At 67.4% G+C, this 55,589-nt stretch carries 54 protein-coding genes and 2 tRNA genes (1 of these 56 running past the window's edge); 32 read left to right on the top strand and 24 right to left on the bottom strand.

What is annotated here, in order from left to right; genetic code table 11:
• The 3 genes in view from RCO27_RS13770 to RCO27_RS13760 are tightly spaced (at most 52 nt apart) and all read left to right on the top strand, a layout consistent with a single transcriptional unit that may run on beyond the window.
• Positions 1 to 860 carry the 3' portion of a DUF2268 domain-containing putative Zn-dependent protease gene (locus RCO27_RS13770; protein WP_309003269.1) on the top strand. The gene continues 76 nt to the left of window position 1, outside the view, so 860 of the gene's 936 nt are visible here — the last part of the coding sequence; its start codon lies off the left edge, out of view; the stop codon is at positions 858 to 860.
• Positions 861 to 912: 52 nt separating this feature from the next.
• Positions 913 to 2,487: an alpha/beta hydrolase-fold protein gene (locus RCO27_RS13765; protein WP_309003268.1), complete on the top strand. Its 1,575-nt coding sequence runs from the start codon at positions 913 to 915 to the stop codon at positions 2,485 to 2,487.
• Positions 2,488 to 2,530: 43 nt separating this feature from the next.
• On the top strand, positions 2,531 to 4,045 hold the full coding sequence (locus RCO27_RS13760) for a serine protease (protein ID WP_309003267.1): 1,515 nt from the start codon (positions 2,531 to 2,533) through the stop codon (positions 4,043 to 4,045).
• Between the two features lie 88 nt (positions 4,046 to 4,133).
• Here RCO27_RS13760 and ada read toward each other — a convergent pair whose 3' ends face one another.
• The 3 genes from ada to RCO27_RS13745 form a co-directional block, all read right to left on the bottom strand.
• Positions 4,134 to 5,219 carry a bifunctional DNA-binding transcriptional regulator/O6-methylguanine-DNA methyltransferase Ada gene (gene ada / locus RCO27_RS13755; protein ID WP_309003266.1) on the bottom strand — a complete coding sequence of 362 codons (1,086 nt, stop codon included), beginning with the start codon at positions 5,217 to 5,219 and terminating at the stop codon, positions 4,134 to 4,136.
• A 3-nt stretch (positions 5,220 to 5,222) separates the two neighbouring features.
• Positions 5,223 to 5,690, bottom strand: a complete 468-nt coding sequence (locus RCO27_RS13750) for a DUF1203 domain-containing protein (RefSeq protein WP_309003265.1) — start codon at positions 5,688 to 5,690, stop codon at positions 5,223 to 5,225.
• Positions 5,691 to 5,776: 86 nt separating this feature from the next.
• A complete protein-coding gene (locus tag RCO27_RS13745; RefSeq protein ID WP_309003264.1) occupies positions 5,777 to 6,433 on the bottom strand; it encodes a hypothetical protein in 657 nt (218 codons plus the stop codon).
• A 191-nt stretch (positions 6,434 to 6,624) separates the two neighbouring features.
• Here RCO27_RS13745 and RCO27_RS13740 point away from each other — a divergent pair, with 191 nt between their 5' ends.
• From RCO27_RS13740 to RCO27_RS13705, 8 genes are all read left to right on the top strand, one after another.
• Positions 6,625 to 7,179, top strand: a complete 555-nt coding sequence (locus RCO27_RS13740; protein ID WP_309003263.1) for a F0F1 ATP synthase subunit delta — start codon at positions 6,625 to 6,627, stop codon at positions 7,177 to 7,179.
• A 32-nt stretch (positions 7,180 to 7,211) separates the two neighbouring features.
• Positions 7,212 to 8,741, top strand: a complete 1,530-nt coding sequence (gene atpA, locus RCO27_RS13735; RefSeq protein WP_309003262.1) for a F0F1 ATP synthase subunit alpha — start codon at positions 7,212 to 7,214, stop codon at positions 8,739 to 8,741.
• Between the two features lie 10 nt (positions 8,742 to 8,751).
• Entirely contained in the window at positions 8,752 to 9,369 is a 618-nt protein-coding gene (locus RCO27_RS13730; protein ID WP_309003261.1) for a LysE family translocator, read from the top strand.
• A 5-nt stretch (positions 9,370 to 9,374) separates the two neighbouring features.
• The gene (locus tag RCO27_RS13725; RefSeq protein WP_309003260.1) at positions 9,375 to 10,262 is read left to right on the top strand and encodes a F0F1 ATP synthase subunit gamma; all 888 of its coding nucleotides are present in this window, start codon (positions 9,375 to 9,377) and stop codon (positions 10,260 to 10,262) included.
• Complete coding sequence (locus RCO27_RS13720) at positions 10,259 to 10,567, top strand: hypothetical protein (RefSeq protein WP_309003259.1); 309 nt, start codon at positions 10,259 to 10,261, stop codon at positions 10,565 to 10,567. Before RCO27_RS13725 ends, RCO27_RS13720 begins: the two co-directional genes overlap by 4 nt.
• A gap of 103 nt (positions 10,568 to 10,670) precedes the next feature.
• Complete coding sequence (gene atpD / locus RCO27_RS13715; RefSeq protein ID WP_309003258.1) at positions 10,671 to 12,197, top strand: F0F1 ATP synthase subunit beta; 1,527 nt, start codon at positions 10,671 to 10,673, stop codon at positions 12,195 to 12,197.
• 39 nt (positions 12,198 to 12,236) lie between these two features.
• The gene (locus RCO27_RS13710; protein ID WP_309003257.1) at positions 12,237 to 12,749 is read left to right on the top strand and encodes a hypothetical protein; all 513 of its coding nucleotides are present in this window, start codon (positions 12,237 to 12,239) and stop codon (positions 12,747 to 12,749) included.
• A 5-nt stretch (positions 12,750 to 12,754) separates the two neighbouring features.
• Positions 12,755 to 13,018: an ATP synthase F1 subunit epsilon gene (locus RCO27_RS13705; protein ID WP_309003256.1), complete on the top strand. Its 264-nt coding sequence runs from the start codon at positions 12,755 to 12,757 to the stop codon at positions 13,016 to 13,018.
• Here RCO27_RS13705 and RCO27_RS13700 read toward each other — a convergent pair.
• The gene (locus RCO27_RS13700; protein WP_309003967.1) at positions 13,015 to 13,584 is read right to left on the bottom strand and encodes a LysE family transporter; all 570 of its coding nucleotides are present in this window, start codon (positions 13,582 to 13,584) and stop codon (positions 13,015 to 13,017) included. The genes RCO27_RS13705 and RCO27_RS13700 overlap by 4 nt on opposite strands.
• 122 nt (positions 13,585 to 13,706) lie before the next feature.
• Positions 13,707 to 14,612: a DMT family transporter gene (locus RCO27_RS13695; RefSeq protein WP_309003255.1), complete on the bottom strand. Its 906-nt coding sequence runs from the start codon at positions 14,610 to 14,612 to the stop codon at positions 13,707 to 13,709.
• A gap of 101 nt (positions 14,613 to 14,713) precedes the next feature.
• Between RCO27_RS13695 and RCO27_RS13690 the strand changes: the two genes are divergently transcribed.
• The gene (locus tag RCO27_RS13690) at positions 14,714 to 16,228 is read left to right on the top strand and encodes a CpaF family protein (RefSeq protein ID WP_309003254.1); all 1,515 of its coding nucleotides are present in this window, start codon (positions 14,714 to 14,716) and stop codon (positions 16,226 to 16,228) included.
• Between the two features lie 7 nt (positions 16,229 to 16,235).
• Here RCO27_RS13690 and RCO27_RS13685 read toward each other — a convergent pair whose 3' ends face one another.
• Positions 16,236 to 16,424 carry a hypothetical protein gene (locus RCO27_RS13685; RefSeq protein WP_309003253.1) on the bottom strand — a complete coding sequence of 63 codons (189 nt, stop codon included), beginning with the start codon at positions 16,422 to 16,424 and terminating at the stop codon, positions 16,236 to 16,238.
• Between the two features lie 68 nt (positions 16,425 to 16,492).
• Here RCO27_RS13685 and RCO27_RS13680 point away from each other — a divergent pair, with 68 nt between their 5' ends.
• Positions 16,493 to 17,335: a methyltransferase domain-containing protein gene (locus RCO27_RS13680; protein WP_309003252.1), complete on the top strand. Its 843-nt coding sequence runs from the start codon at positions 16,493 to 16,495 to the stop codon at positions 17,333 to 17,335.
• A gap of 126 nt (positions 17,336 to 17,461) precedes the next feature.
• Here the strand turns inward: RCO27_RS13680 and phaR are convergent, their stop codons facing one another.
• Positions 17,462 to 18,013, bottom strand: a complete 552-nt coding sequence (gene phaR / locus RCO27_RS13675; RefSeq protein WP_309003251.1) for a polyhydroxyalkanoate synthesis repressor PhaR — start codon at positions 18,011 to 18,013, stop codon at positions 17,462 to 17,464.
• A 127-nt stretch (positions 18,014 to 18,140) separates the two neighbouring features.
• Between phaR and RCO27_RS13670 the strand changes: the two genes are divergently transcribed.
• Positions 18,141 to 19,085, top strand: a complete 945-nt coding sequence (locus RCO27_RS13670) for an alpha/beta fold hydrolase (protein ID WP_309003250.1) — start codon at positions 18,141 to 18,143, stop codon at positions 19,083 to 19,085.
• A gap of 43 nt (positions 19,086 to 19,128) precedes the next feature.
• On the top strand, positions 19,129 to 20,304 hold the full coding sequence (locus tag RCO27_RS13665; protein WP_309003249.1) for an acetyl-CoA C-acetyltransferase: 1,176 nt from the start codon (positions 19,129 to 19,131) through the stop codon (positions 20,302 to 20,304).
• Position 20,305: 1 nt separating this feature from the next.
• Here RCO27_RS13665 and alr read toward each other — a convergent pair whose 3' ends face one another.
• From alr to RCO27_RS13650, 3 genes are all read right to left on the bottom strand, one after another.
• Positions 20,306 to 21,340 (bottom strand): alanine racemase, encoded by a 1,035-nt coding sequence (alr, locus tag RCO27_RS13660; protein WP_309003248.1) that lies wholly within the window; start codon positions 21,338 to 21,340, stop codon positions 20,306 to 20,308.
• Between the two features lie 27 nt (positions 21,341 to 21,367).
• Complete coding sequence (locus RCO27_RS13655; RefSeq protein ID WP_309003247.1) at positions 21,368 to 22,993, bottom strand: MFS transporter; 1,626 nt, start codon at positions 22,991 to 22,993, stop codon at positions 21,368 to 21,370.
• Positions 22,994 to 23,073: 80 nt separating this feature from the next.
• The gene (locus RCO27_RS13650) at positions 23,074 to 23,694 is read right to left on the bottom strand and encodes a TetR/AcrR family transcriptional regulator (protein WP_309003246.1); all 621 of its coding nucleotides are present in this window, start codon (positions 23,692 to 23,694) and stop codon (positions 23,074 to 23,076) included.
• 37 nt (positions 23,695 to 23,731) lie between these two features.
• On the opposite strand from RCO27_RS13650, the gene RCO27_RS13645 reads away from it, so the two are divergent.
• Together RCO27_RS13645 and RCO27_RS13640 are read left to right on the top strand one after the other, a co-directional pair.
• Positions 23,732 to 24,178 (top strand): abscisic acid-deficient protein Aba4 family protein, encoded by a 447-nt coding sequence (locus tag RCO27_RS13645; RefSeq protein WP_309003245.1) that lies wholly within the window; start codon positions 23,732 to 23,734, stop codon positions 24,176 to 24,178.
• Positions 24,175 to 25,002, top strand: coding sequence for a hypothetical protein (locus RCO27_RS13640; protein WP_309003244.1), 828 nt, complete (start codon positions 24,175 to 24,177; stop codon positions 25,000 to 25,002). Before RCO27_RS13645 ends, RCO27_RS13640 begins: the two co-directional genes overlap by 4 nt.
• On the opposite strand, the gene RCO27_RS13635 is transcribed toward RCO27_RS13640, so the two are convergent.
• Positions 24,999 to 25,352 carry a tRNA-binding protein gene (locus RCO27_RS13635; RefSeq protein WP_309003243.1) on the bottom strand — a complete coding sequence of 118 codons (354 nt, stop codon included), beginning with the start codon at positions 25,350 to 25,352 and terminating at the stop codon, positions 24,999 to 25,001. The two genes, RCO27_RS13640 and RCO27_RS13635, sit on opposite strands and share 4 nt — an antisense overlap.
• Positions 25,353 to 25,399: 47 nt before the next feature.
• Here RCO27_RS13635 and RCO27_RS13630 point away from each other — a divergent pair, with 47 nt between their 5' ends.
• A complete protein-coding gene (locus RCO27_RS13630; RefSeq protein ID WP_309003242.1) occupies positions 25,400 to 27,196 on the top strand; it encodes a DUF885 domain-containing protein in 1,797 nt (598 codons plus the stop codon).
• The gene (locus RCO27_RS13625) at positions 27,193 to 27,696 is read left to right on the top strand and encodes a DNA-deoxyinosine glycosylase (RefSeq protein WP_309003241.1); all 504 of its coding nucleotides are present in this window, start codon (positions 27,193 to 27,195) and stop codon (positions 27,694 to 27,696) included. The genes RCO27_RS13630 and RCO27_RS13625 overlap by 4 nt, the downstream gene beginning before the upstream one ends.
• On the opposite strand, the gene RCO27_RS13620 is transcribed toward RCO27_RS13625, so the two are convergent.
• Both RCO27_RS13620 and RCO27_RS13615 read right to left on the bottom strand, forming a co-directional pair.
• A complete protein-coding gene (locus RCO27_RS13620; RefSeq protein WP_309003240.1) occupies positions 27,693 to 27,965 on the bottom strand; it encodes a hypothetical protein in 273 nt (90 codons plus the stop codon). The two genes, RCO27_RS13625 and RCO27_RS13620, sit on opposite strands and share 4 nt — an antisense overlap.
• Before the next feature lie 28 nt (positions 27,966 to 27,993).
• Entirely contained in the window at positions 27,994 to 28,755 is a 762-nt protein-coding gene (locus RCO27_RS13615) for a 3'(2'),5'-bisphosphate nucleotidase CysQ (RefSeq protein ID WP_309003239.1), read from the bottom strand.
• 96 nt (positions 28,756 to 28,851) lie between these two features.
• Here RCO27_RS13615 and wecB point away from each other — a divergent pair, with 96 nt between their 5' ends.
• From wecB to RCO27_RS13595, 4 genes are all read left to right on the top strand, one after another.
• Positions 28,852 to 29,997, top strand: coding sequence for a non-hydrolyzing UDP-N-acetylglucosamine 2-epimerase (gene wecB, locus RCO27_RS13610; RefSeq protein WP_309003966.1), 1,146 nt, complete (start codon positions 28,852 to 28,854; stop codon positions 29,995 to 29,997).
• Positions 29,976 to 31,088 (top strand): FAD-binding oxidoreductase, encoded by a 1,113-nt coding sequence (locus RCO27_RS13605; RefSeq protein WP_309003238.1) that lies wholly within the window; start codon positions 29,976 to 29,978, stop codon positions 31,086 to 31,088. Before wecB ends, RCO27_RS13605 begins: the two co-directional genes overlap by 22 nt.
• A gap of 97 nt (positions 31,089 to 31,185) precedes the next feature.
• Entirely contained in the window at positions 31,186 to 33,201 is a 2,016-nt protein-coding gene (locus tag RCO27_RS13600) for a transglycosylase domain-containing protein (protein WP_309003237.1), read from the top strand.
• Positions 33,201 to 35,168: a transglycosylase domain-containing protein gene (locus RCO27_RS13595; protein WP_309003236.1), complete on the top strand. Its 1,968-nt coding sequence runs from the start codon at positions 33,201 to 33,203 to the stop codon at positions 35,166 to 35,168. The genes RCO27_RS13600 and RCO27_RS13595 overlap by 1 nt, the downstream gene beginning before the upstream one ends.
• Positions 35,169 to 35,197: 29 nt before the next feature.
• Here RCO27_RS13595 and RCO27_RS13590 read toward each other — a convergent pair.
• The 8 genes from RCO27_RS13590 to RCO27_RS13555 form a co-directional block, all read right to left on the bottom strand.
• Positions 35,198 to 35,272, bottom strand: a tRNA-Asn gene (locus RCO27_RS13590).
• Between the two features lie 94 nt (positions 35,273 to 35,366).
• On the bottom strand, positions 35,367 to 36,149 hold the full coding sequence (locus RCO27_RS13585; protein ID WP_309003235.1) for an NAD kinase: 783 nt from the start codon (positions 36,147 to 36,149) through the stop codon (positions 35,367 to 35,369).
• Between the two features lie 225 nt (positions 36,150 to 36,374).
• Positions 36,375 to 37,061 carry a hypothetical protein gene (locus RCO27_RS13580; protein ID WP_309003234.1) on the bottom strand — a complete coding sequence of 229 codons (687 nt, stop codon included), beginning with the start codon at positions 37,059 to 37,061 and terminating at the stop codon, positions 36,375 to 36,377.
• 270 nt (positions 37,062 to 37,331) lie between these two features.
• The gene (locus RCO27_RS13575; RefSeq protein WP_309003233.1) at positions 37,332 to 38,258 is read right to left on the bottom strand and encodes a hypothetical protein; all 927 of its coding nucleotides are present in this window, start codon (positions 38,256 to 38,258) and stop codon (positions 37,332 to 37,334) included.
• Between the two features lie 177 nt (positions 38,259 to 38,435).
• Positions 38,436 to 38,696, bottom strand: coding sequence for a hypothetical protein (locus RCO27_RS13570; protein ID WP_309003232.1), 261 nt, complete (start codon positions 38,694 to 38,696; stop codon positions 38,436 to 38,438).
• Positions 38,697 to 38,701: 5 nt separating this feature from the next.
• Complete coding sequence (locus RCO27_RS13565) at positions 38,702 to 40,222, bottom strand: RHS repeat-associated core domain-containing protein (protein ID WP_309003231.1); 1,521 nt, start codon at positions 40,220 to 40,222, stop codon at positions 38,702 to 38,704.
• A gap of 197 nt (positions 40,223 to 40,419) precedes the next feature.
• Positions 40,420 to 44,559 carry an RHS repeat-associated core domain-containing protein gene (locus RCO27_RS13560; RefSeq protein WP_309003230.1) on the bottom strand — a complete coding sequence of 1,380 codons (4,140 nt, stop codon included), beginning with the start codon at positions 44,557 to 44,559 and terminating at the stop codon, positions 40,420 to 40,422.
• A gap of 64 nt (positions 44,560 to 44,623) precedes the next feature.
• Complete coding sequence (locus RCO27_RS13555; protein ID WP_309003229.1) at positions 44,624 to 44,839, bottom strand: hypothetical protein; 216 nt, start codon at positions 44,837 to 44,839, stop codon at positions 44,624 to 44,626.
• A gap of 185 nt (positions 44,840 to 45,024) precedes the next feature.
• Here RCO27_RS13555 and RCO27_RS13550 point away from each other — a divergent pair, with 185 nt between their 5' ends.
• Entirely contained in the window at positions 45,025 to 47,043 is a 2,019-nt protein-coding gene (locus RCO27_RS13550; RefSeq protein WP_309003228.1) for a bifunctional diguanylate cyclase/phosphodiesterase, read from the top strand.
• A gap of 25 nt (positions 47,044 to 47,068) precedes the next feature.
• Here the strand turns inward: RCO27_RS13550 and RCO27_RS13545 are convergent.
• Positions 47,069 to 47,158 (bottom strand) — tRNA-Ser (locus RCO27_RS13545).
• A gap of 224 nt (positions 47,159 to 47,382) precedes the next feature.
• Here RCO27_RS13545 and hspQ point away from each other — a divergent pair.
• The 4 genes from hspQ to RCO27_RS13525 all read left to right on the top strand — a co-directional run bounded on the left by hspQ (position 47,383) and on the right by RCO27_RS13525 (position 49,440).
• Positions 47,383 to 47,760 carry a heat shock protein HspQ gene (gene hspQ / locus RCO27_RS13540; RefSeq protein ID WP_309003227.1) on the top strand — a complete coding sequence of 126 codons (378 nt, stop codon included), beginning with the start codon at positions 47,383 to 47,385 and terminating at the stop codon, positions 47,758 to 47,760.
• Positions 47,761 to 47,876: 116 nt separating this feature from the next.
• Positions 47,877 to 48,389 carry a 50S ribosomal protein L21 gene (gene rplU / locus RCO27_RS13535; protein WP_309003226.1) on the top strand — a complete coding sequence of 171 codons (513 nt, stop codon included), beginning with the start codon at positions 47,877 to 47,879 and terminating at the stop codon, positions 48,387 to 48,389.
• Positions 48,390 to 48,426: 37 nt separating this feature from the next.
• Positions 48,427 to 48,696, top strand: coding sequence for a 50S ribosomal protein L27 (gene rpmA / locus RCO27_RS13530; protein ID WP_309003225.1), 270 nt, complete (start codon positions 48,427 to 48,429; stop codon positions 48,694 to 48,696).
• A gap of 186 nt (positions 48,697 to 48,882) precedes the next feature.
• Positions 48,883 to 49,440, top strand: a complete 558-nt coding sequence (locus RCO27_RS13525; protein ID WP_309003224.1) for a GNAT family N-acetyltransferase — start codon at positions 48,883 to 48,885, stop codon at positions 49,438 to 49,440.
• A 40-nt stretch (positions 49,441 to 49,480) separates the two neighbouring features.
• On the opposite strand, the gene RCO27_RS13520 is transcribed toward RCO27_RS13525, so the two are convergent.
• Positions 49,481 to 50,332, bottom strand: coding sequence for a metal-dependent hydrolase (locus RCO27_RS13520; protein ID WP_309003223.1), 852 nt, complete (start codon positions 50,330 to 50,332; stop codon positions 49,481 to 49,483).
• A gap of 43 nt (positions 50,333 to 50,375) precedes the next feature.
• Between RCO27_RS13520 and RCO27_RS13515 the strand changes: the two genes are divergently transcribed.
• Genes RCO27_RS13515 through RCO27_RS13505 form a run of 3 tightly spaced genes read left to right on the top strand, consistent with a single transcriptional unit; the run spans position 50,376 to position 52,970 of the window.
• Complete coding sequence (locus tag RCO27_RS13515; protein ID WP_309003222.1) at positions 50,376 to 50,972, top strand: TetR/AcrR family transcriptional regulator; 597 nt, start codon at positions 50,376 to 50,378, stop codon at positions 50,970 to 50,972.
• A gap of 40 nt (positions 50,973 to 51,012) precedes the next feature.
• Positions 51,013 to 52,053: a GTPase ObgE gene (gene obgE, locus RCO27_RS13510; RefSeq protein ID WP_309003221.1), complete on the top strand. Its 1,041-nt coding sequence runs from the start codon at positions 51,013 to 51,015 to the stop codon at positions 52,051 to 52,053.
• Positions 52,050 to 52,970 (top strand): NAD-dependent epimerase/dehydratase family protein, encoded by a 921-nt coding sequence (locus tag RCO27_RS13505; protein WP_309003220.1) that lies wholly within the window; start codon positions 52,050 to 52,052, stop codon positions 52,968 to 52,970. The genes obgE and RCO27_RS13505 overlap by 4 nt, the downstream gene beginning before the upstream one ends.
• On the opposite strand, the gene RCO27_RS13500 is transcribed toward RCO27_RS13505, so the two are convergent.
• A complete protein-coding gene (locus RCO27_RS13500) occupies positions 52,971 to 53,492 on the bottom strand; it encodes a Pycsar system effector family protein (RefSeq protein ID WP_309003219.1) in 522 nt (173 codons plus the stop codon).
• 211 nt (positions 53,493 to 53,703) lie between these two features.
• Between RCO27_RS13500 and RCO27_RS13495 the strand changes: the two genes are divergently transcribed.
• A partial coding sequence (locus RCO27_RS13495) for a calcium-binding protein (RefSeq protein ID WP_309003218.1) occupies positions 53,704 to 55,589 on the top strand: 1,886 nt, incomplete at its 3' end.

Here is a 55,589-nt window from a genome sequence, read left to right as displayed (position 1 = left end):
CCGCGGGACAAGGCGGAGAGGTTGCAGCGGGCCCGACGATCGTCGTGGACGACGTCTATCGCTTCTACGAGCTCTACGACGGCGCCGGCGGACGGCCGACGGCCGAGCAGCTCCAGGCCTATATCGACACCGGCTCGCCGGGCCTGCGCCATTTCGCCGCGGCGCGGCGCACCACCGGCGTCCGCATCGCCGAAGCGATCGCCGCGCGTCCCCAGGTCTATGAGGATGCGCGGCGCTGCGTCGCCGTGCTGCCGCGCATGCGGCCCCGGCTCGACGCCGCCTTGCGCGAGCTCGGCCGGCTCTATCCCGAGGCGCGCTTCCCGCCGATCACGGTGGCGATCGGGCGCAGCCGGCCGATGGGCATCGCCGATGCCTCCGGCGTGCAGGTCGGGCTCGAGGTGCTGTGCTCGATCCCCTATTTCGACCCGAATCTCGAAGACCGCTTCGTTCGCGTCCTCGCGCACGAGTTCGTCCATTCCCAGCAATCGCCGACGCTCGCCAACGCGACCAACCAGACCGTGCTCCAGCGCTCGCTCGAAGAGGGCATTGCCGAATTCGTCACCGAGCTGATCACCGGCGACATGAGCTCCGCGCATTTGCGCAGGTCCGTGGCGGGTCGCGAGACGGAGGTCGAGCGGGCCTTCCTCGCCGACAAGGACAACACGGATATGAGCGCGTGGATCGACAACGGCACGTTCGAGCGGCCCGGCGACCTCGGCTACTGGGTCGGCTACCGGATCGCCAAGGCCTATTACCGCAACGCCCCGGACAAACGACGCGCGGTGCGCGAAATGCTCCAGATGACCGACCATCAGGCCTTTTTCGCCGCCAGCGGCTGGTATCCCGGTATTGCGCTGTGACAGCGCCGCTGCTCTTCCGCTAGGCATCCGTCGCCATTCCAAGGGGGTTCCCGTGAGACCATTCGCCGCTTTTGCCGCTGCCCTGCTGTCCCTCGCCGCGCCGGCCTGGGCGCTCGCCGATCCGGTCGCAATTCCGGTCACAATCGCGCCCGCCGCCGCACCTGCGCCGCTCTCCGGACGGCTGATCGTCTTCGCGCAACGGGTCGAGCCAGGGGCTGCTCCGCAGACCGAGATCGACAGCTCGCCCTTCGCGCCGACCAACACGGCGGTCGCCGCGCGCGAAGTCCATGCCCTCGCGAGCGGCCAGACGGCTTTGGTCGACGGCGAGGTCGACGCCTTCCCGTCGCGCTTCTCGGAGCTGCCGGCGGGCACCTACCGCTTCCAGGCCGTGCTCGATCGCAACCACGACTACAATTATGGCGGGCGCGGCGCCGGCGACATCGTCTCGCCGGTGGTCGAGGCCCGGCTGCCGGGCGCCGTCCCGCAGCTGACGCTGGGCGAGACACTTCCCGAGCGGGCGCCGGACGCCTTCCTCGCCAATGTGCCCGAGGCGGAGCGCGAAGCCACACGGACGGCCTGGGGCCAGACCGTCGAAGTCGATTTCGCCAGCCCGAAGCTGTCGGCCTTCTGGGGCCGCCCCGTCCACATGCGCGGCTGGATCGCGCTGCCGCCCGGCTATCGCGCCGACGGCCCGACCTTCCCGGTCGCCTACTCGACCCACGGCTTCGGCGGCAGCCTGAGGTCGCAGCGCGTCAACGCCGCACAGGCGATCCGGCGGATGGCGGCCGGCGAATGGCCGCCGATGATCTGGGTGTTCCTCGACCAGAGTTCGGCGACCGGCACGCATGAATTCGCCGATTCCGTGAACAACGGCCCCTGGGGCGAGGCGCTGACCACCGAGCTCATCCCCTGGCTCGAAAGCCGCTACCGGATGGACGCGCGGCCGAATGGCCGCTTCCTCACCGGCCACAGCTCGGGCGGCTGGGCGACGCTCTGGCTTCAGGTTCGCTATCCCGAGCTGTTCGGCGGCACCTGGCCGACCGCGCCGGACGCCAGCGACTTCCACGATTTCACCAATATCGACATCTACGCGCCCAATGCGAACGCCTATCGCGGCGCGGACGGCACCGCGCTTCCGCTGGTCCGCAACGAAGGCCGGGTGGCGGCGACGCTGGAGCAGTTCGCCAGGCTCGAATCGGTGCTCGGCGCCTATGGTGGCCAGTTCGCCTCGTTCGACTGGGTGTTCTCGCCCAAAGGACCCGATGGCCGGCCGCTGCAATTGTTCGATCGTGCGACCGGCGTCATCGATCCGGCAGTCGCGGCTTACTGGCGGGACAATTACGACATCGCCCACATGCTCGCGCGGGACTGGGCACGGCTACGCCCGCACCTCGACGGCAAGATCCATGTGATCGTCGGCACCGCCGACACCTTCTATCTCGACGGGTCGGCGCGGCGGCTGCAGGCAGTGCTCGACCGGCTCGGCGCACGCGCCAGCTTCACCTATGTCGACGGCGGCACCCATTTCAGTCTCTACCGCCCTCGCCCCGACGGCACCGATCTGATGCGCGACATCGCCCAGGCGATGTACGCGGTGGCGCGCCCGGGCGGGCGTCGGGTGCAATAGCGCGCTTGCCACGGTCTCGCCTGCCTCCCTAGAAGGCCCGGCGATGATGAGGTTTGCGACCGGGCTGATCGTATGGGCGGCGATGCTGCTGGCCTTCGCCGTGCCGGCCCATGCCGACGACATCTCGGCGGCCGGTCGCTCCGTCGTCCGCGTCGTCGTCGTCGCGTTCGAGGATGGCGAGGTGGTCGGCTTCGGCCATGGCAGTGGCTTTGCGGTCGGCCCGAACCGGATCGTCACCAACGCCCACGTCGTCGCGCAGGCGGCGCAGGGGGTCGAGAATGTCGCGGTCGGCGTCGTCCCGTCGGAGGGCAGCCAGGCCTTCCGCGCCCGCGTCGTGGCGGTCGATCAGGCGCGCGACCTCGCCCTCGTCGAGGTCGGCGAGGGGGCGCGCTTCACGCCGATCCCGCTCTATACCGGCACGCTCGACGACGGATCGCAGGTCGCCGCCCTCGGCTATCCCGGGAATGTCGACCTCGCCACCGCCCAGTCGTCGCAGGACTATATCACGCCGCTGCCGCCGACCCGCTCGGTCGGCATCTTCTCGAACGTCCGGCCGATCAACGGCATCACCACCCTGCTCCACACCGCCAATATCGCGCGCGGCAACAGTGGCGGGCCGCTCCTCGATCCGTGCGGCCGGGTGCTCGGCGTCAACACGCTCATCACCCGTAACCAGGAGGGCGATGCTTCCTTCGCCTTCGCGGTCGCCAACCGCGAGGTCGAAACCTTCCTGCGCGCCGCCCGGCAGCCCTATCCGACGATCACAACGCCCTGCATCAGCATGGCCGAGCGGATCAGCCAGGACCGCGACCGGGCCGAGGCGGAGGAGCGGCGCCGCGACGAGGCCGCCGAGCGCGCCCGTGACGCGCGCGAGCGGGCGTTCGTCCAGACCACCGAATCGCGCGAGAACGGCCTTGCCGTCGCCGCCCTGCTGCTCGCGCTCGCGCTGATCGCGTTCGGCGGCGCGGGTCTGCTCGTCATCAAGAACCGCAACCGCCCGGCCGCGATCCTCGCCGGGGTGGGCACGCTGCTGATCATTGCCGCCATCATCACGTTCCTGACCCGGCCGAGCCTCGCCGATGTCGATGGGCAGCAAGGCGAAGCCAGCAACGGCACCGCCGCCGGGCCTGGCCGTTTCGCCGGGCGCAACATCTGCCGGCTGGTGCCGGAGCGCAGCCGGGTCACGGTCTCCTCGACGCAGGACGTGCCGCTCGACTGGAACGAGGCGGGCTGCGTCAACGGCCGCACCCAATATGCGCAGAACGGCCTCGTCTGGTCGCGCATCCTGGTGCCGGAAGACCAGTCGGCCGTCTCGGTGCTGGAGTTCGATCCCAGCGACGGCGAGTATGTCGTCACCCGCTACCAGCTCGGCGACCAGTCGATGGCCCAGATCCGCGGCCTGCGCCGGGGTGTCGACGTGAAGACGTGCGGCGCCTCGCAGGAGGCCCGCACGATCCTCGCCGATCAGCAGCGCGAGATTCAGGAGGCGCTGCCCCGCCAGCCCAACGAGCGGCTGGTCTTCGCCTGCCAGAATCAGGGGCGGCCGGCGGCCAGCTGAAACACGTCATTCCAGCGCAAGCTGGAATCCCACCGCCTTCAAAAGGAAGGGAGATTCCAGCCTGCGCTGGAATGACGACTGCTTGGGATCAGCCCTTGCGGGCTTCCTTCTCGAGCAGCTTCGTCTTGCGATCCAGCCCGTAGGCGTAGCCGCCGAGCGTGCCATCGGTACGGATGACGCGGTGGCAGGGGATCAGCACGGCGACATTGTTGTCGCCGTTCGCCGTGCCCGCCGCGCGCACCGCCCTGGGCCGCCCGACCGCCGCGGCGATCTGGGAGTAGGTGCGCGTCTCGCCGGCCGGAATCCGGGTCAGCTCGCGCCACACCGCTTCCTGGAAAGCGGTGCCGCGCACGTCGAGCGGCAGATCGTTGGGCTTCTCCGGCGCGTTCACCGCCGCGACGGTGCGGCGCACCAGATCGGCCATCTTCTCGCCGCCCGGCTTGATCACCGCATTGGGGAAGCGCCGGTGCAGCGCCGCCTCGTCCTCGTCGAACGACAGGCGGCAGATGCCCTTGTCGGTCGCCGCGACCAGCATCGTGCCGAGATCGGTCTCGGCCGTCGCCCAGCGGATCGTCTCGCCGCGCCCGCCGTTGCGCCAGGCCGAGGGCGTCATGCCCAGCCGGCCCTTCGCATCGGCATAGAAGCGCGCCGGCCCCGAATAGCCCGCATCGTAGATCGCGTCGGTGATCCGGTCGTTCTCGTCGAGCGCCGCCTCGGCCCGCCTGGCCCGGAGGGTCCGGTAGTAGGCAGCCGGCGTCACCCCGGTCGCGCGCTTGAACAGGCGGTGGAAATGATGCGGCGAATAACCCGCCGCCTGTGCCAGTTCCTCCAGCGAAGGTGCCTCTTCCGCCGCATTGAGGAGCTTGTACGCCTTCTCGAGCGCCACCTCCTCCCGGTTCACGTCGTCGGGCTCGCAGCGCAGGCACGCCCGATAGCCCGCCGCCCGTGCCGCCGCGCCGTCCGGGAAGAATTCGACATTCTCCCGCTTCGGGCGCCGCGCCGGGCAGCTCGGCCGACAATAGATGCCGGTCGTCTTGACGCCGCCGACGAGGCGGCCGTCCCAGGTCCGGTCGCGGCGCTCGAACGCCGCCCAGGCCTCGTCGTCGGTTACAGTCACAGGATCGTTCACGGCCTTCGATCTAAACTCGATCACATTGGTTGCAAGGGTCGCCATGATTCAGTTCCTTTCGATCCGCGCGGCGAAACAGCCATGCGCGGCATTGTGGGCGTGGATGGTGGCGATCTCCGGCCGCTCGAACAGCGCCCGGATCTTCGCGTCGGCCTCGCCGGGAAGGGCGAGCAGCGCGTCGCGCAGCATCCCCTCCGCGTCGAAGGCACGCGGCCCGAGCGGGCGGCCTTCGAACACCGGCGGCAGTTCGTCCGTATAGGACGCCGCCTCGGTCGCACTCTCGCGCACATAGATGGCATAGGCCGAGCGGTACGGGGTCGCCACGTCGTGCGAGACATGATGGAGCAGGATCAGGCTTTCGCCCTCGCCTGCATCCTCCAGCGTCACCCGGCAGGGATAACCGCGGGCGCTCTTGGCCGTCACCCGCACCGCGTTGCGCGCGGCGAGTTCGCCCTCGGTCATGCTGAACAGGCTCTCGAACGCCGCCGGCGCCAGCCCTTCGATTCGGTAGGTCATTGATCTCTCCTCGTCCGTGCAGCCCTTGTGCCGCAGGCGAGGAACGGGTGCGTCCCGGCCCTTGCGATCAAACCTGGACGATGCGTCTATCGACTAGACGTCTCGGAAATTGACTCGGCCAATCGTCTCGCACGCACCATTAGCCGCGCTACACCTGCAGACCCCGATGCAGGACCATATGCATAGATAAAAAGCAGCCTTGAAGACACTATTGTCATGCATGCACCCATCGAAATATCATATGAAACTTCGTTAGACTGCATTTGCACTGTCCCACCAACATAGGCGCAAACTTGGTCTCTACCCAACGGTCGGATCGAGCCGGAAATATCAATTTGGCGGCCGATGACTTGAGAAATCCCTTCTTCAGATTGACTATTTAGGCTACCCGATTCCATGAGTTGGGTCAGCTCAGTTGTCGCGAAAGCCTCTCCGACTGAATCCAAAAAAGCTCGCCGCTCAATAGTTGTAAGCAAGGCCTGCCTGGGGGTCTTTATAAGATTGTAGTCGGTTGCGGCTTCCGGCGATTCCTCACAGCGCACCAAAGTCAAATGCGTAACATTTAAAGAGTCTGCCGCGGCCAGAAGCTGAGCCGCATCGGCTTGCGCACCTTGCGGCAGGCAGTAGCCTGCGGGAATCGGCAATTCGAACTCAATCCCGGGCATGCGGAATGACGCCCGCTGCGCCCCCACCGCGTCAATCGGTGTGATCAAAAATGCCACCGCGACGGCAAGCAATCTCATCTATTCCTCCCACCCCCAACTCACCACTTGTTAAAAGGCTTAGAGGCACACAGCAACTTGATCCGAGGCCCTGACAGGCCACCTTGCATCGCAGCAAAGCCCCTGCTACGGCGCCCGCGACCCATGGGAGGCGCGGCTTCGCGCCCGCAGTCGCGCATGGGGCCAAATCCGATTCAGGAGTTCTAACGCGCGTGGATATTTCCGGCGGCATTCAGGCAAGCCTCGCGGGCCGTTACGCCCTCGCACTGTTCGAGCTTGCCCGTGACGAGAAGAAGCTCGACGAGGTTTCGGCCAGTCTCGCCGCACTGAAGCGCGCGATCGACGAATCGGACGATTTCCGGACCCTCGTCACCAGTCCGCTGATCGGCCGCAACGAGAGCGCGCAGAGCGTCGCGGCGATCGTCGAGACGATGAAGCTCGATCCGCTGACCCGCAACTTCACCGGCGTGCTCGCCCGCAACCGGCGGCTCTCGCAGATCGGCAACATCGTCCGCGCCTTCAACAGTCTCGCCGCCCGTCACCGCGGCGAGATCACCGCCGAGGTCACCTCGGCCCATCCGCTCGATGGCAAGCAGGTTGACGCGATCAAGCAGAATCTCCGCACCCGCATGGGCCGCGACATCGCCGTCGAAACGACCGTCGATCCCGCCATCCTCGGCGGTCTCGTCGTGAAGATCGGCAGCCAGATGATCGACGGCTCGATCCGCACCAAGCTCAACTCCCTCGCCCAAGCCATGAAGGGCTGAAGGCCCTCTAAGGCTTCGATGAAAGGCTAAACATGGACATCCGCGCCGCTGAAATCTCCAAGGTCATCCGCGACCAGATCGCCAATTTCGGCACCGAGGCCCAGGTCTCGGAAGTCGGCACCGTGCTGTCGGTGGGCGACGGCATCGCCCGCGTCCACGGGCTGGACAGCGTCCAGGCCGGCGAGATGGTCGAGTTCGAGAACGGCACCAAGGGCATGGCGCTCAACCTCGAGGCCGACAATGTCGGCATCGTGATCTTCGGCTCGGATGCCGAGATCAGCGAGGGCTCGACCGTCAAGCGCACCCAGACGATCGTCGACGTGCCGGTCGGCAAGGGCCTGCTCGGCCGCGTCGTCGACGGCCTTGGCAACCCGATCGACGGCAAGGGCCCGATCGTCGCGGAGAAGCGCATGCGCGTCGAGGTCAAGGCGCCCGGCATCATCCCGCGCAAGTCGGTGCACGAGCCGGTGCAGACCGGCCTCAAGGCGCTCGACGCCCTCGTCCCCGTCGGCCGCGGCCAGCGCGAGCTGATCATCGGCGACCGCCAGACCGGCAAGACCGCCGTCGCGCTCGACACCTTCATCAACCAGAAGCAGGCGAACGCCGGCAACGACGAGAGCCAGAAGCTCTACTGTATCTATGTCGCCGTCGGCCAGAAGCGCTCGACGGTCGCGCAGATCGTCCGCGCGCTCGAGGAGAATGGCGCGATGGAGTATTCCATCGTCGTCGCCGCCACCGCGTCGGAGCCCGCCCCGCTCCAGTTCCTCGCGCCCTACACCGGCTGCACGATGGGCGAATATTTCCGCGACAACGGCATGCACGCCGTCATCGTCTATGACGACCTTTCCAAGCAGGCCGTCGCCTATCGCCAGATGTCGCTGCTGCTGCGCCGTCCGCCGGGTCGCGAAGCCTATCCGGGCGACGTCTTCTATCTCCACAGCCGCCTGCTGGAGCGCGCCGCGAAGCTCAACGACGCCAACGGCAACGGCTCGCTGACCGCGCTGCCGATCATCGAGACCCAGGCCGGCGACGTGTCGGCCTACATTCCGACCAACGTGATCTCGATCACCGACGGCCAGATCTTCCTCGAGACGGAACTGTTCTTCCAAGGCATCCGCCCGGCGATCAACGTCGGCCTCTCGGTCAGCCGCGTCGGCTCCTCGGCGCAGACCAAGGCGATGAAGAAGGTCGCCGGCTCGATCAAGCTGGAGCTGGCGCAGTATCGCGAGATGGCCGCCTTCGCCCAGTTCGGCTCCGACCTCGACGCCTCGACCCAGCGCCTGCTGAACCGCGGCGCGCGCCTCACCGAGCTGCTCAAGCAGCCGCAGTACAGCCCGATGCCGGTCGAAGAGCAGGTCGTCTCGATCTTCTCGGGCGTGCAGGGCTTTCTCGACAGCGTGCCGACCGATCAGGTCACCCGCTTCGAGAGCGCGCTCCTGAGCCACGTCCGCGCCGATCATGCCGACGTGCTCGCCACGATCCGCGACACCAAGACGCTCGATGACGACACGGCCGGCAAGCTCAAGTCGATCATCGGCGATTTCGCGAAGACGTTTGCCTGAGCTGACGCCGATGGCCGACCACTCTCTCCTCGCATGGACGCTGCTCAGCATCGGCCTCGTGCTGACGCCGGGCCCGGACATGATGCTCGTCGCGGGTCACGCTGCGCGCGGAGGCGCGCGGGCCGGCCTTGCGGCGACGGCAGGCGTGGTGATCGGCGGCCTCTGGTACATGGCGTTGTGCGGCTTCGGCTTCCTCAGCGTCCTGACCGCCTTCCCGGCCCTGTTCACGGTCGTGAAGATCGCCGGCGCGATCTATCTCGCCTGGCTCGGCTTCCGGCTGCTCAGCGGCGCGATCCGCCCGGCGCCGGCGGCGGCAGAGGCACCCGCGCTCGGCAAGCCCTTCTGGCAGGGGCTGCTCACCACCGCGCTCAATCCCAAGGTCGCGTTGTTCTTCCTCGCGATCCTGCCGCAGTTCGTCGGCGTCGGCCCTGACGCCCCGCTCAAGGGCGCGCTGCTGATCGCGGTGCCCTATGTGATGGGCGCCTTCTGGCTCTCCGGCCTCGCGATCGTTGCCGCCCGCGCGGGCCGCGCGGTGAAGACAAGCAACGCGATGCGCTGGGTCGAAGGCCTGCTCGGCGTGGCATTCTTTGGTTTGGCGGGCCGCCTGGCCCTTGCTCGGAACGTATAGGTACAATGGCAAGTCTCAAGGCGCTCAAGAACCGGATCGCGTCGGTCAAGTCAACGCAGAAGATCACCAAGGCGATGAAGATGGTCGCCGCCGCCAAGCTGCGCCGCGCGCAGCAGGCGGCCGAGGCCGCGCGCCCCTATTCCGAGCGCATGGCGAACGTGATGGCGAGCCTCGCCTCGACCATCCAGCCGGGCCCGCAAAGCCCGAAGCTCCTCGCCGGCACGGGCAAGGACGACACCCACCTTCTCATCGTCGCGACCTCGGACCGCGGCCTCGCCGGCGCGTTCAACTCGAACATCGTGCGCGCCGCCCGTCGCAAGGCCGACGAGCTCAAGGCCCAGGGCAAGACCGTCTATTTCTATCTGGTCGGCCGCAAGGGCCGCGCGGTGATCCAGCGCTTCTTCCCGAAGCAGATCATCCACCAGCACGACACCAGCGCGATCAAGCAGGTGAGCTTCGCCGACGCGCAGGAGATCGCGAACGACATCGTCGATCGCTACACGACCGACGGCATCGACGTCGTCCACCTGTTCTACGCCAGGTTCCAGTCGGCGCTGGTGCAGGAGCCGGTCGCGCAGCAGATCATTCCGGTCCCGCCGGTCGAGACCGCGGCGAAGGCCGAGTCGGGCGTTGCGGCCGCGGCGGTCGAGTATGAACCGGACGAGGAGGAAATCCTCGCCGAGCTTTTGCCACGCAACATCGCGGTCCAGATCTTCCGCGCCTTGCTCGAGAACGCCGCTTCTGAGCAGGGTAGCCGGATGACCGCCATGGACAATGCGACGCGCAATGCCGGCGACATGATCAACCGGCTGAGCATCGAATATAACCGCACCCGTCAGGCGGCCATCACCAAGGAGCTGATCGAGATCATCTCCGGCGCGGAGGCCCTATGACCCGTTATTCCATCCTCACCCTCGCCCTCGTTTCCACCGCTGCGTTCGCGCAGGCTGCTTCGCCGACCGCGGCGCAGTTCCAGCAGGCGCTCGCCGAGGCCTGTCCGGCCCCGCGCCAGCAGACCCGCAACATCCGCTGCGCGGTCGAGGAGCAGGGCTCCATCCAGTATCGCTGCACCTACGAGGCGCAGGGCGCCGACCAGCGCTGGGCCTCGCAGACCGCCATCCTCCAGCGCGCCGAGGGCCAGTGGGTCTGGATCGACGGCCCGACGCGCTGCGACGACGAAAACCCCGAATTGAACTGAAGCAGAACTCTCACCGTCACCCCGGCGAAGGCCGGGGTCCAGACCAGGACTGGATGCCGGCCTTCGCCGGCATGACGACCAAGGAAGGCAAGAAGGAACGAACATGGCCACCGCCGCTAAGACTCCCGCCAAGCCCCGGGCCAGCCGGGCGAAGACCGCCAAGGCCGACGCGCCCGTCGCGACCGCGCGCACCGGCACCAACGTCACCGGCCGCATCAGCCAGGTGATCGGCGCCGTCGTCGACGTCACTTTCGACGGCGAGCTGCCGGCGATCCTTTCGGCGCTCGAGACCACGAACGGCGGTCAGCGCCTCGTCCTCGAGGTCGCCCAGCACCTCGGCGAGAACACCGTCCGTACGATCGCGATGGACTCGACCGAGGGCCTGACCCGCGGTCAGGAAGTCCAGGACACCGGCTCGCAGATCCGCGTGCCGGTCGGCCCGAAGACGCTCGGCCGCATCATGAACGTGGTCGGCGAGCCGATCGACGAGCGCGGCCCGATCGGCAGCGACCTCACCGCCCCGATCCACGCCCCGGCCCCGGAATTCGTCGACCAGTCGACGGAGACCGCGATCCTCGTCACCGGCATCAAGGTGATCGATCTGCTCGCCCCGTACGCGAAGGGCGGCAAGATCGGCCTGTTCGGCGGCGCCGGCGTCGGCAAGACCGTGCTCATCCAGGAGCTCATCAACAACATCGCCAAGGGCCATGGCGGCACCTCGGTGTTCGCCGGCGTCGGCGAGCGCACCCGCGAAGGCAACGATCTCTATCACGAGTTCCTCGACGCGGGCGTCATCGCCAAGGACAAGGACGGCAATCCGACCCCTGAGGGTTCCAAGGTCGCCCTCGTCTTCGGCCAGATGAACGAGCCGCCGGGCGCCCGCGCCCGCGTCGCGCTGTCGGGCCTCACCCAGGCCGAATATTTCCGCGACGTCGAGGGCCAGGACGTGCTCTTCTTCGTCGACAACATCTTCCGCTTCACCCAGGCGGGCTCGGAAGTGTCGGCGCTCCTGGGCCGCATCCCCTCGGCGGTGGGCTACCAGCCGACCCTCGCGACCGACATGGGCGCGCTGCAGGAGCGGATCACCTCGACCAACAAGGGCTCGATCACCTCGGTGCAGGCGATCTACGTCCCCGCGGACGACCTCACCGACCCGGCCCCGGCCACCTCCTTCGCCCACCTCGACGCGACGACCGTGCTGTCGCGCGCGATCTCGGAGCTCGGCATCTACCCGGCCGTCGACCCGCTCGACTCGACCAGTCGCGTGCTGGAGCCGCGCACCGTCGGCCAGGAGCATTACGAGACCGCCCGCAAGGTCCAGGAGACGCTGCAGAAGTACAAGTCGCTGCAGGACATCATCGCGATCCTCGGCATGGACGAGCTGTCGGAAGAAGATAAGCTGACGGTCCAGCGCGCCCGCAAGATCCAGCGCTTCCTGTCGCAGCCGTTCCACGTCGCCGAGGTCTTCACCGGCATCAGCGGCAAGTTCGTGTCGATCGAGGACACGGTCGCGAGCTTCAAGGCGGTGGTGAACGGCGAATACGACCACCTCCCCGAGGCGGCCTTCTACATGGTCGGCGGCATCGAGGAAGCGGTCGCCAAGGCCGAGAAGCTGGCGCAGGAAGCCTGAGCCCCAGTGCGCAAGGGACGCGCACTGATAGCCTGGACGATGCTGGCTGTCATGTGCGCGCCCGCGGGAGCCACGGAGAACAGGCAGGCCGGGATCGTCGTGCGGGTGCTGTTCGGCGTTTGCGAAGAGATCATCGTCCGCAACGCCGAACTATGGAATCACCCCGAGCTTGGCGGGCTCGGTTTCCGCCGCACACCGCGGGCACTCGAGGAGCGACTCAGGGGAACTGCCGATCAGGCCCCGGTCATTGTCCGCCGAGGCGAAGGGGCCGAGATGATCACGGTTCTCCACTATCCGAGCCTGAGCGCGTGCGCGGTCATGTTCGGGGGCAGTCGTCGGCACGACACGCTTCAGGCGATTCGAACGCACCTTGCGGGCCTCCCCGGACTGGCGCCGGATACGTCCGCCCCGATGCCGGCGGGACCGTTGGCCATCGACAGTTATCGGTTTCGACTCGGAAGTGAACTGAGCCACCGCTTGACCATTGCGCACGGCCCCGACACGGATCGGGATCCGGTCACCATCGCCACCATCTATTTTTCACGGGATTGATTCACATGGCAGACCTCCACTTCGAACTCGTCACGCCGGAAAAGCTGGTCCGCTCCGAGGACGTCCACATGGTGGTCGTTCCCGGCACGGAGGGCGATTTCGGCGTACTCGCCGGCCACGCACCGGTCATGTCGACGATCCGCGCCGACGCCGAGCTGGCGGTCTACCGCACCCAGGGCGGCGAGCCCGAGCGCATCCGCGTCGAGGGCGGCTTCGCCGAGGTCAACGACAAGGGCCTGACCGTCCTCGTCGAAAAGGCCGACGCTTAGGCGGGTGCGCTGGCCGAGAAACCGGCCAGCGCCGCCAGCACGACCGTGACCCCCATCGTGACATTCATCGCCCGCTCCTGAAGCGGCGTCAGCCGCAGCGTGCCGAGGCCGGCGCCGGCCGCCAGCCAGGCGATGTCGACGGCCAGAATGACAGCCATGCACAGCGCCATCTTGAGCAGCATGTCGAGCTCGCGGCTGTCGGGGATCAGCACGGAAGCAGACAGGAGCGCCATCAGCGCAAGATAGGCCTTGGGGTTCAGCACCCCCAGCAGGAAACCGCCCAAGGCGGTCGCCCGGGCCGGTGGCGGCGCATCGCCCGCGCCGGCGATCGGCGCGCTCGCGATCTGCCAGGCCAGATAGGCGAGATAGGCGGCTCCGCCCACGCTCATCATCAGGAGCAGGCCCGGAACCGCCGCCAGAGCGGAAAACAATCCCAGGCCGCAAACCAGCACGACCAGCGCCAGTCCAAGCTGAAGCCCTGCATAGAACGGAAGGCCGCTTCGAACGCCGCCGCTGCGTCCAATGGCGACCAGCGCCGCGATCCCTGGCCCCGGTGAACCGAGCAGAGCGACGGCAGCCAGGAGGAAGGCGATGAACGGGGCCAGGGCTTATCTCTCGAATCAAATATAAAGATATAAAGAAGTCTTTATATGTGATTCCAAGAGAGCGCTAGCCCCGCTTTGTCATATCAATCCGGTGTCTCGGCCACGGCCGGTGCCTTCTGCGCCCGCCAGAGCCACAATCCGCCGAGGATGATCAGCGCCGCGCCGCCAAATGTCGCCGCGTCCGGCGCGTTGCCGAACCAGGCCCAACCGAGCCCGGCCGCGACGAGCAGTTGCACATAGGTCATCGGCGCCACAACCTGCGCCGTCGCCCTACCCACCGCGGTGAAGATCAGCGCATGGCCCAAGGTCGCGAACACCGCGACCGCCGCGCATTTCGCCACGATGACCGCGTCCGGCGCTGAAATCCGGAACGGCGGCCCGCCGAAGCTGTGCAGCGCCCAGGCCGCCGCGATCAGGATCGGCGCCGCGATCGCCGCGAGCAGGAACTGCATCACGGCCACCGGCGCATCGCCCGCGGTCTTGCGGTTCAGCATCATCAGCCAGGACATGCCGAACGCCGCGCCCACCGGATAGAGCGCCACGATGCCGAGCTCGACCACGTTCGGCCGCAGCACGACGAGCACGCCCGAAAAGGCCAGCACCAGCGCCAGCCATACGGCCCGCGGCGTCTTCTCCCCCAGCACGAACGGCGCCAGCAAGGCGGTCAGGATCGGGCTAGTGAACTGGATCGCGGTCGCGTCCGCCAGCGGCATCGCCATCACGCCCATGAAAAAGCACAGGGTTGCAACGCTCACCGCCAGTCCGCGCCCGAACTGCAGCCCGGCGCGCGGCAGGACGAACCCCCCGCCCCCATGCCGCACGGCGACATAAGCCAGCAGGCCCAGAGCGCCGAACGCGTAGCGCAGCGCCGAGACCGCGCTCCCGGGCCATGCCCCGGCCATCGATTTGACGATCGCGTCGCCGCAGGAGAGCGAGATGAAACCCGCGAGTGCGATCAGGATGGCGGTGCGGGTCTGGGCGGCGCTCATCGCCTCGCCATCGGGCGCGGTTAGGTGTTTGTCAAAGTTTCCGCCTTATTCACCACTTCGACCTTGAAGAACCACACAGCAGGGCGGGGTTTGCTGTCGATATGAGCGCTTTTGGACGACGTGGCGGCGTGGGTGGCACGGGCGGGCGCCCGAGCTTCGGAACGGCCGCGCCGATGAAGGGCCCGGCCCCGCGCCCGGCCGGCGGCAGCCAGTTCCCGCCGGTCGAATCGCTTCCCGAGGCGGTCGAGGAGGTCGAGGCGACCCCGATCGACCGCAGCGCGAGCGGCGCGATGGCGCGCCTCGACGATCGCCAGGCGCAGGTGGTCGACCACAACACCCAGCGCAACGAAGGCTTCGAGGCCTCGATCCACCGGATCAAGGAGCAGGTGCTGCCGCGCCTCCTCGAGCGCGTCGACCCCGAGGCGGCCGCGACGCTCAGCAAGGACGAGCTCGCCGAGGAGTTCCGCCCGATCATCGGCGAGGTGCTCGCCGAACTGAAGATCAACCTCAACCGGCGCGAGCAGTTCGCGCTGGAGAAGGTGCTGGTCGACGAGCTGCTCGGGCTCGGGCCCTTGGAGGAGCTGCTCAACGACCCCGAGGTCAGCGACATCATGGTCAACGGGCCGCTGCAGACCTTCATCGAAAAGAAGGGCAAGCTCGCCCTCGCCACCATCCAGTTCCGCGACGAGGAGCATTTGCTCCAGATCGCCCAGCGCATCGTCAACAAGGTCGGCCGCCGCGTCGACCAGACGACGCCGCTCGCCGACGCCCGCCTGCAGGACGGCAGCCGCGTCAACGTCATCATCCCGCCGCTCTCCCTGCGCGGCACCGCCATCTCGATCCGCAAATTCTCGGAAAAGCCGATCACCGTCGACATGATGCGCGGCTTCGGCTCGATGTCGGAGAAGATGGCGACGGTGCTGAAGATCGCCGGCGCGAGCCGCATGAACGTCATCATTTCGGGCGGCACCGGCTCGGGCAAGACGACGATGCTGAACGCCCTCTCCAAGCTGATCGACCCGGGCGAGCGCGTCATCACGATCGAGGACGCGGCCGAGCTGAGGCTGCAGCAGCCGCATTGGCTGCCGCTTGAAACCCGCCCGCCGAACCTCGAGGGTCAGGGCGCGATCACCATCCGCGACCTCGTCATCAACGCGCTGCGTATGCGCCCCGACCGCATCATCCTCGGCGAGATCCGCGGCAGCGAGTGCTTCGACCTGCTCGCCGCCATGAACACCGGCCATGACGGCTCGATGGCGACGCTCCACTCCAACTCCCCGCGCGAATGCCTCGCGCGTATGGAGAACATGGTGATGATGAGCGACATCAAGGTGCCGAAGGAGGCGATCAGCCGTCAGATCGCCGACTCGGTCGATCTCATCGTCCAGGTGAAGCGCCTGCGCGACGGCTCGCGCCGCACCACCAACATCACCGAGGTGATCGGCATGGAGGGCGACGTCATCGTCACCCAGGAATTGTTCAAGTTCGAATATCTGGACGAGACGCCGGACGGCAAGATCATCGGCGAATATCGCTGCATGGGACTCAGGCCGTACACGCTGGAGAAGGCCAAGATGTTCGGCTTCGACCAGCCCTATCTGGAGGCGTGCCTCTAGCCCTCGCTCACCCATGCATCGCCAGGATCGCGAAGGCGATCGCGGCGAAGATGGCGACGATCTGGATGCCGCGCCACGGCATCCAGCCGCTGTCGTCCAGATCGGTGCGGCGGCTCCGCTTCCAGTCGGCGAGGCCGGCGACCAATACGATCCCGATCGCGACGCCGTCGGCCGCCCACATCAGGTGCTGATCCATCGTTCCCCTTGAATCCTCGCCGCCGCTCCGTCATGGGCTCGTCTCACAACATATCTAGGGAGAGCTTCATGATCCGCCAGATTGCCGCGCTCGCTTTTGCCGCCTCCACCCTGGCAGCCGGTGCCGCCGCCATGGCGGGCCAGCAGGCCGCGGCGCTCTCGCCCGCGCACGACCGGGCGCTTGCCGCCGCGATCGCCGCCCAGACCCGCACCCCCGCCAACGTCGCGCGCGACCGCTACCGCCATCCGCGCGAGACGCTCGCCTTCTTCGGCGTCGAGCCCGGCGATACGGTGGTCGAGATCTGGCCGTCGGGCGGCTGGTATACGGAGATCCTCGCCCCCTATCTCGCCCAGGGCGGCGGCAGCTATTATGCGGTCGCGATGAGCGACAACGGCCACACTGGCGTGCGCCGGTTGATGACCGCCAATCCGTCGCTCTACGGCCAGATCCGGCTGGCGACCTTCCCCGCCTTCAACAGCGCCGACACCCGCGTGCCCGACGGCACCGCCGATGTCGTGCTGACCTTCCGCAACGTCCACAACTGGGCGAGCGGCTACCAGCGCAACGACGAACCCTATGCCGAGGACGCCTTCCGCCAGATGTTCGCGATGCTGAAGCCCGGCGGCACGCTCGGCGTCGTCGACCACCGCCTGCCGGAAAGCGTCGATTCGGCGCGCGAGGAGGACAGCGGCTACATCAAGGTCTCGACCGTCCGCCGTCTCGCCGAGGCCGCCGGCTTCCGCTTCGTCGGCGCCTCCGAGGTCAACGCCAATCCGCGCGACACGGCCGACTGGCCGCGCGGCGTCTGGACGCTGCCGCCCACCTACCGGCTCGGCGACCAGGACCGCGAACGCTATGCCGCGATCGGCGAGAGCGACCGGATGACGCTCCGGTTCGTGAAGCCGGAATAACCGCGTCATCCCGGCCCTTCGACCCCGCCCGCGGCGTCGCTCAGGACAAACTCCGGCCGGGATCTGAGGACCGGACGTCGCGGCGAGATGCTCCCTGAGACCCCAGCCTTCGCTGGGGTGACGGAATCAGTCGCTCAGCTTGTCGAGCTTGGTCTGGAGCGCGGCGAGCTGGGCCTTGAGCTCGGCCAGCTCGGCCTTGGTGTCGCCCTCCGCCGGCGCCGGCGCCGCCGCATTGGCCTTGCCGCGCCCGGCCGCCGCCGCGGTGAACATCTCCATGTTGCGACGGGCAAGCTCGGCGAAGGGATTGGAGGCGAACGCACCGGCCATCGCCTCATGCAGCTGACTCTGGTTGCGCTGCAGCGCCTCCAGGCTCGCCTCCAGATATTGCGGGACGACCGCCTGCATCTGGCCGCCATACATGCCGATCAGCTGGCGCAGGAAATTGACCGGCAGCATGGTCGAGCCATGCGCTTCCTCCTCCATGATGATCTGGGTGAGGACCGAGCGGGTGATGTCCTCGCCGCTCTTGGCATCGAGCACCTTGAAGTCGCGCTTCTGCCGGACCATCTGCGCGAGCCGCTCGAGCGTGATATAGGTCGAGCTTTCGGTATCGTAGAGCCGCCGGTTCGCATATTTCTTGATGATGACTGGATCGTCTTCGGACCGGGGCGCCGCCATGCCGGACTCCTCTAAAGCTGGGGCTACTGCTGTAGCACCATCTTTTGCGGCGCTGCAACACAGACCCCGCCCGCTGCCGCTGTTCCTCTCTTTGTTGCACAGCGAAACCGCAGCAAATCCGGCACGGATGGAGCGCGCGCTCGCGGGCCTGCGCAAATATCAGGAGGCACCGCGCCCGCCTGCGCCGTCACCGATGCCGGCGATCGCCGCCGTGGAGGGTGCCAGCCTGCGCGACTATGGCGGGGACGGGCCGCCGCTGCTGATCGTGCCATCCCTCATCAATCCGCCGACCGTGCTCGACCTCGGGAAACGCTCGCTGCTGCGCTGGCTGGCGACGCAGGACCGGCGCGTTCTGCTCGTCGACTGGGGCTGGCCCGACGAGACGCGAAAGGCGCTGTCGGTCGCCGGCCACGTCGAGCAGGTTCTGCTACCGCTGATGGAGGTGGTCGGCGCGCCGGTGGATCTCGCCGGCTATTGTCTCGGCGGAACCATGGCCGCGGCGGCCGCGCAACTCGGCCCCGTGCGCAGCCTCGCCCTCATCGCCACGCCCTGGCACTTTGCGGGCTTCGGCGAGTCGCGGGCGCAGCTCGCCCGGCTCTGGGCCCAGTCCCGCGCCACCGTCGATGCGCTCGGCCTGATGCCGATGGAGGTGCTGCAGAGCGCCTTCTGGGGCCTCGATCCGGCCCGCACCGTCGCCAAGTTCGAAGCCTTCGCCGAGATGGACGGCCCCGCTGCCGACGCCTTCGTCGCGCTGGAGGACTGGGCCAATGACGGCCCGCCGCTCACCGCCGCGGCGGCGCGCGAGCTGATGGAGGACTTCTTCGCCGCGGACCTGCCCGGCATCGGCGGCTGGCGCGTCAGCGGCGAAATCATCGATCCGGCAAGACTCGAGGTGCCCATCCTCAACATCGTCTCGACCACCGACCGCATCGTGCCCTATGCCAGCGCCGTGCAGGCCGGCGAGCGGATCGACCTCGCGCTCGGCCATGTCGGCATGGTCGTGGGATCGCGCGCCCGCGACGCTCTGTGGGAGCCGCTGGCCTCCTGGCTTTCCCGCACCGCAGCAAAGTGATAGGCCGGCGTCAATTCTTCACCTCCGAAAGGGCCGAGTCCCCATGACCGACGTCGTCATCACCGCCGCCAAGCGCACCCCCGTAGGTTCCTTCCTCGGCAGTTTCGGCGGTACCCCCGCCCATGAGCTCGGCCGCGTCGCGATCGAGGCCGCGCTGGCGCAGGCCGGCGTCGCGCCGGAAGACGTCTCCGAAGTGATCCTCGGCCAGGTGCTGACCGCCGCCCAGGGCCAGAACCCGGCCCGCCAGGCCTCGATGGGCGCGGGCATCCCGAAGGAGGTTCCGGCCTGGGGCGTCAACCAGGTGTGCGGCTCGGGCCTGCGCGCCGTTGCGCTCGCCAGCCAGGCCATCCAGACCGGCGACGCGACCATCGTCGTCGCCGGCGGCCAGGAGAGCATGAGCCTTTCCACCCACGCCCAGAATTTGCGCGGCGGCACCAAGATGGGGTCGGTCGAGCTCGTCGACACGATGATCAAGGACGGTCTCACCGACGTCTTCAACAACTATCACATGGGCATCACCGCCGAGAATCTGGCCGAACAGTACCAGATCACCCGCGACGCGCAGGACAGCTTCGCGGCGGCCTCCCAGAACAAGGCCTCGGCCGCCCGCGCGGCCGGCCGGTTCAAGGACGAGATCGCGCCGGTGACGGTCAAGAGCCGCAAGGGCGAGACCGTGGTCGACGCCGACGAATATATCCGCGACGGCGTCGAGCAGTCCGGCCTCGCCGGCCTCAAGCCCGCCTTCAAGAAGGATGGCACCGTCACCGCCGCCAACGCCTCGGGCCTCAACGACGGCGCCGCCGCGCTCGTGCTGATGAGCCGCGAGGAAGCGACACGCCGGGGCGCGCCGATCCTCGCCCGCGTCGCCTCCTGGGCCTCGGCTGGTGTCGATCCCTCGATCATGGGCATCGGTCCGGTGCCGGCCTCGAAGAAGGCGCTGGAGAAAGCCGGCTGGACGCTCGCCGACCTCGACCTCATCGAGGCGAACGAGGCCTTCGCCGCCCAGGCGCTGGCGGTCGGCAAGGAGCTCGGCTGGGACGCCGACAAGGTGAACGTCAACGGCGGCGCGATCGCCATCGGCCACCCGATCGGCGCATCCGGCGCGCGCGTGCTGACCACCCTCATCTACGAGATGCAGAAGCGCGACGCCAAGAAGGGCCTCGCCACGCTCTGCATCGGCGGCGGCATGGGCATCGCGCTCTGCGTCGAGCGCGACTGACCTAGGTCCAGCGCCGCGCGAAGCGGCTGCCCAATGTGGTGAGCAGTTCGTACTGGCTGAGCCCCGACTGGGCGGCGGCCTCCGGCAGGTCGTAGTCGAGCTCGATCCAGTCGCCCTCCTTCAGGTCGGGTGCCGCGTCGACCGAAATCGCGGTGAGATCCATCGAGACGCGGCCGACGACCGGCAGCGGGGTGTCGCCGGCCTTTGCCCGGCCCGCGTTGGAGAAGCCGCGCAGGTAGCCGTCGGCATAGCCGATGTTGAGAATGGCCAGTTCGTGGTCCCGCTCGGCGAGGAAGGTGCCGCCATAGCCGACCCGATCGCCCCGCCCGATCCGGCGGCGCTGGATGATCTGCGCCTCGACACGGGCGACCTGGCGGATGTGCGGCGCGGCCTCGCGGCGCGGGATGCCGCCGTAGAGCGCGACGCCGGGCCGGGTGAGATCGAAGGCGAAGCGCGGGCCGAGGCAGACGCCGGCGCTGTTCGACAGGCTCAGCCGCTTCGCCTTCACCTTGGCGGCGACCTCGCGGAAGCCCTTGCGCTGCGCCTCGTTCGTGTCTGTGTCCTCCTCGGCGCAGGCGAGGTGGCTCATCAGCGTCTCGATCCTGAGGCCGTCGAGCAGGCCGGCCGCCACGTCCGCCGGCGCGAGGCCGAGCCGGTTCATGCCGGTGTCGACCATCACGTCGCAGGGCCGCCCCGTTTCACGCCAGCGCCGCACCTGCTCCGGGCTGTTCAGCACCGGCCGGGCGATCCGGGTCGCCGCGACCGCCATGTCGTCCGGACCGGCACCGTGCAGGACCGACAAGGCGAGGTCGCCCGGCCAGGGCTCCAGCGCCTCGACCTCCGCCCAGGTGGAGACGAAGAAGTCGCGGCAGCCGGCATCCTGCAGCCGCTTCACCACCGCGCGCGCGCCGAGCCCGTAGGCGTTCGCCTTGACCGCCGCGCCGCAGGCCGCGCCGCCACCCTTGTGGGCGAGCCAGTGCCAGTTGGAGACGAGCGCGTCGGAATCGAGGGTGAGACGAAGCGGGCGGTGGACCATGGCGGCGCCGTAACGCGGGTGCGGCGCTTAGTCCAACCGCTTGCCGGAGGTCTCGGGCAGCCAGATGATCGTGATCACCAGACCCACCGCGACCACGGCGACCGTGTACCAGAGGCCCGCGAACGGATCGCCGGTCTTGGCGACGATATACTGGCTGATGAACGGCAGAAATCCGCCGAAATAGCCGGTGCCGAAATGGTAGGGGATGGACAGCGAGGTGTAGCGCACGCGCGCCGGGAACAGCTCGACGAGCAGCGCCGCCACCGGTCCGTAGGTCATGCCGGAGAGGAGGCCGAGGAGGAGGATGGCGAGCACGACCTGGACCCCGCTCCAGAAGGGCGGCGCTGTCCGCTCGAGCCGGTAGCCAGCCTCGGCCAGCGCCCGGTCGAGCGCAGCCGAGTCCTCGATGTCGACCGGATCGGGGCCGACGCGGACCTGATAGGCCTCGCCGCCCCAGCCCGGCGCCGGGATGATCGTGTAGTGGATGCCACGCCGCGTCAGCGCGTCGAGCGCGGCGCCGCACGGATTGGCCTGCCGGGACGCGAAGGGCGCATATTCGCAATGATTGCCCTGGACGGTCACCGGATTGCGATCGCGCGCGACCGCCTGCTCGGGATTGGCCGCGGCCGCCATCCAGTGGAACAGCGGGAAGATCAGCAGCAGGGTGAGCACATAGCCGGTGACGAGCGGCGTCTTGCGGCCGATCCTGTCGGAGAGCCAGCCGAACAGCACGAACCAGACGACGCTGAGCAGGGCCGAGAAGCCGACCATCAGCCGCGCCGAATCCTCGTCGATCCTGAGCGCATTCTGCAGGAAGTAGAGGGCGTGGAACTGCGCCGTGTACCAGATCACGGTGAGGCCCGCGGAAACCCCGAACAAGGCGACCAGGATCATCTTTACCTGGTTCCAGGTGCGGAAGCTCTCGCGCAACGGATTGCCCGAGATGCGCCCCGCCTCCTTCATCGCCTGGAAGACCGGGCTCTCCTTGAGCTTCAGGCGCACCCACAGCGAAATCGCGAGCAGCACGAGGGAGACCAGGAACGGGATGCGCCAGGCCCAGTCGGCCTGGGCCGCGTCGCCGAACGTCGCGTTGCTCGCGATCACCACGATCACGCTCAGCAGGAAGCCGCCGGCCACGCTTGCCTGGACGAAGCTGGTGTAGAAGCCGCGCCGGTTGCGCGGCGCATGCTCGGCGACATAGATCGCCGCGCCGCCATATTCGCCGCCGAGCGCCAGCCCCTGCAGCAGCCGGCAGATGACGAGCAGGATCGGTGCGGCGATGCCGATCGAGGCGTAGGTCGGGAGCAGCCCGACCGCTGCGGTCGCCACGCCCATCAGGGTGATGGTGATGAGGAAGGTGTATTTCCGCCCCCACCGGTCGCCGAGATAGCCGAACAGGATCGCACCGACCGGCCGCACGCCGAAGCCCGCGCCGAAGGTCGCCAGGGTCAGCAGGAAGGCGGCGGTGGGATTGGTCGTCGGGAAGAAGAGCCCCGCGATGACCGGGGCCAGCGTCCCGTAGATGAAGAAATCATACCATTCGAACACGGTGCCGAGCGACGAGGCGACGATGACCAGCCGGTCGCGCTTCGGATCGACGACGTGCGCACCCTCCGGCACGGCTTCCAGCCTGTCCGCGACCGCGTCGGTCATGCGTCCATCTCCCCCCGTCAGGCGGCCGAGATTATGCCGGTATCGAAACGGCGGCAACCCGTACCACCCGCGGGGCTCGTCTAGATCCGCAGGTGATCGAGCACCCGCGGCAACAGCGCCTCCGTCGCCCGCTCGGCCGCGTCGTCCTCGCCCCCGAAAACGCCATCCATCGCCAGCCGGGCGAAACCGTGGACCATCGACCAGGCCGCCATCGAGGGCGCGAGATCCCCTTCCCAGTTCTGGCCGATGGGCGCCAGGGCGCCGCGCACCGCGTCGTCCAGGATGGCGAAGGCACGGTCCCCAGCCGCCTGATAGTCCGGATCCGTCCCGTCGATCAGCACCTTGCGCCAGAGCAGATCGAACTTCGCCCGGTTGGCCAGCGCGAACCGGACATAGGCCATCCCCTGGGCGCGAACCCGCGCCACCCGATCGCGCCCCGCCTCCCGGTCCGCTGCTTCCAGCGCATCGCCGAAGGCGCGGAACGCACCGGTCGCTACCGCGGTCAGCAGCCCGCGGGCGTCCCTGAAATGATGACCGGGCGCCGCCGGCGACACGCCCACGCGGCGCGCCGTTTCCCGGAGCGAGAAGCCGTCGACGCCGCGTTCGGCGATGACCTCTTCCGCCGCCGCGATCAGCGCCTCGCGCAATGCTCCATGATGATAGCCGGATTTGATATTGACACTGTTAAGATCATTGCTCATAGCGCGATCTATACAGCGTCAAGATTGGAGTCGCAACATGCTTGATCCGTCCCTGGCCTTCTCGATCGCCAGCCAGCTCGTGCTGGTCGGCTGGCTCGGTCTCATTGTCGCGCTGTTCGTGAAGGCAGCGCGGCCGTTCGTCTGGCCGGTCGCCCAGTTCGCCATCCCGTCGATCCTCGCCGTCGGCTACATCCTGCTCATCCTCGGCGGCCGCGCCGGATTCGAGGAGGGTGGATTCGGCTCCATCGCGCAGGTCCGCGCCCTCTTCGCCAACGACAGCGCGCTCGCAGCGGGCTGGCTCCACTATCTCGCCTTCGACCTGTTCGTCGGCGCGTGGATCGCCCGCGACGGCGCCGGACGCGTGCCGGCCTTGCTCCTCCTGCCCTGCCTGCCGCTCACCTTCCTGTTCGGCCCGACCGGGCTCCTCCTCTACCTCGTCCTGCGGCTCGCCTTCCGCCGGGACCAGCCGGAGACCGCGCAATGAACGGCCTCGCCCTGCAATCGAACCCCGTTCGCCTGCCGATCCCGAGCATCGCCTTGGAACGCCATCGGACGCTCACCGTCTACGGGCTCGCCATGCTGGCCCTCGGCGCCGTGGCAATCGCCCTGCAGGTGCTCGATCCACGCACGCTCGCCAGCGGCATCGGCATCTGGGTGAAGCCGGCCAAGTTCTTCATCTCCATCGGCGTGTTCGCGCTCACCGCCGCCTGGTTCTTCGGCTATGTCCGGCCGGAGCGGCGGGGATCGATCGCGATGCGCGCCACCGCGGCCACGCTGATTGCCGCCGGCACGTTCGAGCTCGCCTATATCTGCTTTCAGGCCGCGCAAGGGCTCGAGTCCCACTTCAACGTCGATTCCCTGTTCCATGTCCGCATGTACCAGCTGATGGGGGTCGGCGCCGTGTTGCTGGTCGGAACGACCCTGCCGATGGCCTGGGAGATCGCCCGGCGACCGGCCGCCGGCCTTCAGCGCAGCTTCGTCGCGGCGGTGGTGATCGGCCTTGTCCTCACCTTCCTGCTCGGCGGCGGCCTCGGCGGCTATATGAGCAGTCAGGCCGGACACGCCGTTGGCGCACAGGGCGGCCATGTCGCGCTGTTCGGCTGGAACCGGCTCGGCGGCGACCTCAGGGTCGCGCATTTCCTCGGTATCCATGCCGAGCAGGCGATGCCGCTGCTGGCGGCGCTCGTTGCGGGCGCTCCGGCGCGGACCCGCTGGCTGGTGCTGGTCGCAGGAACGATCGCCTACACCGCCGTCACGCTCGCCGTCTTCGCCCAGGCCGTGGCCGGGCAGCCGCTGATTCCCGCCTAGAACAGGCGGCTGCCGTTCGGAACGGCGCGTTCCGGCTGAACCAGCACGATCGCGCCGTCCGCATCGGCGAAGCCGAGCGTCAGCACCTCGGACATGAACGGCCCGATCTGGCGGGGCGGGAAGTTCACCACCGCGGCGACCTGCTGGCCGACCAGCGTCCCGGGCGCATAATGAGTCGTGATCTGGGCGCTCGATCTTCGAATGCCGATCTCGTCGCCGAAATCGATGCGCAGCTTGAACGCCGGCTTGCGCGCTTCGGGAAAGGGCTCGGCGGCGATCACGGTGCCGACGCGAATGTCGACGGCGAGGAACTGGTCGAAGCTGACCTGGCTGCTGGACGTATCGATCATGCCGCCGCATGTAGCGGCTCTCGCCCGCAGCGAAAGGGACTTGTGGCATGACGGGATGGACGCGCCGCGACCTGCTTCGCTCGGCCGGCGCCGCCGGGATCGCCGCAGCCCTGCCGGGGCCCGCATGGGCCGGGCAGGTCGCCGACCCGTCCGCCCGACTTCGCGCGGCGATCGCGGCGAGCGACCGGGCACGACGCGCGCTGGATCCGCTGGGCACGTTGCGCCAGGGCCTGCCCCTGGCCGGACCGGCCTTCGTCGACCCGCTCGGTGACGATTATGCCGACGCGGTTGCGCGCAGCGCAGCAAGCGATCAGGAAGCACTCGACGACATCGACCGCGCGGCGCTGAGCAATGTCGATGCCATCGCCTATGACGTGCTGCGCTATCGGGCCGTGCAGACACTGGACGCCGCCCGCTCCGGGCTGGCCGATGTCCAGCGCAGGGCGCCGCTCAACGCGTCCTTCGGGCTGCACCTCGATTTTCCGGACTATGTCGTCACCCGCGCGCCGCAGCTCGCCACGCCCGCCGATCACGCGCTGATGCTCGCGCAGATGGCCGGATTCGCGGGTCATCTCCGCTCGATCACGATGCGCCTGCGCGAGGGCGTGGCGGACGGCTATGTTGAATCGCAGGTCGTCGCCGCCAACGTGCTCCGCCAGCTCGATGCAATGCTCGAAACTCCGCTCGAGCAAAGCCCGTTCATGGCGCCGGTCCGGCAGCTGCCCGAAGGCCTGGCCGAGGAACGGCCGCAGCTCGATGCCCGATATCGTGCGACAATCGAGCGGGAGATTCGCCCGGGCCTCGCCGCATGGCGCGCCTATCTCGCCGAAGACTATCTGCCGCGCACGACCCGCGCGCCCGGCCGCTGGGCGATGAAGGACGGGCGCGCGCTCTATGCGTCGGAACTCGTGCGGCACACGACCACGAGCGATTCCGCCGACGAGATTCATCGGCTTGGCCGCGCCGAGGTGGAACGCATTCGCGGCGAGATGGAGCGCACGCGGACCGAGATCGGCTTTTCCGGCGATCTTCCCGCCTTCTTCGCCCATATCCGCACCGATCCCCGCTTCTATCATAGGCGCCAGGAGGATCTGATCGCGCATTTCGAGCGGATCGAAGAGCGCATCTGGGACGGCATGCCGCGCCTGTTCGGCCGGCGCCCCCGCGCTCCGTTCGAGGTCCGACCGCTACCGGCGCTCGGCGGCCAGCGCGGTACCGGCTACTATCGCGCCGGCCCGGCCGACGGTTCCGGACCGGGGATTCTCTATTTCAACATGGCGATGCTGGACACCCGTCCGATCCCGACGATGGAGACGCTCACGCTCCACGAAGGCATTCCGGGCCACCACTATCAAATCAGCCTCGTCCAGGAAGACACGGCCCTTCCGGATCTGCTCCGCTTCGGCTCGGTCACGGCGTTCAGCGAGGGCTGGGGCCTCTATGCCGAGTCCCTCGGACGGGAGCTCGGCCTGTTCGAAGATCCTTATCAATGGTTCGGCCATCTCGACATGGAGATGCTCCGCGCCGTGCGCCTGGTCGTGGACACGGGTCTTCACGACAAGGAATGGAGCCGCCAGCAGGCGATCGATTATATGCTCGCGAACACCTCGATGGCGCCGCGCGACGTGGAGGTGGAGATCGACCGCTACATCTCGATTCCGGGCCAAGCGTGCGCCTACAAGATGGGCGAGCTCAAGATCCTCGATCTGCGACGCCGTGCCAACGCCCGGCTCGGGGGACGCTTCGACATTCGCGCCTTCCACGACCAGGTGATCGGCACGGGGGCGCTGCCGCTGGCCATCCTGGATGACAAGATCATGCGCTGGGCAGGCGCTGCTGCTTGAGCGATCCGGATCCGCCTCTCCAGCATTGCTTCCCGCCCGTCGTTCGCGCCGACACCCGCCTGCTCGTCCTGGGCAGCCTTCCGGGCGCGATCTCCCTCGCGCGGGGGCAATATTACGCCCACCCGCAGAATCAGTTCTGGCGCCTGACCGGTCCGGTCCTCGGACGCGATCTCGTCCCGCTTCCCTATGAGGCACGCCTCCAGGCGCTGCTCGACGCCGGCGTCGGCCTCTGGGACACCGTTGCCGCCGCTGTCCGCAAGGGCAGCCTCGATGCGGATATTCGCCGCCATGAAGCGAGCGATCTCGGATCGCTCGTCGCGCACCTGCCCAAGCTCCGCGCCCTGGCCTTCAATGGCGGCACCTCGGCGCGAATCGGTCGGCGGCAGCTTGGCGATCCGGCGGGACTGAGGCTGATCGACCTGCCGTCCAGCAGCCCTGCTTATACCATCCCGTTCGACCATAAGCGCGAAGCGTGGCTGGTCCTGCGCACCTTCCTCTAGCGCAGGGTGACGGGTCCCTTGCCGCGCCGCGCGAGGAGGAAAAGCAACAGGGGCCAGAACACCGTGTTGACAAAATCGAACGCCGACGTGACCGGCGCCCAGCCCGTGCCCGCCCTGTAATCGACGAGCTCGTTGATGAGCGCCAATGCGACGACCGCGGCGAGCGGAATCGGCGAGCGCATGCGTCGCCGCAGGACCAGCGCGACCAGCACGAAGATCGCCAGGCCGATATGAACATGAATCAGATCCTCGGACATGCCGGTGAGCACGCCGAGGCGGTCCTTGAAGCTGGAATATTCAGCAAGCATCGAAATGTCCGTCAGTGCCCGTCCGCGAGGAGATGAAATCGACAACCCGCGATCCGAGTTCCGGCCGGGCGATCACGAGATCAGGGATGAGTGTCTCCGGCCGGTTGTAGACCAAGGGGGTCCCATCCAGGCGGGTCGCATGCAGACCCGCAGCCAGCGCGACAGCAGCCGGCGCGCAATTGTCCCACTGATGCTGGCCACCCGAATGGATGTAGAGGTCGGCCTCTCCTGCGACCACCGCCATCGCTTTCGCGCCAGCCGAGCCCATGTCCGCGATATCGGCGCCAAGATGCTCGGCGCAGGCGGCCGCCTCCCCGCACGGACGGGTACGGCTCATCAGGATCAGCGGCCGCGCCCGCGGTGGCGACGCGGGCGGCTGCACCTTGTCCGATCGGAACAGCCGCCCCTGCGCGGGCAGCGCCACCACACCCAGCGCCGGACGTCCATCCACTGCCAGCGCGACATGGACGCCCCAGTCGCTTCGCCCTTCGACATATTCGCGGGTCCCGTCGAGCGGATCGATGATCCACACCCGCTGGCGGGTCAGCCGCGCCGGCGCGTCTGCACTCTCTTCCGACAGGACCGGATCGTCCGGGCGCCAGCGCGCGAGCCCGGCGAGCAGGATGTCGTTCGCCGCCCGATCGGCGAGCGCGCCCAAGGCCTTGCCTTCCGCGCCTCCGGTACTCCTGAGCGCCAGCAAATGCCGGCCCGCCTCTTCCGCCAGTTCCGCCGCAAGCTGTTCGTCGGTCATGGCCTGCTGATGGGCGCGCGCGCGCGCCGACACAAGCGTGACGCTTCCGTTCCGATCTCATCTGTGCTTATCCTGGTCAAAGGGGGATATTTGGCGGTGCGAGTCTTGCCGGTATTCGGGACGAGGCCGGAAGCCGTTAAAATGGCACCACTGGTCCATGAATTTTGCAACAATCCTGATATTGAAACCTATATCTGTATTACTGCACAACATCGAAACATGCTTGATATCGTGCTGGATTTCTTCGGTATCAAGCCAGACTTCGATCTCGATCTCATGACACCCGGACAGTCATTGAATCAGCTCCTGCCCCGGATCGTCGAGCGATTCGATGAGGTTCTCGCCATCGTCGCACCAGATTGGGTCATCGTGCACGGCGACACCACCACGGCGTTCGCCGCGACCCTCGCGGCACACCATCGGCAGATCCGTGTCGCCCATGTGGAAGCCGGGCTGAGGACCTATGCCCCGCACCCGTGGCCGGAGGAATCGAACCGGCGCGGGATCGCGACCGTGGCCGACCTCCATTTCGCGCCCACGCCGGGTGCCGCTGCGAATCTCGTGGCCGAACGCGTGCCCGGCGAAGTGCTGGTGACCGGCAATACCGGCGTCGACGCGCTCTATATCGTCCTCGACAGGATCGGACCTTCAAGATGCGTCGGTTGCGGCCGCAAGCTCGTCCTCGTCACGGGTCATCGCCGGGAAAGTTTCGGCGCGCCGTTCGAAGCGATCTGCGCGGCGCTGCTGGACCTCGCGACACGGCCGGACGTCGAGATCGTCTATCCTGTGCATCCCAACCCGGCCGTGCGCGGGCCGGTCGCCGCAGCGCTGGGCGACCGGCCCGCCATCCACCTGATCGACCCGCTCGACCTGCCGAGCTTCGTCGATCTGATGCGGGCCGCCGATCTGATCCTCACCGATTCGGGCGGCGTGCAGGAAGAGGCGGCGACGCTCGGTATCCCGGTGCTGGTCATGCGCGAGGTCACCGAGCGGCCGGAGGGGATCGCCGCCGGCGTTGCCCGGCTTGTCGGAACCGACCGAAACCGGATCGTGGAAGCTGCAAATATATGGCTCGACGACCCGCCGGCGTTACGGCCTTCGACGCTGTACGGTGATGGCCTCGCCGCCGGTCGGATCGCCGACGCTCTGTGCGGCCTGCCGGTCTCTCCTTTCAGTCCCGGACAGGTGACGCCAGTGCCGCGATCGGCTAGCGCGCCGCTATGGACAGTGCCGATTTCCTGATCATTGGCGGCGGCGTCGCGGGCCTTTCCGCCGGCGCCCGACTGGCGCGCCATGGCCGCGTCGTCGTGCTCGAGGCTGAGGAGGCGCTCGGCTTTCATTCGTCCGGGCGCAGTGCGACCTTCTCGCATTACGGCATCGGCAATCATGTCGTGCGGGTGCTGACCGAGCACAGCCGCCGCTTCTTCCTCGAGACCGACGGCGGCGCCCTCGCCCGCAGCAGCACCGCGCTCTATGTCGCCACTGCCGAGATGCGGTCGACGCTCGACGCGCTGGCCGAAACCATGGCCGCCTTCACCGATACCGGCCACATGGCGCGCGAAGCCGAGATGCTGGACCTGTTCCCGCCGCTGCGCACCGGCGGCGACGCGATCGTCGCCGGCCTTGTCTATCCGGACGGGCTCAGGCTCGATTCCGATGCGATGCTCCAGCATTTCGCCCGGACCATCCGGACCGCAGGAGGGGCCGTGCTGACCCGCCAGCGGATCGCCAGGATAGGCGAGGGCTGGACGGCCGAGACCGAAGCGGGCGAGCGCTGGACCGCGCCAGTCCTGATCAACGCCGCCGGCGCCTGGGCGGATCGCATCGCGGAACTCGCCGGTGTGGCCCCGCTTGGCCTCACCCCCAAGCGTCGCACGATCATCGTCGTCGATCCGCCTGCCGGCGCCAACGTGCGCGGCTGGCCGTTCGTGAAGACGGTGATGGATGATTTCTACATCCTTCCCGAATCGGGCCGGCTGATGGCTTCGCCGGTCGACGAGATCGCCAGCGATCCGTGCGATGCCCAGCCCGAGGAATATGACATCGCCCTGACCGCCGCGAAGGTCGAGGAATATACGACCCTCTCGGTCGCCCGCATCGCCCATCGCTGGGCCGGCCTGCGTACCTTCACGGCGGACCGCACTCCGGCAGCGGGCTTTGACACCGAGGCGCCGGGCTTCCTCTGGCTCGCCGGCCAGGGCGGCTTCGGCCTCCAGACCGCGCCGGCGATGGCCGAGGCGGTCGAGGCGCTGGTGACCGGCTCGCCCTGGCCCGGCGCGCTCGCGGCCGACGGCGTCACCGCCGCGGAGCTCGATCCGGCGCGGCTGAGATAGCTACACAAGACACTCCGCAGCCTGTATCACCCGGCCAAGCTCGATGTCGTACGGCCCGCCTCTCAATTCCGGCATCTCATCCGACACCTGGGACACGATGTCCGACGCCGATCGCGCGCGGATCGACCAGACGATGCGCGAGCATGCCCAGATCCGCGCCCATGCGACCGCCCGCTATTACGAGGAAATGGACCGGTCCGGTGCCGGCTGTCCGCCCTGGCAGAACGCGCCGCCCCATGTCCGCGACTATTATCTCAAGGACGCGCTCTACGAGCTGAAGCCCCGCTACGTCGCCATGCCCGACGTCGAGCGCGAGCGGCCGCGGATCGTCGAGGCGACGCTGGAGGGTCACAGCCGCCGCTACGCCCGCGTCGTCCAGCGCATCCGCACGGCGACCAAATATGTCCTCTACTTCGCCTTCGCCGGCCTCACCGTCCTGCTGCTCTGGCTCGCCGTCACCGCGCCCTTGAGCCAGTCGCTCCAGCCGATCGCCGCCCCGAGCCGCGTCGTCCTCGCCGCCGACGGCCAGCCGATCGCCCGCCGCGGCGCCGTCCGCGCCGAGCCGGTCGACGTGCTGGAGCTGCCGCCGCATGTCAGCCAGGCCTTCGTCGCGATCGAGGACCGGCGCTTCTACCGCCACCCCGGCATCGATCTCTACGGCGTCAGCCGCGCCATGTTCCGCAACTGGAGCGCCGGGGGTCTGCGCGAGGGCGGCTCGACGATCAGCCAGCAGCTCGCCAAGACCAGCTTCACCGGTGGTGACCGCACCATAACCCGCAAGGCGCAGGAAGCGCTGATCACGCTCTGGCTGGAGGCGTGGCTTTCCAAGGAGGAGATCCTCAGCCGCTATCTCTCCAACGTCTATTTCGGCAACAACGTCTACGGCCTGCGCGCCGCCGCCCGCTTCTATTTCAGCATCGAGCCGGAGGAGCTGACCCTCTCGCAGGCCGCCTTGCTCGCCGGCCTCGTCAATGCCCCCAACCGCCTCGCGCCCAACCGCAATCTCGACGGCGCCCGCGGCCGCGCCGCGCTGGTGCTCCAGACGATGGACGAATCGGGCTTCATCACCGCGGAGGAACGTGATGAAATCCGACCGGCGCGCCTCCGTCTCGCAAGCCGCTCGACCGTGCCGACCGGCACTTATTTCGCCGACTGGGTGCTCGCCGGCGCGCAGGAGCGCGACCAGGACGATTATGGCGAGCAGCAGATCAAGAGCACGCTCGAGCCCGATCTCCAGCGCGCCGCCATTGCCGCCTTCCGCGACGCCCGGCTCGCCGGCCACCAGGCGGCACTGGTCGCGATGCGCCCGGACGGCCGGGTCGTCGCGATGCTCGGCGGACGGGACTACGCGAGAAGCCCCTTCAACCGCGCCACGCAGGCGCGCCGCCAGCCGGGATCGACCTTCAAGCTCTTCGTCTATCTCGCCGCCCTGCGCGCCGGCATGACTCCCGACACGCTGATCGACGATTCGCCGATCACCACCGGCGCCTACCGTCCGCGCAACTCCGACGGCGTCTATCGCGGCGAGATCCCGCTGCATGACGCCTTCGCCTATTCCAGCAACGTGGCCGCGGTCCGCCTCGCGGAACGGGTCGGCCTGGCCAACGTGATCCGCGCCGCCCGCGATCTCGGCGTCACCGCGCGCATTCCGAGCGACGATCCCAGCATCGCGCTCGGCACCGTCGACGTCAGCCTCACCGAGATGACCGCAGCCTATGCCGCAATCGCCTCCGGCCGCTACCCGGTCGTCGCGCATGGCGACACGGGCGGGGACGAGGGCCGCGGCATCGTCGGCCGCATCGTCGGCAGCATGACCGGAGAGGGCAATGGCCGAAGCGACCCGGCGTTCGATGCGATGCGCGAGATGCTCGCCTATGCCGCCACCAAGGGCACGGGCCGGGCTGCGGCCCTCCCGGTGGTGACGTACGGCAAAACCGGCACTACGCAGGACTATCGCGATGCTTTGTTCATCGGCTTTGCGGGAGACCTGGTGGTGGGTGTCTGGGTCGGCAATGACGACAACACGCCGATGCCGCGCGTGGCCGGCGGCGGCCTGCCGGCGCGCCTGTGGCGCAGCTTCATGATCCGCGCCCTGGAGCTCCAGGAGCGCTGATGGCGGACGCCCCGGCACCCGCCGAAACGGCCGATCTGCCGCCGGTCTCGCGGGCCCGACTGGTGAAGCTGGCGCTCAAGATCGCCGCCGGTCTTTTCCTCGCCATTCTCGCCTGGCTGATCCTGACCGCCCCGCTGTCGCGCTCGCTCCAGCCCGCCAACGCGCCCGGCCTCACCATCCTCGCCGCCGACGGCGAGCCGATCGCCCGCTGGGGCGCGATCATGGGGGAGCCGGTCGACGTCACGACCCTCCCGCCCCATGTCGGCCAGGCCTTCGTCGCGATCGAGGATCAGCGCTTCTTCCGCCATATCGGCATCGATCCCTGGGGCGTCGCCCGCGCGATGGTCCGCAATCTCGCCGCCGGACGCCTGCGCCAGGGCGGCTCGACGATCAGCCAGCAGCTCGCCAAGACCAGCTTCCTGACCCAGGACCGCACGCCTTCACGCAAGGCGCAGGAGGCGCTGATCACGCTCTGGCTGGAAGCGCGGCTTTCGAAGGAGGAGATCCTCAGCCGCTACCTCTCCAACGTCTATTTCGGCGACAATATCTACGGCCTGCGCGCCGCCGCCCGGCACTATTTCAATGTCGATCCGGAAGACCTCACCCTTGCCCAGTCGGCGATGCTCGCCGGCGTCGTGAACAATCCCTCCCGCCTCGCGCCCACCACCAATATCGAGGGCGCCCGCCGCCGCGCCCGGCTGGTGCTGGGCGAGATGGTCGAGGCCGGCTACATCACCCAGGCCCAGATGGACGCCGCCCGTCCGGCGCGCGTCCGCCGCGGCCGCGAGGACAGCGTCCCCCCCGGCACCTATTTCGCCGACTGGGTCGCGCCGCAGGCCGGCGAGCTTTCCGAAGGCAGCTATGGCGAGCGCCAGGTCATCACCACCCTCGACGGCGACCTCCAGCGCCTCGCCGCCCGCACCGTGCGCCGCGCCGGCCTCGGCCGCGCCCAGGCGGCGCTCGTCGCGATGCGCCTCGACGGCCGCGTCGTCGCGATGGTCGGCGGCCGCGATTATTCCCGGAGCGTGTTCAACCGCGCCACCCAGGCCCGCCGCCAGCCCGGCTCGGCGTTCAAGCCCTTCGTCTATCTCGCCGCCTTCCGTGCCGGCCTGACGCCCAACACGCCGGTCAATGACGCGCCGATCCGCCTCGGCGACTGGCAGCCACGCAATTACGGCAACAGCTATCGCGGCGAGATCACGCTGCGCGACGCCGTCGCCTGGTCGAGCAATTCGGTCGCGGTGCAGGTCCAGGAGCGGGTCGGCCGCAATGCGGTGATCCGCGCCGCCCGCGATCTCGGCATCGCCACGCCGCTGCGCCCCGATCCCAGCCTCGCGCTCGGCACCAACGGCGTCACCCTGATCGAGCTCACCGCCGCCTATGCCGCGATCGCGTCGGGCCGCTACCCGATCACCCCGCGCGGCCTGCCCGAGCCCGCGCCGGGCTGGCTCGATCGTCCGCTCGCCGATCGCCTCAGCCGCGACCGCGCCTTCCCGATGCTGCGCGACGTGCTGTACGCCGTCGTCGATCACGGCACCGGCCGCGCCGCCAATCTCGGCGTCCCGACCTTCGGCAAGACCGGCACCACCTCGGACTATCGCGACGCCGTCTTCGTCGGGTTCGCCGGCGATCTCGTCGTCGGCGTCTGGATCGGCAATGACGACAACAGTCCGCTGCCCGGCACCAGCGGCGGCGGCACGCCGGCCAGGATCTGGCGGACCTTCATGTCGGAGGCGCTCGGCATCCGCCCGGTCCGCCGCCCGCCGCCGACCCCGCTCTCGCAGACCGACAGCGTCGACGCCGCGACCAACCAGGCCGACAGCGTCCCGATCATCGTCAATCCGCCGCCCTTCCCGGTCCAGCCGGCGCCCGCGCAACCCGCGCCCGTTCAGCCCGCGCCGACCGGCCAGCCGGCCGCGCCACCGCCCGCGCCGCCGGAGGGCGCGCAGGATCGGTCGCTTCGCTGATGTCGGGATTTCGGCGGCCTGGCGCCGAATGGCTCCCCGGGACGGATTCGAACCATCGACCAACCGGTTAACAGCCGGTTGCTCTACCGCTGAGCTACCGGGGAGCAGCCTTTCGGCGAGCGGCGCCTATAGCAGCGCCTTTTTGGCTTGCGCAAGGGGCGTTGAGCGCCGGCTCCCCGGCGAACGGGACACGCCGCCTCAGACCGCGAACTGCTCCATCGCGATCCGCTCGTCGAGGGCGTGCTCGGGATCGAACAGCAGGGTGAGCGCCTCGTCGCGATCGACGCAGACCTCGACCGTCGCGACGTCGCGCACCTCGAACTGGTCGGCCACGGCCGAGACCGGCCGCTTGACCGGATCGAGCACCCGGAATGCGATTCTGAGATCCTCGGGCACCAGCGCGCCACGCCAGCGCCGCGGCCGGAACGGGCTGATCGGCGTCAGCGCCACCAGCTTGGAGTTCAGCGGCAGGATCGGCCCCTGGGCGGACAGGTTGTAGGCGGTCGATCCGGCCGGCGTCGCGACCAGCACGCCGTCGCAGATCAGCTCGGGCAGCACCACCCGGCCGCCCACCGACACCTCGACCCAGGCGGTCTGGCGGGTCTCGCGCAGCAGCGACACCTCGTTGATCGCATTGTGGCGGAAGACCTCGCCGCTCACCGTCGTCGCGGTCATCTCCAGCGGCGCGATCGAGAAGGCGCGGGCCCGGGCCAGCCGGTCGGCCAGCGCCTCGATCCGCCACTCGTTCATCAGGAAGCCGACGGTGCCGCGGTTCATCCCGAACACCGGACAGACCCGCCCGCGCTCCACCATGTCGTGCAGCGTCTGCAGCATGAAGCCGTCGCCGCCCAGCGCGACGATCAGCTCCGCTTCTCCGGGCGGCACGAAATCGTAGCGCGCGCGCAGCATCCCCTCCGCCGCCAGCGCCGCCTCGGCGTTGGAGGCGACCAGCGCCATCGATCTCACCCCTGTCTCGCCCATCGCGCGCGAAGCTAGGGCGGCGAAGGCGAAGGCGTCAATGGATGTGGCGCGGAGCGGTCGCCATGCGGGGTGCGGGGTGCGGTAGCTGGGGTTGGCGTGGTTGGAGGGTGCGGCCGGCGCACAATGTACGGATGCGAAGGAGCCGGCGACACGCGCCGGCTCCCCCAATTTAGTGCATAATTCAGTGCACTGTCACCCTAATCCCGTCACCGTAATCCCTCGCGGTTAAGGGTGCGCATTGTGGACGATCGCATTGCCCGCATTGTCGCGCAGCGCGACGATGCTGCCGCGCTCGTCGGCATGATAGGTGCCGTGCGTGCCCGCCGGCGTGTCGAACCACAGCAGCGGCTCGTCCACCCCGGGACCATGGACATAGGCCGCCAGCCGCGATCCGGCATCATACTCGGCGATGAGATCGTGCCCGTCATGGAGCAGCCGCCGCACGCCCGACGGACCGCTCACCTCGTAGAGCCGCCCCAGCGGATCATAGACCAGCGTCACCCCGCCCGGCGCCGACACCAGCCGGTTCTCGCCGTCATAGCCATAGCCCGCCGACCCGATCGCGCTCACATTGCCGCGCCCGTCATGGCCGATCCCGGTCGCGCCGGTCGCGACGATCTGGTTCAGGCCGTTCACGACGTCGGTCACGTTCGCATTGGCATGCGCCGTATAGGCATAGGCATCGTTGGAGCGGGTCGTGCCGACGATCTGCGACGCCGGGTTGTAGCCGAACCCCAGCACCAGATCGCCCGCGCTGCCCGGAACGTCCAGCGCCCGGCTCGCCAGCCGCGACACCGGATCGTAGCCGTAGGCCGTCACCGTCCCGTTGTACATCTGCAGCCGCGTGCGACGGCCCAGATCGTCATGGCCGAACGAGGCAGTCGGAGCACAAACGCGAGGAGCCGGCGACACGCGCCGGCTCCCCCTCAACTCAATTTAGTAAACTGGCATCGTAGTTCAAAACTATTTGAACTTTATCCATCCTCTAAATAAAGAGACAATCAAAACGGAGATTACCACTATAGCTACAATCCAATGTAATTCACGAATTATACTTATCAGATAGGAGCGCACGCTATCGGAGTCATCTAGGAGCTTTTTTACTGTAAAGCTAAGTATTACTACAATAGTAGATACAATTATGCTATCTACTATGCTTTTTTTATCAACAATTTTCACAGATCACCTCCCTTGACATCCCGCCTCTAGATAATCCGCCCGCGCATCAAGGGCGCGAGCCCTATTTTCATTGAGAGCCAACTGCTCAGATGCAATTATAGCAAGGGCGGTCCCCGCAATTTCTCCAGCTCCAAACCGGCCGCTCACAGACCCAATGCGAACTGGTATTGATGCCGCTCTTCCCCAAGGCGAGTTCGAGAATGTCCATCCGGCAAGAACCAAAACACTTTGACCAGTACGGGTATTCAGGGGCTTCCATTGGTCCGCATTGCTTTGATAGTAATTTTCATATCCACGCAAGAGTCCGGGGTTGCCCCAGTTCCGATTTCCAGTGAGATAAGGAGGCAGAACACGTGAGTTCGCTTCCGCGTTGTTGCGCAGAATCCGGCACTGCCTGCTTTCCTCATTTTGCGACCGCCTCGCGGTAATGACGATCGGCTCGCATCCCCAACCTCCGCAGTCATCGTTCAGGACGCCGGTATCCTCCTGGAAATACCCTCCCAAAGAGTTCCCTCGCTGGAACAGGTAGGTCCAGTCACCACCTCCCCTTGGTGCGGTGATCGTAATCCCGTCGCAGGGCTGGACGACGCCGGTACCGCCGGTGGTCACCACCTGGTTGAGCCCGTTGACCGTGTCGGTTGTGTTCCGGTTGGCGAACGCGAACGCATAGGCGCCATGGGTGCCGGTACGGCTCGCGATCTGCGAGGCCGGATTGTAGCCGAACGTCAGGGTCAGGTCCGAGCCCGCGCCCGGCAGGTCGTGGCCCAGCGACGCCAGCCGCGACACCGGATCATAAGCATAGCTCGTCACCGTCCCGTTGCCGCGGACCAGGCTCGTGCGCCGGCCCAGATCGTCATGGCCGAACGTGGCCAGCACCCCGATCCCCGAGGCCGCGCCGTTCTCCCGGATCGCGGTCAGGTCGCCCGCCACATTGTGATCGTAGGTGACGTAGAACGCGTCCGGCCGGGTCAGCCGGGTCAGCCGGCCGGCGAGGTGACTGGAGAGGATGTGATTATCGCACAGTGTGCGGATGCAAAGGAGCCGGCGATACGCGCCGGCTCCTTAAATTTAGGAAAATGAAACCATAGCTCTAATTCCCTAATCGTATTAAGGAGATGGCGTCCTCATCATACCATCTAATACACTTCTTCCATCAATGATAACATCACAAGTACATCCAGACCATAAATAAACAGAAATTTGATCATCATTAACCGATATCAATGGTACTCCATCTTGGTCAGAGTGGATATTTATCGTATATGATTGCCTTCCTCTCAGAAGGAATTCTTCTGCCCAAGGTTCAATTATTATATTCTTGTCATTATCAGATGAGTTCATCATCTCTATTGAAAATTCTTTCTCCATATTTTTCACCATATCCTCAGAATCTCACGTATGATCTCAGATCTATGGAAAGCGCTTATATTGTTTCTGTTAACTCTCCAAAACTGGTCACTATAGAATCTTTGCCATGCCACCGTTTCCTCTCGAGTGAATCCTCCTCCCTGTAAACGTTGCAGGGCTGCACGTGCATCGAAAGGGCGATTCAATGCGGCTCTACTTCGGTCCAAACCTTGCTCAAAGCCAACTGCTCTGCCGAATTCTTGAACCCTCCTCCCCTTATATGGAGCAGCAGCTGGGGGAAAAATGCGGTTCAAAACGGTACCAATAACTTGTCGACAGCGCTCTGACAGACTGCCCCAACAGGCTAGCTGGACTTCAGCATCGCCTCCACTGGAAAAGCCAAAGTCCCCGACTCCAAAACCCATTGACGGATATATCAGCCGCGCATCTTCGACGACAGTCTTGGTCGACCCATCGCTAAAGGTGATGTGCTGGCCGCTCGTTTGTTTAATGACCTGTTCGGGGACGGTGGAAGTGTCGCCGCTGTTGCCGCCCGCTTGCTCGTTCCTGTAGTCGCCGCGCCATCCGGCCGAGCTGTAGCCACTATATCCGCCTGCGACGCCGCCCTGTCCATCGGCGTTCTCGCACGCATCGGCAATGCGCGAGCCGGTGCAGGCGGTCATGCCGCTCGGGTCGATCAGGTTCACCGGATCGCCGCTCGCATAATTGTACAGGTGCAGCCCGTCGCGGTAGCCGGCAGGGTCGGTCTGCATGAACCGTGGCCCGCCGACCCCCGGATTGTACATCCTGGCCCGGTAGTAATAGAGGCCGACCTCGGGGACCCAGGGCTGTCCGGTATAGCCGAACCGGCCGGCGAGCGGGCCGCCGCCGCCGCTTTGCGAACGGCCATAGTCGTCATAGCCGTTGACGGCGATCGCATTGCCCGCATTGTCGCGCAGCGCGATGATCGAGCCGCGCTCGTCGGCATGATAGGTGCCGTGCGTGCCCGCCGGCGTGTCGAACCACAGCAGCGGCTCGTCCACCCCGGGCCCATGGACATAGGCCGCCAGCCGCGATCCGGCATCATACTCGGCGATGAGATCGTGCCCGTCATGGAGCAGCCGCCGCGTGCCCGACGGACCGCTCACCTCGTAGAGCCGCCCCAGCGGATCGTAGGCCAGCGTCACCCCGCCCGGCGCCGACACCAGCCGGTTCTCGCCGTCATAGCCATAACCCGCCGACCCGATCGCGCTCACATTGCCGCGCCCGTCATGGCCGATCCCGGTCGCGCCGGTCGTGACGATCTGGTTCAGGCCGTTCACGACGTCGGTCACGTTCGCATTGGCATGACCGGTGAAGCTGTACGCATCGTTCGAGGCCGTGCGGCCGACGATCTGCGAGGCCGGGTTGTAGCCGAACGTCAGCGCCAGATCGCCCGCGCTGCCTGGAAAATCGCTGGTCAGGCTCGCCAGCCGCGACACCGGATCGTAGATCGCATAGTCGCCGGGGCCGGCATAGAGCCGGTTCTCCCACGTATAGCTTTGCAAAGGAGCCGGCGACAGGCGCCGGCTCCCCCAGCTCATTCTAAGACAACTTCTTCCAAACTATGACCGAAACGCCGATGGCAAGAAGCACGGCGATCCAACCAATCCATAAGTCGATCAAATGCAGGCTGGCTGCAGCAGCCAATATTATTCCACATATAGCTACAGCTATAGGTCTATTATTGTTATTCATCGTCATATTACTGTCCTGGACATCTTGGGCTGGAGTTATCCCCTTGAGCCGTGCGATTCATTGTATCGATTATCCGACTACTGGCTGCATCAGCCCCAGCGCTTCCGGTTCCCACAACTTGCCCTAGAATCGCTGCTGTAGCGTCGTAAGCATATCCGCCATAATTCCCTGTTTCGACGGCTATAATTGTCGATCCAAGAATGTCTAGTAACCCTCCAACCCCAAGGGATATGCCTGCCAAGCCGGCCAGCGGCGGGGCAGCAGGCTGCCCACCTGGCGTCAGAGCTGCGACACCCGCGGCAAGGCCTGCAGCCTGACCTAATGTATTGGCATTTTCAGCCGACCTCTTCAGTGCCGCACCGAAATCCACAACACCCTGAAGACACCTAAAGCCATCGCGCGGCGACTGTCCGCCGCCCACATCCTGGCCGGTGTCCTGCAAGAGGCCGAGGTCTTCCTGATAATATCCTCCCAAGGAAGAGGCGCGCTGGAACCATTCGGTCCAGTTGCCACCGATGGTTGAGATGCCTCCAGTTACAGTGATCCCCTCGCAAGGCTCAATAGGGCATAATCCGCTTGGGTCGGTGCGGTTGATGGGATCGGTGGGGTAGATGTAGTTGTTGGGCCCTGCCGCCCATCCCAGCGGATCGGTCTGCATGAACCTCGGCCCGCCGACCCCCGGATTGTACATCCGGGCCCGGTAGTAATAGAGCCCGATCTCGGGGACCCAGGGCTGGCCGGTATAGCCGAACCGGCCGGCGAGCGGGCCCCCGCCCTGCGCACGGCCATAGTCGTCGTACGCGTTGGCGGCGATCGCATTGCCCGCATTGTCGCGCAGCGCGACGATGCTGCCGCGCTCGTCGGCATGATAGGTGCCGTGCGTGCCCGCCGGCGTGTCGAACCACAGCAGCGGCTCGTCCACCCCGGGACCATGGACATAGGCCGCCAGCCGCGATCCGGCATCATACTCGGCGATGAGATCGTGCCCGTCATGGAGCAGCCGCCGCGTGCCCGACGGACCGCTCACCTCGTAGAGCCGCCCCAGCGGATCATAGACCAGCGTCACCCCGCCCGGCGCCGACACCAGCCGGTTCTCGCCGTCATAGCCATAACCCGCCGACCCGATCGCGCTCACATTGCCGCGCCCGTCATGGCCGATCCCGGTCGCGCCGGTCGTGACGATCTGGTTCAGGCCGTTCACGACGTCGGTCACGTTCGCATTGGCATGCGCCGTATAGGCATAGGCATCGTTGGAGCGGGTCGTGCCGACGATCTGCGACGCCGGGTTGTAGCCGAACCCCAGCACCAGATCGCCCGCGCTGCCCGGAACGTCCAGCGCCCGGCTCGCCAGCCGCGACACCGGATCGTAGCCGTAGGCCGTCACCGTCCCGTTGTACATCTGCAGCCGCGTGCGCCGGCCGAGATCGTCATGGCTTAGATTGGCAAACGGGAGGCCGGCGCCGTTGAGAAGCGTCGCCACCTCGCCGGTCACCAGATGCGTATAGCCCAGCGCATAGCCGTCCGGCCCGGTCAGCTGCGTGCGCCGGCCGGCAAGATCGTACTGGTGGCTCACCGTCCCCAGCGGGCCGGTCTGCGTCAGGTTGCGTCCCAGCGCGTCGTAGCCGAACGACAGGCCCATCGACGGATCGGCCGGGGTCGCGGCCGCGGTCATCCGGCCCAGCAGGTCGTAGCCGTAGGTCACCGTCGGCGCGCTTCCCGGCGGATCCTTCGAGATCAGCCGGTCGAGACCGTCATAGCCGAACGCGATGCTCGTGCCGTCCCTGAGCCGCCGCGAGGTGACGTTGCCGGCCGGATCGTAGCCGAGCTCCTCATAGTCGGTGGTCGAGCTCGTCCCCGGCACGCTCGGCGAAGGCATGCGCGTCCGGCTCGGCCGGTCGTGCGCGTCCCAGACATAGGTGGTGCGGTTGCCGTTGCCGTCCGTCACCGTCTCGACCTGCCCGTTCGGCCCGTAGCCGGTCGCCACCTCGTCGGCCTGGTCGGCGGTGCCGTAGCCGGTCTGGGCCAAAGTCACCTGCCCCGCCTCATCATAGGTCGTGCGGGTGATCCGGTCCGGGCCAAAGCCCCCCGGCGCGCCCGGAACGCACGCCGCCGGCAGCGGCGGGGCGAACGCCGCCGGGTCCATCCGCACCGCCACGCAGTCGGGCCGGCCCAGCGCGTCATAGCCCGTCTGGGTCAGCGCATAGATCGTGCCGCCCGCCACCAGGCGGCGCACCGTAGGGCGGTGATAGGGATCATAATCCTGCTCGACCCGTTCCAGGCTTGTGAACGCCGCCCAGTCGCCGTCGGACTGGCTGGCGACCGTGCCGCGCTCCACTGCGGTCACCCGGCCCGCGCCGTCATAGGTGGTGCGCACCGCGCGGTGTTTGAGCGCGCCGCCGCCGTCGGGATCGGGCCCGATCGCGCCGACCACCTCGCGCGCCGCATTGTAGCGCAGGCGGCTGGTGTCGGCGCTGCCGGCGAGCGGCCCGTCGACGCTGGTGAGGTTGCCGTGGGCGTCATAGGTCATCGTATTGGTCGCAGTCAGCGATCCGTCGCCGGCGCCCGACGACGTGCTGGTGACGTTGCCGTTCGCGTCGTAGCCGAAGCTCGCGCGCACCTCGTCCGCGGTGCCGGTGCAGCTCGCCAGCGTCTGGCAGGCCGAGACCTGGGTCAGCAGATGCGCGCCGTTGGTCGGCGTGTAGGCATAGCGCGTCTGCGGCCGCACCGCCCCGCCCGCCGGCGCCGGCAGGGTGACGCTGGTGACGCCGCCATGGGTGGCATCATAGGCATAGTCGGTGACGTTGCCGCGCGCGTCCGTCGTCGAGGTCGGCCGGTTGCAGGTCACCACGTTGGTGCAGGTCGCCGGGAAGGTCGCGCTCGTCGTGATCGGCGCCAGCGCGCCCAGCTTCGCGCTTCGCAAGGTGGCCGTGACATTGCCGCGGCCGTCATAGGTGTAGGTGGTCGCATTGAGCTCCGGGAGGGTGACGGTGCTGAGCCGTCCCTGCGTGTCGTAGCTGAACGAGGTCGTCCGCTCGAGCCCGTCGGTGATCGCGGTCGGCCGGCCGACATTGAGGTTCGACACCGCGGTCAGCGTCTGGCTGAGCGCGTTGGTGCGGGTGATCGTGCCGGTCGATCCGCTGACCGAGCGGCTGTAGCTGGTGGTGACGCCATCGATGGTGATCTGGCTGACCACCAGCGAGGTCGGGGCGGCATAGCCGATCGTGATATCGTCCGACGCCGAGCCGGGCCGGCGGATGCCGGTCAGGCGCTGCTGCGTGTCGCGGCTGAACCGCCAGGTCCGCCCGCCGTCGGTGGTGACCTCGGTCACAGAGGCGGAAGGATAGGCGTAGGTCACCGTGCGCGTCGGCGCGCCCGGGAGGGCGGTGTTGGAGAATGTCGCGCTGGCGCGGGTGTGCCAGGCGAGCGGCGGCAGGCCGGACGTGGGATCGGCTTCCTGCTGGAAGCCGAAGCTCACATGATAGCCGAAGCTGCTGGAGAGGCCGCGCTGGCGCCAGTACTGGACGCAGGAATAGATCGGCTCGCCATTGGGGTCGTAGTCGCTGATCCAGCAGGTCTCGCGCACGTCCCAGTCGTAATAGGTGGCGTGGCCGTTGGGGCGGACGGTCTGCGTCGCGATCAGCCGGCAGCTCGTCTCGGCGCCGGGGCCGCAGAAGCCCTGGTTGGAGGCGTTGCTGAGCCCCGGCGGGGGCGCGTAGTAAGTCACCGTGCCGTCGGCATCGGTATAGGTATATTCGCTCGCCGAGACCTTGGTCAGCACCGCGCCGTTGCCCTGCGCGGAGGCGAAGCTGGTCGCCGTCGAGGCGCCGGTGAAGGTTTCGGTGCGGTTGCCGAAGGTCAGCGAGAGGGTGGCGGTGCCGCTCCACACGCTGCGCTGGAACTGGACCGAGAGGTTGTCGCGCTCGCCGCCGAACCCGAAGCTGCGGGTCAGCGCGATCGCGCCTTCCCCGGCGCCGATCGAGCCTTCGACGAGGGCGAAGTTGAAGCTCCCGTCGGTGAGGTCGACGCCGTTCTCGTCGGGCTGCTGGTAGATCGAGGGCAGGCCTTGCGCCTGCGCCGGCGCGGTCAGCGCCGTGCTGGTCATCAGCGCGCAGGCAAGGGCGCCCGCGCGAAGCAGGTTGGGTGTCATGTCGTGTCTCCTGTTCAGGCGGCGTCGCCGCGCCGCCCGTTTGATCTGTTCGTTCCGTCGAAGCCTACGGGGCGCCGGTCGTCGTCCGGTTCGTCCGGTTGTCGGCCTTGTCGTAGGTATAGGTCGTGTTGACGTTGTGATTGACCGAGCCGGTATGCTCGACCTTCACCAGCCGGCCGCGCGCATCGTAGCGGTAGGTGATCGTCTCGGCGGCATAGGCGGCCGCCCCGGCCAGCGCGGCCGCCATGGCGGCGGCCAGCCATCTGCTTCGTGCTGTCATCTTGCTCCTCCTGCGATACGACTCGACGCGAGTCGCGATGAGGAACAAATAGAGAACACCAGAAATCCTATTTGGCAAATCCTATTTGCGAGGACGCCTGGATTCGGGGTGACGGATGTACCAGCACGGGATTGGTTCGGCGGCGGGCGATTGGCGGAGTCCGCAACCTTGTCTAGACCGTCGCCATGGGCGCACCGTTGTTCATCCTTTCCTTTCGCCACCGCGACGAGCTCAACCGGCTTGCCGAGGATGCGGGATGGCAGCCGATCGCCGCCCGGCGGGCGGACAATGCGGAGGCCCGTTTCGTGGCATCCGGCGCCGCGGTGGCGGTGGTCGATGCCCGCGGCGCGCTCGGCGAGGGCGTCGAGGCGATGCGGGCGATCGGCGACGCCGCCGAGGCGAACGCCGCCGCCCTGCTCGTGCTGTTGTCGCGCGGCGACGCCGAGGCGCTGGAGCAGATGTACCAGTTTGGTGCGACCCACTTCCTGGTCAGCCCGTTCACCGACGCCGCGCTGATCCAGGCGCTGCAATTCGCCCGGCGGCATGCCGAGCGCGTCGGCCCGTCGTCGGAGGCGGCGCGTCGGAACGACAGCGAAACCGCCTCCTGGCGCTGGCGGCCGGGCTCGCGCAGCGTCGAGCTTAGCGCCGCGCTCGCCCGCAAGGCAGGCCTCGGCGAGGATGGCGGGCGGCGGATCAGCCTGATGGAGCTGTTCCGCAAGCTCGATCCCGAGGGCCGTCGCGCCGCCCGATCGGCGGTGAGCCGGGTGCTCACGACCGGTGAGGCGACCGCGTTTGCCCATCGCGATTCCGACGGCGCGGACACGCGCATCGCCCATCACGTCCGGGTGCTGCCCGAAGGCGAGATCGCAGGCCGTGCCGAAACGATCGCGCCGGGTGGCAGTTCGGGCAGCCGCGACGCACTGACCGGTCTCGCCGACAGCCGCAGTGCGCGCGCCTGGCTCGCGCGCCGCCTCGATGATGAGGATAGCGGCGGACCGGTGGTGGCGCTGCTGCTCTCGGTCAGCCGCTACGACGCGATCAACGCGGCATTCGGTCGCGACACGGGAGATGCCGTGCTCCAGGCCGTCGGGCGTCGCATCCAGCGCGTGCTCGATCATGACGGCCGGCGCCGGGTGGTGGCACGGATGGCGGGGGCAGAGTTCGCCGTGCTGCTCTCCGCCCCCGCCTCGCTCGGCGACGGCCGCTTCCTCGCCGGCGAGCTGGTCGAGGCGATCGGGCGGCCCTTCGTGTCGGGCGGTCACGTCATCACGCTCGCGAGCCGGGCGGGCGTCGCCGTTTCGCAGTCCGGTGACGATGCGGCAGCGCTGCTGCGGCGCGCGAGCGCGGCACTCGCCGAAGCCAAGGGCGCGGACAGCGCGCCGGTGCGCGTCCTCGAGGAGGGCGCGGAAAGCGCGACGGCGCGCGAGGACCGGTTGGAAGTGGACCTCAGGCGCGCCCTCGACCGCGACGAGATTGAAATCCTCTTCCAGCCGCAGGTGGCGGTGACCAGCGGGGAGATCGTCGGCGCGGAGGCGCTCGCCCGCTGGAATCATCCGCTCTACGGCGAGCTTGGCGCCGGAACGCTCCTCAGGGTCGCCGAGCGCTCGGACTATCTCGCCCAGCTGTCCGATCATGTGCAGCGCAAGGCGATCCGGATGGCCGCAGCCTGGCCGGTGGCGCTGACGAATCTCAGGCTTGCGGTCAACATCACTGCGGCCGACATATTGCGCCCCGGCTTCGCCGCGCAGTTCCTGGCGTCGGTGGCAGAAAGCGGCTTCGATCCGCGCCGGCTCACCGTCGAGGTGACGGAGAGCGGCCTGATCGAGGATCTGCCCGGCGCCGCCGAACTGCTGGCCGAGCTGCGCCGCGGCGGCCTCAGGGTCGCGATCGACGATTTCGGCACGGGCTATTCGAATCTCGCCTATCTGAAGGCGCTGCCGCTCGACTATCTCAAGATCGACAAGCGCCTCAGCCAGGATATCGCCGGCTCGATGCGCGACCGGATCGTGGTGCGCAGCGTCATCGACATGGCGCGCTCACTGGGCCTCGACGTCGTGGCCGAAGGCGTGGAAACCGAGACCCAACTGAGCCTCCTCGCCGAGGAAGGCTGCACCCTCTATCAGGGCTTCCTGTGCGCACCACCGATCGGAGTGGGGGAGCTCGCGAGGCTGACCGGGCACGGGGGTGTCGGAGGCACGACCTGAACCGCGGAGGACGATCGCCCGTGAATGGCGGAGAGGGAGGGATTCGAACCCTCGGTACGGTTACCCGCACAACGGTTTTCGAGACCGCCCCGATCGACCACTCCGGCACCTCTCCGCATGTGAGGAAACCGCCCCCGTGGGGCGCTCGCCCGGTCGAATGAGCCGCGCGCTCTAGCTTACCCGGGCCGGCTTGCCAAGCCTGTCCTGAGCGACGTCGAAGGGTCTGTCCTGAGCGACGTCGAAGGGCATGTCCCGGGCATTTGTCGGAGGGGTCGCGAACGACGTCGAAACGCCGCCTCGCTTGCCGCCGGACACGCCAGGCCCTACATAGTGAGTCTGATGTCGCGTACCGACCACATTCCCTTGAGCGATGGCGCGCCGCCGGCGCCGCCGATCGCCCATGCTGCCTTCTCGATCGGCGATGTCGTCCGCCACCGATTGTTCGACTTCCGCGGCGTCGTCTTCGATATCGATCCGGTCTTCGCCAACAGCGAGGAATGGTATCAGGCCATTCCCGAGGACATCCGCCCGCCCAAGGACCAGCCCTTCTATCATCTGCTCGCCGAGAATACGGAATCGAGCTACATCGCCTATGTGAGCCAGCAGAACCTGTTGGCCGATGAGGGCGGCGAGCCGATCGACCATCCGGCGATCGCCGACCTGTTCGACGGCTTCAAGGCCGGCCGCTACAACCTGCGCCCGGAACGGCGGCATTAATCCCCACCGGCGCGCCGCGCTCGGTTGACAGGCGCCCGCACCCTCTGTAGCAGCCCACCTTCCGCGCGGAGACGTGTCTCGGCGCGCCAAGCAATTTGAACTTATTGGATAGGCCCATGTTCGCTATCGTGCGCACGGGCGGCAAGCAGTATCGCGTCGCCGCCGGAGACAAGATCGTCGTCGAGAAGCTCGCTGGTGAGGCGGGCGACACCGTGACCCTGGACGATGTCCTGCTGGCCGGCGACGGCGGTGAGCTGAAGTCGACCGACGGCCTCACCGTCTCGGCCGAGATCGTCGCCCAGGCGAAGGGCGAGAAGGTCATCGTCTTCAAGAAGCGCCGCCGGCACAATTACCGCCGCAAGAAGGGCCATCGTCAGCAGCACACGATCCTGAAGATCGTCGCGATCGGCGGCAAGAAGGCGGAAGCCAAGAAGGCTGCTCCGGCGAAGGACGAGGGCCCGAAGGCGGAGGCGCCGGCCAAGGGCGGCGCGGACACGGCGGTGGAAGCCAAGGCGGAGCCGCCGAAGAAGGCGGCCGCGACCAAGGCGAAGGCTGAGGACAAGACGACCGATGCTGCGCCTGCGAAGAAGGCTTCGACAAAGAAGCCCGCGGCTGCTAAGGGCGAATGAACGGATTTGGTAACGAGATTTGGGCTAGAGAAGACTCATGGCACATAAGAAAGCAGGCGGCTCGTCGCGTAACGGCCGCGATTCGCAGTCCAAGCGCCTCGGCGTGAAGAAGTTCGGCGGCGAGACGGTCGTCGGCGGCAACATCATCGTGCGCCAGCGCGGCACCAAATATTATCCGGGCACGAACGTGGGCATCGGCAAGGACCACACCCTCTTCGCGCTCACCGCCGGCCGCGTGGCGTTCCGCGACGGCAAGCTCGGCCGCAAGTACGTGTGTGTGGACATGATTGCGCAAGCGGCGGAATAAAACGGACAGTCGATGACGGGCTGTCCACCGAGGGACGGCCCAGGGGCTTCTTGAGACGAGATGCCCGAAAATCGAGGGAGAGGGCCGCCCCCTCTCCCTTTTTTCTTGTCTCCCTCGTGACGATGTCGCCGGTCCGTAACCCGCTCTGGGCAAGGGGACGGCGGCAGGGGAAGAGAGGAGACGAACATGTTCGCGAGGACCCCGAGACTTCTGCTGCGGCCCGCCTGGGGAGAGGACGCTTCGGCGCTCTTCAAGGCCATCGCCGACGAGAAGATCGTGTGCAATCTCGCGCAGGCGCCCTGGCCCTACCGGCCGGCCGACGCCGAGGCGTTCATCGCCCGCGAGCGCACGGCCGGTGAGCCTGCCAGCCTCGTCTTCCTGCGCACCCATGGCGCGCCGCGCCTGATCGGCGGCGTCGGATTCGGCGCCACTCCGGAAGGCGAGACCGAGTTCGGCTACTGGATCGCCCGGCCCTATTGGGGCCTGGGCTTCGCGACCGAGGCGGCCCGTGCGGCGCTCGACAACGCCCGCCACACGCTGCGGGTGAGGCGGCTGGTCGCCGCCCATTTCCTCGACAATCCGGCGTCGGGCCGGGTGCTGTGCAAGCTCGGCTTCCGGCCGACCGGCATCGTCCGGCCACGCTACAGCGCCGGGCGCGGCGCCGAGACGCCGAGCCGCGAATATGCGCTCGATCTCGCGGATACGATGGTGGCCGATCAACCGCGCGAGATGATGGCGGCCTAGTCCGGTTTCCTCCCCGGCAGATGCCGGGGAGGAAGCAGGTTCAGGCGTAGGCTTCGGGAGCGGATGCCGCCGGGGCGGCCTCTTCGCGGACGATCAGCGCGCGGTCGTCATGGTTCCAGGGATGGAAGCCCGGCAGGAAGAAGGCAAGCCAGGCTCCGAAGATCTTGCGCAGCATGCCCGGCCGCACCCAGGCGAACCAGAACATCCGCGCCCAGGCCTTGGGTCCGGTGATGCCGTCCTGCCGCAGCAGCTCGAGCGCGCCCCGGGTGCGATCGACGATGAAGTTGCGGCTGACGAACAGCATCACCTTGGCCTTCACCTTCCAGCGCGTCTTGCGCGGCCAGTGCGCCGTCGCATGCAGCCAGGTATCGTAGGCGACGCCCTTGTGCTCGATCTCCTCGATCGCGTGCCAGCGCCACATTGCGGCGCTCTCGGCATCCGCCGTCCCGAGATGGCGCGGATCCTTGAGCAGTTCGTGGGCGAGGATCGCGGTGAAATGCTCCAGGCACATCGTCGCCGCGAGGCTGACGATCGGCGGCTTTGCGCGGGTGACGGCGAGGCGATAGTCGACCTGGGCCTCGAGCGCGGTCAGGTCATAGCCGGCGTCGAGCGCGCGCTTGTTGAACTGCACATGCTCGCGGCTGTGCATAACCTCTTGCGTCGTGAAGGCCTTGATCTCCTCGGCGAGCTTGGGCGGCGCGCCTTCGCGGAACAGCCGCACGCTCTCGACGAAGAAGCCCTCGCCCTTGGGGAAGGTCGCCGACAGCGCGTTGTAGAAGGCGGTGGCGACCGGATCGCCGCCCATCCACCAGCGCGCCTGGGTCGTGCCCCGACCGAACCGGCGGTCGCGCGGGGTGATCGTCAAGTCTGCGGGTGTACCGGGCCGACTCATACCTGTATCTCCTTCGATAAGGAGATGCCTCATACTTACACAGATGTCAATAAAGCGCGAGCGACTCAATCCTGAGGAGAGTCGCGCCGCCGCACTCGAAGCCGCCCGCCGCCTCCTGATCGAACATGGCCCGCAGGCCGTCACCCTCAAGGCGGTGGCGGCCGAGGTCGGCAAGACCCACGCCAACCTGCTCCACCATTTCGGCTCGGCGGCAGGCCTTCAGTCGGCGCTTGCCGCGCTGATCAGCAAGCGTGTCAGCGCCGGCATCGCCGAGGCGGTGGTCAAGAGCCGGCAGGGCGAGGTCGATCCGATCGAGATCGTCGACCGCACGTTCGACGCGTTCGGCAGGGAGGGTGCGGGCGCGCTCGCCGCCTGGATGATCCTGTCCGGCAACCGCGATGCGCTCAATCCGGTGCTCGATGCGATCCACGGCCTGGTCGACCAGCTGGGCGAGGGCCATGAGGACAGGCCGGTCCACGAGATGACGCTGTGGCTGGTCCTCGCCGCGCTCGGCGACTCGCTGCTCGGCGACGAGATGGCGACCGCGCTCGGCCTTCCCCGCGGCAAGGCCCGCGAACTGGCCCGCGGCCAGCTCATCGCGACCCAGAAACGGTTCGAGGAGGGCAAGGCGGCGGGCTGACGCCCTTCCCACGCCGCCCGTCGCACACTAAGTCGCGCCGATGCATTTCCTCGACCAGGCCAAGATCTACGTCCGCTCCGGCACCGGCGGCCCCGGCGCGGTCAGCTTCCGGCGCGAGAAGTTCATCGAATATGGCGGGCCGGACGGGGGCGACGGCGGCAAGGGCGGTGACATCGTGTTCGAGGCGGTCGAGGGCCTCAACACCCTGATCGACTTTCGCTACACCCAGCATTTCAAGGCGCCGCGCGGCACCGGCGGCGCCGGCTCGAACCGGACCGGCGCGGGCGGCCGGGACCTCGTCATCAAGGTGCCGATCGGCACCCAGATTCTCGACGACGATCGCGAGCATGTCCTCGCCGATCTCACCGAAGCGGGCCAGCGCATCGTCCTCCTGAAGGGCGGCGACGGCGGCCGCGGCAATGCCAGCTACAAGAGCTCCACCAATCGCGCGCCGCGCCAGCACGGCACCGGCTGGCCGGGCGAGGAGCTGTGGGTCTGGCTGCGCCTGAAGCTGATCGCCGACGCGGGCCTCGTCGGCCTGCCCAATGCCGGCAAGTCGACCTTCCTCAATGCCGTCTCCAACGCCAAGGCGAAGGTCGGCGACTATCCCTTCACCACACTCCACCCCAAGCTTGGCGTGGTGCGGCACAAGGGAGTCGATTTCGTGCTCGCCGACATTCCCGGCCTGATCGAGGGCGCGGCCGAAGGCGCCGGCATCGGCGACCGCTTCCTGGGTCACGTCGAGCGCACCCGGGTATTGCTGCACCTCGTCGATGCCAACAATGAGGATGTCGCCACCGCCTGGCGCACCGTCCGCGACGAGCTCGAAGCCTATGGCGCCGGACTGGACGAGAAGCCGGAGGTGATCGCGCTCTCGAAGGGCGACACGATCGATGACGAGCTGGCCGGGGCGCTGGCCGCCGAACTCGCGGAGGAATCCGGCGCCCAGGTGTTCACCGTTTCCGGCGCGACCGGCGATGGCGTCGAGGAGGTGCTCGACGCCCTTCTCGCCCATATCGGCCAGCTCGACCGCGCGGCCGCCAATGCCGACGAGGAGGAAGGCGGCTGGTCGCCGCTATGAGCGCGACGCGTACTCTCGCGATCACCGGCGCCACCGGCTTCGTCGGCGGGCATCTTCTGAAGGCCGCGCGGTCCGCCGGTCACGACGTGCGCGCCCTCACCCGCGGTCCGCGGCCGGCGCAGACGGGCGTGACCTGGATCGAAGGCACGCTCGATCAGCCCGAAACCCTCGCGGCCCTGTGCGAAGGCGCCGACGTCGTCGTCCACATCGCCGGCCTGATCAACGGTCCCAGTCGTGCCGCGTTCGACGCGGTCAACGCCGGCGGCACCGCGCACATGGTCGACGCTGCCCGGATCGCGGGTGTGCGGCGCTTCATCCACATCTCCTCGCTTGCCGCGCGCGAGCCCGAACTCAGCGACTATGGCTGGTCCAAGGCGAAGTCCGAGCAGATCGTTGCTGCCTCCGGGCTCGACTGGACGATCGTGCGCCCGCCCGCCGTCTACGGCCCCGGCGACCGCGAGACGTTCGAGCTGTTCCGCATGGCCCGGCGCGGCTTCGTCGCGCTGCCGCCTGCAGGCCATTTCTCGATCATCCATGTCGAGGACCTCTGCCGCCTGATCCTCGCCCTGCTCGACGCGCCGGAGACGGTCGGCGAAACCTACGAACCCGACGACGGCCGGGAAGAGGGCTGGGAGCACCGCCATTTCGCCCGCACGCTCGGCCGGCTTCTCGGAAAACGGCCCGCGACTCTCGCCGTGCCGAAGATGGTGATGGCCGGCGCCGCGCAGGTCGACCGCCTCGTCCGCCGCGACCGCGCCAAGCTCACCCCCGACCGCGTCCGTTACTTCTGCCACCCCGACTGGGTCGTCACCGCCGAGGCCCGGCCGCCCGCCACGCTCTGGGCGCCGGAAATCCGCACCCCCACCGGCCTCAAGGCGACCGCGGACTGGTACCGCCAGCAGGGCTGGCTCAAATGATCAGGTGAGATAGATCACCACATAGCTGACGAAACTCGCCACCAGCCCGAGCAGCAGCATCCGGTAGGCATAGCTCAGCATCCGGTACTTCTTGTTCTGCAGCACCGATCCGGCCTGGTGGATGTCGCGCGCCATCGTCCGGTAGATGCTGTCGTCGCTCGCCAGACGCGCCGTGATCGCCTCGATGAACTCGTCCTCGTCCATCCGGCTGAACACGCCGAAGAACAAGAGGTTCGGCTCGCCCGCGGGCTTGCGCTTCCGGGTCATCGGCAGGACGGCGAGGATCGCGAAGATCGCCGACAGGAAGGCCGCGGCGCCGAGGATGAGCAACGGCACCGGCGCCGCCCCGCCGCGCGCCTGGCTGACCGTGATGGTGAAGATGACGAAGGTCGCGCCCATCAGGATGCTCGCCTTCGTATCGGCCATCGCCGAGAGCTGCAGCTGCGCGAGCTGCGCGGTGCGCATCATGTGCACGGCATTTACAGGATAAGTGGGCGTCTCCGCCCGATTGTCGTCGGCCACTCTCTCATCCCTGTTTCAAATCCCCGAATTGTCATGCAACGGCGCGCAGAGCTTGCCAAGCGTTGGCAGGACTGTCCCGACGCGCAAGGGAGCAGCGGGAGTGCAAGCTATCGCTGGGATGTTGCGGCACTATCCCCTTTGATTCCGCGCAATAGTCTATTAGCCTATCGAAAATCGGGGCAGCGCCGTGCGCTTGCGGGGAGAAGAATAGATGCCGGTCATCACTGGAACGGGTGGCAGTGACACCTTGAATGGCACCGCAGAGGCGGACCTCATCCGCGGACTTGGCGGCAGTGACTTTCTCACCGGCGGGGCAGGGAATGACGAGCTCCAGGGGGGCGATGGAAATGACTCCCTGCAAGGAGGCGAAGGGGATGATTTGTTTTTCGGCGGTGCCGGAGACGACTTCTTGGCCGAGTTTTCGGGTGGCGCGAATGACCGGATGTATGGCGAAGCAGGAAATGACGAGATTAGATTTTCTGCAGGCCCGTCATCGTCGCCGTTAAATGTGCTTTTGGATGGCGGTTCGGGCGACGACTTAATCGATCATTCTTGCTTCACCGTCGCCCTTTCCACCTCGGTACTGATCGGCGGAGACGGATTTGATCGTATCAGATCCTCCGGAGGAGGAGATGTTGTCATCGATGCGGGTCAAGGCAGCGACCTGGTCACAGTCAACCTGATCGGTGACGGATTCGGCCCGCCGCATTCGGGGCCGACCGATTTTGTCGTGACCCTTGGACAGGGCATCGATCTGCTCGTCGTGGATAGTTTTGCCAACTACTCGCCTCCAGCCGGCACGGTGACCATTACCGATTTCGCCGCAGGCGGTAATGGTGACGCCATCAGCCTTGCGAAATTCCTCGCGTTCAAGACGAATGGGTGGGCCTATGATGCCAACCCGTTTCTGACAGGCCATCTTCGTCTCATCCAGCGCGGTGCTGACGCGGTGCTTCAACTTGACAGCGACGGCGCGGGATCGGGCAATGCCTTTGCCGATCTGGTTATTTTCCAGAGTATCGACGCACTCTCGCTCACAGCGCAGAATTTGGGGGGCTATGCCGTCGACGGCGCCCCGGCGGCGGTTGAGATCAACGGAACTGCGGAGCAAGATTTACGCAGCGCGACGGGGGGTGACGACATAATCCGTGGCTTTGGTGGCAACGACGTGCTGCTCGGCGGTGCTGGTGCGGACCTGATTGACGGGGGGGACGGGGACGACGAGATCAGCGGGGAGCTGGGCAGCGATCTGATCTACGGCGGCAATGGCGACGACAAGATCAGCGATTTCCTCGACGGAGACGACCGGATTTACGGTGGCGAAGGCCGAGACTCGGTCTTCATTGACCGCCAGTGGCTGCTGGCTCCCGGCTCGAATGTGCTGATCGATGGCGGCGAGGGCAACGACACCCTCTTCTTCTTCGGACGGTCGGGGAGCTTCAGACCCGAAACCGACAACGCCACGATCCTGGGTGGTGATGGCGATGATCACATCTCCGTCTCTGGCGGTGGCTCTGTGACGATCGACGCCGGGGAAGGCTCAGACATTGTCAGCTTCGGCGCAGCCTCCGTTAACACATCAATCACGCTCGGCATGGGTGCGGATCGCGTGCACCTTCCGGGTACGCCTGGCCTGCAGGTCGGCACCATCGTCATCACCGATTTCCAGTCGGGAAGCGGCGGGGACGAGCTTTATCTGCTGTCTTTCCTCGGGAGTCTGGTCGGCGGTCCGTGGAACCCCGCGGTGAACCCGTTCGAGGCAAATTACCTGCGCCTGGCGCAGAGCGGCGCAGATACCCTGCTGCTGTTCGACGCGAGCGGAGAAGGTGAGTTCTATTCGCTGCTGCTCCGCCTGTCCGGCGTCACCGCCAGCACTTTGACGCAGGTCAATCTCGGCTTCGCTCCTGGCGTGATTTCGATTGCCGGAACGGCTGGAGCGGATTTTCTCGTTGGCACCGCGCTGCATGACTCGCTGCTGGGCTTTGCCGGCGACGACGTTTTGAACGGGGGTGACGGCAGCGACCAATTGGCTGGCGGGCTTGGCAACGACCTGCTTTACGTGGACGGCGGCGACCTGGTGTTCGAGGGGGCTGGCGA

The organism is Sphingosinicella sp. LHD-64 (assembly GCF_031157375.1).
Lineage (GTDB): Bacteria > Pseudomonadota > Alphaproteobacteria > Sphingomonadales > Sphingomonadaceae > Allosphingosinicella.
The sequence above is the reverse complement of the archived record's forward strand: the minus strand, read 5'-3'. Positions and strand labels throughout refer to the sequence as shown.

What these genes read in the sequence shown, in the direction of transcription:
- RCO27_RS13600 (WP_309003237.1), top strand. Translation starts at nt 31,186, where the DNA reads ATGTCCGACGCCGATCGCGCGCGGATCGACCAGACGATGCGCGAGCAT.
- atpD (WP_309003258.1), top strand. Translation starts at nt 10,671, where the DNA reads ATGGCCACCGCCGCTAAGACTCCCGCCAAGCCCCGGGCCAGCCGGGCG.
- hspQ (WP_309003227.1), top strand. Translation starts at nt 47,383, where the DNA reads ATGTCGCGTACCGACCACATTCCCTTGAGCGATGGCGCGCCGCCGGCG.
- rplU (WP_309003226.1), top strand. Translation starts at nt 47,877, where the DNA reads ATGTTCGCTATCGTGCGCACGGGCGGCAAGCAGTATCGCGTCGCCGCC.
- RCO27_RS13650 (WP_309003246.1), bottom strand. Translation starts at nt 23,694, where the DNA reads ATGAGCAATGATCTTAACAGTGTCAATATCAAATCCGGCTATCATCAT.
- RCO27_RS13605 (WP_309003238.1), top strand. Translation starts at nt 29,976, where the DNA reads ATGGACAGTGCCGATTTCCTGATCATTGGCGGCGGCGTCGCGGGCCTT.
- phaR (WP_309003251.1), bottom strand. Translation starts at nt 18,013, where the DNA reads ATGGCGGCGCCCCGGTCCGAAGACGATCCAGTCATCATCAAGAAATAT.
- RCO27_RS13560 (WP_309003230.1), bottom strand. Translation starts at nt 44,559, where the DNA reads ATGACACCCAACCTGCTTCGCGCGGGCGCCCTTGCCTGCGCGCTGATG.
- RCO27_RS13555 (WP_309003229.1), bottom strand. Translation starts at nt 44,839, where the DNA reads ATGACAGCACGAAGCAGATGGCTGGCCGCCGCCATGGCGGCCGCGCTG.
- atpA (WP_309003262.1), top strand. Translation starts at nt 7,212, where the DNA reads ATGGACATCCGCGCCGCTGAAATCTCCAAGGTCATCCGCGACCAGATC.
- RCO27_RS13525 (WP_309003224.1), top strand. Translation starts at nt 48,883, where the DNA reads ATGTTCGCGAGGACCCCGAGACTTCTGCTGCGGCCCGCCTGGGGAGAG.
- RCO27_RS13710 (WP_309003257.1), top strand. Translation starts at nt 12,237, where the DNA reads ATGCTGGCTGTCATGTGCGCGCCCGCGGGAGCCACGGAGAACAGGCAG.
- RCO27_RS13550 (WP_309003228.1), top strand. Translation starts at nt 45,025, where the DNA reads ATGGGCGCACCGTTGTTCATCCTTTCCTTTCGCCACCGCGACGAGCTC.
- RCO27_RS13665 (WP_309003249.1), top strand. Translation starts at nt 19,129, where the DNA reads ATGACCGACGTCGTCATCACCGCCGCCAAGCGCACCCCCGTAGGTTCC.
- RCO27_RS13520 (WP_309003223.1), bottom strand. Translation starts at nt 50,332, where the DNA reads ATGAGTCGGCCCGGTACACCCGCAGACTTGACGATCACCCCGCGCGAC.
- RCO27_RS13630 (WP_309003242.1), top strand. Translation starts at nt 25,400, where the DNA reads ATGACGGGATGGACGCGCCGCGACCTGCTTCGCTCGGCCGGCGCCGCC.
- RCO27_RS13725 (WP_309003260.1), top strand. Translation starts at nt 9,375, where the DNA reads ATGGCAAGTCTCAAGGCGCTCAAGAACCGGATCGCGTCGGTCAAGTCA.
- RCO27_RS13655 (WP_309003247.1), bottom strand. Translation starts at nt 22,993, where the DNA reads ATGACCGACGCGGTCGCGGACAGGCTGGAAGCCGTGCCGGAGGGTGCG.
- RCO27_RS13690 (WP_309003254.1), top strand. Translation starts at nt 14,714, where the DNA reads ATGAGCGCTTTTGGACGACGTGGCGGCGTGGGTGGCACGGGCGGGCGC.
- ada (WP_309003266.1), bottom strand. Translation starts at nt 5,219, where the DNA reads ATGGCGACCCTTGCAACCAATGTGATCGAGTTTAGATCGAAGGCCGTG.
- RCO27_RS13695 (WP_309003255.1), bottom strand. Translation starts at nt 14,612, where the DNA reads ATGAGCGCCGCCCAGACCCGCACCGCCATCCTGATCGCACTCGCGGGT.
- RCO27_RS13745 (WP_309003264.1), bottom strand. Translation starts at nt 6,433, where the DNA reads ATGAGATTGCTTGCCGTCGCGGTGGCATTTTTGATCACACCGATTGAC.
- RCO27_RS13595 (WP_309003236.1), top strand. Translation starts at nt 33,201, where the DNA reads ATGGCGGACGCCCCGGCACCCGCCGAAACGGCCGATCTGCCGCCGGTC.
- RCO27_RS13515 (WP_309003222.1), top strand. Translation starts at nt 50,376, where the DNA reads ATGTCAATAAAGCGCGAGCGACTCAATCCTGAGGAGAGTCGCGCCGCC.
- RCO27_RS13570 (WP_309003232.1), bottom strand. Translation starts at nt 38,696, where the DNA reads ATGGAGAAAGAATTTTCAATAGAGATGATGAACTCATCTGATAATGAC.
- RCO27_RS13615 (WP_309003239.1), bottom strand. Translation starts at nt 28,755, where the DNA reads ATGACCGACGAACAGCTTGCGGCGGAACTGGCGGAAGAGGCGGGCCGG.
- RCO27_RS13635 (WP_309003243.1), bottom strand. Translation starts at nt 25,352, where the DNA reads ATGATCGATACGTCCAGCAGCCAGGTCAGCTTCGACCAGTTCCTCGCC.
- RCO27_RS13645 (WP_309003245.1), top strand. Translation starts at nt 23,732, where the DNA reads ATGCTTGATCCGTCCCTGGCCTTCTCGATCGCCAGCCAGCTCGTGCTG.
- RCO27_RS13705 (WP_309003256.1), top strand. Translation starts at nt 12,755, where the DNA reads ATGGCAGACCTCCACTTCGAACTCGTCACGCCGGAAAAGCTGGTCCGC.
- alr (WP_309003248.1), bottom strand. Translation starts at nt 21,340, where the DNA reads ATGGTCCACCGCCCGCTTCGTCTCACCCTCGATTCCGACGCGCTCGTC.
- RCO27_RS13640 (WP_309003244.1), top strand. Translation starts at nt 24,175, where the DNA reads ATGAACGGCCTCGCCCTGCAATCGAACCCCGTTCGCCTGCCGATCCCG.
- RCO27_RS13720 (WP_309003259.1), top strand. Translation starts at nt 10,259, where the DNA reads ATGACCCGTTATTCCATCCTCACCCTCGCCCTCGTTTCCACCGCTGCG.
- RCO27_RS13760 (WP_309003267.1), top strand. Translation starts at nt 2,531, where the DNA reads ATGATGAGGTTTGCGACCGGGCTGATCGTATGGGCGGCGATGCTGCTG.
- rpmA (WP_309003225.1), top strand. Translation starts at nt 48,427, where the DNA reads ATGGCACATAAGAAAGCAGGCGGCTCGTCGCGTAACGGCCGCGATTCG.
- RCO27_RS13750 (WP_309003265.1), bottom strand. Translation starts at nt 5,690, where the DNA reads ATGACCTACCGAATCGAAGGGCTGGCGCCGGCGGCGTTCGAGAGCCTG.
- RCO27_RS13505 (WP_309003220.1), top strand. Translation starts at nt 52,050, where the DNA reads ATGAGCGCGACGCGTACTCTCGCGATCACCGGCGCCACCGGCTTCGTC.
- obgE (WP_309003221.1), top strand. Translation starts at nt 51,013, where the DNA reads ATGCATTTCCTCGACCAGGCCAAGATCTACGTCCGCTCCGGCACCGGC.
- RCO27_RS13585 (WP_309003235.1), bottom strand. Translation starts at nt 36,149, where the DNA reads ATGGGCGAGACAGGGGTGAGATCGATGGCGCTGGTCGCCTCCAACGCC.
- RCO27_RS13670 (WP_309003250.1), top strand. Translation starts at nt 18,141, where the DNA reads ATGGAGCGCGCGCTCGCGGGCCTGCGCAAATATCAGGAGGCACCGCGC.
- RCO27_RS13730 (WP_309003261.1), top strand. Translation starts at nt 8,752, where the DNA reads ATGGCCGACCACTCTCTCCTCGCATGGACGCTGCTCAGCATCGGCCTC.
- RCO27_RS13680 (WP_309003252.1), top strand. Translation starts at nt 16,493, where the DNA reads ATGATCCGCCAGATTGCCGCGCTCGCTTTTGCCGCCTCCACCCTGGCA.
- RCO27_RS13685 (WP_309003253.1), bottom strand. Translation starts at nt 16,424, where the DNA reads ATGGATCAGCACCTGATGTGGGCGGCCGACGGCGTCGCGATCGGGATC.